Origin of the sequence: Methylocapsa sp. S129 (genome assembly GCF_009765995.1) — a bacterium.
Classification (GTDB): Bacteria; Pseudomonadota; Alphaproteobacteria; order Rhizobiales; family Beijerinckiaceae; genus Roseiarcus.
Genome location: NZ_LMUI01000048.1, coordinates 452805 through 508331, shown reverse-complemented (window position 1 = coordinate 508331; position 55527 = coordinate 452805). Strand labels below are relative to the sequence as shown.

60 protein-coding genes and 1 tRNA gene (2 of these 61 running past the window's edge) are annotated in these 55527 nt (G+C 62.5%); 24 read left to right on the top strand and 37 right to left on the bottom strand.

All coding sequences use genetic code 11. The features are described from left to right. Positions 1-248, bottom strand: the 5' portion of a protein-coding gene (locus GSQ90_RS27630; protein WP_158818152.1) for a LysR family transcriptional regulator. The gene continues 643 nt to the left of window position 1, outside the view; only the first 248 of its 891 coding nucleotides appear in the window; the start codon lies at positions 246-248; its stop codon lies beyond the left edge, outside the window. Positions 249-375: 127 nt separating this feature from the next. On the opposite strand from GSQ90_RS27630, the gene GSQ90_RS27625 reads away from it, so the two are divergent. After that, entirely contained in the window at positions 376-1122 is a 747-nt protein-coding gene (locus tag GSQ90_RS27625; RefSeq protein WP_158818218.1) for an SDR family NAD(P)-dependent oxidoreductase, read from the top strand. Positions 1123-1294: 172 nt separating this feature from the next. On the opposite strand, the gene GSQ90_RS27620 is transcribed toward GSQ90_RS27625, so the two are convergent. The 10 genes from GSQ90_RS27620 to rpsM form a co-directional block, all read right to left on the bottom strand. Next, positions 1295-2632 (bottom strand): DegQ family serine endoprotease, encoded by a 1338-nt coding sequence (locus GSQ90_RS27620; protein WP_158818217.1) that lies wholly within the window; start codon positions 2630-2632, stop codon positions 1295-1297. Between the two features lie 118 nt (positions 2633-2750). Beyond that, positions 2751-3530 carry a TerC family protein gene (locus GSQ90_RS27615; RefSeq protein ID WP_158818151.1) on the bottom strand — a complete coding sequence of 260 codons (780 nt, stop codon included), beginning with the start codon at positions 3528-3530 and terminating at the stop codon, positions 2751-2753. A 131-nt stretch (positions 3531-3661) separates the two neighbouring features. Continuing rightward, positions 3662-3985: a DUF1476 domain-containing protein gene (locus GSQ90_RS27610; RefSeq protein ID WP_158818150.1), complete on the bottom strand. Its 324-nt coding sequence runs from the start codon at positions 3983-3985 to the stop codon at positions 3662-3664. A gap of 55 nt (positions 3986-4040) precedes the next feature. Next, on the bottom strand, positions 4041-4343 hold the full coding sequence (locus GSQ90_RS27605) for a hypothetical protein (protein WP_158818216.1): 303 nt from the start codon (positions 4341-4343) through the stop codon (positions 4041-4043). A 26-nt stretch (positions 4344-4369) separates the two neighbouring features. Beyond that, entirely contained in the window at positions 4370-4831 is a 462-nt protein-coding gene (locus GSQ90_RS27600) for a tellurite resistance TerB family protein (RefSeq protein WP_158818149.1), read from the bottom strand. A 264-nt stretch (positions 4832-5095) separates the two neighbouring features. Further along, a complete protein-coding gene (locus GSQ90_RS27595; RefSeq protein WP_158818148.1) occupies positions 5096-5491 on the bottom strand; it encodes a DUF4260 domain-containing protein in 396 nt (131 codons plus the stop codon). Next, positions 5491-5910, bottom strand: coding sequence for a 50S ribosomal protein L17 (rplQ, locus tag GSQ90_RS27590; RefSeq protein ID WP_158818147.1), 420 nt, complete (start codon positions 5908-5910; stop codon positions 5491-5493). Before rplQ ends, GSQ90_RS27595 begins: the two co-directional genes overlap by 1 nt. A gap of 189 nt (positions 5911-6099) precedes the next feature. Beyond that, positions 6100-7116 carry a DNA-directed RNA polymerase subunit alpha gene (locus tag GSQ90_RS27585; RefSeq protein WP_158818146.1) on the bottom strand — a complete coding sequence of 339 codons (1017 nt, stop codon included), beginning with the start codon at positions 7114-7116 and terminating at the stop codon, positions 6100-6102. Between the two features lie 115 nt (positions 7117-7231). Continuing rightward, positions 7232-7621, bottom strand: coding sequence for a 30S ribosomal protein S11 (gene rpsK, locus GSQ90_RS27580; protein WP_158818145.1), 390 nt, complete (start codon positions 7619-7621; stop codon positions 7232-7234). Positions 7622-7682: 61 nt separating this feature from the next. Beyond that, the gene (gene rpsM, locus GSQ90_RS27575) at positions 7683-8051 is read right to left on the bottom strand and encodes a 30S ribosomal protein S13 (protein WP_158818144.1); all 369 of its coding nucleotides are present in this window, start codon (positions 8049-8051) and stop codon (positions 7683-7685) included. Positions 8052-8333: 282 nt separating this feature from the next. On the opposite strand from rpsM, the gene GSQ90_RS27570 reads away from it, so the two are divergent. The 4 genes from GSQ90_RS27570 (at position 8334) to GSQ90_RS27555 (ending at position 11085) form a co-directional block, all read left to right on the top strand. Further along, positions 8334-8546 carry an AbrB/MazE/SpoVT family DNA-binding domain-containing protein gene (locus tag GSQ90_RS27570; RefSeq protein ID WP_158818143.1) on the top strand — a complete coding sequence of 71 codons (213 nt, stop codon included), beginning with the start codon at positions 8334-8336 and terminating at the stop codon, positions 8544-8546. Further along, the gene (locus GSQ90_RS27565) at positions 8546-8929 is read left to right on the top strand and encodes a type II toxin-antitoxin system VapC family toxin (protein WP_158818142.1); all 384 of its coding nucleotides are present in this window, start codon (positions 8546-8548) and stop codon (positions 8927-8929) included. Before GSQ90_RS27570 ends, GSQ90_RS27565 begins: the two co-directional genes overlap by 1 nt. Before the next feature lie 60 nt (positions 8930-8989). Then, positions 8990-9763 (top strand): class I SAM-dependent methyltransferase, encoded by a 774-nt coding sequence (locus GSQ90_RS27560; protein ID WP_158818141.1) that lies wholly within the window; start codon positions 8990-8992, stop codon positions 9761-9763. 374 nt (positions 9764-10137) lie between these two features. Next, the gene (locus tag GSQ90_RS27555; RefSeq protein WP_158818140.1) at positions 10138-11085 is read left to right on the top strand and encodes a phosphotransferase family protein; all 948 of its coding nucleotides are present in this window, start codon (positions 10138-10140) and stop codon (positions 11083-11085) included. A 32-nt stretch (positions 11086-11117) separates the two neighbouring features. Here GSQ90_RS27555 and GSQ90_RS27550 read toward each other — a convergent pair whose 3' ends face one another. Together GSQ90_RS27550 and GSQ90_RS27545 are read right to left on the bottom strand one after the other, a co-directional pair. After that, the gene (locus GSQ90_RS27550; protein ID WP_158818139.1) at positions 11118-11486 is read right to left on the bottom strand and encodes a nuclear transport factor 2 family protein; all 369 of its coding nucleotides are present in this window, start codon (positions 11484-11486) and stop codon (positions 11118-11120) included. A 50-nt stretch (positions 11487-11536) separates the two neighbouring features. Beyond that, positions 11537-12253, bottom strand: coding sequence for a YafY family protein (locus GSQ90_RS27545; RefSeq protein WP_158818138.1), 717 nt, complete (start codon positions 12251-12253; stop codon positions 11537-11539). A gap of 284 nt (positions 12254-12537) precedes the next feature. Between GSQ90_RS27545 and GSQ90_RS27540 the strand changes: the two genes are divergently transcribed. Further along, positions 12538-12795 (top strand): type II toxin-antitoxin system prevent-host-death family antitoxin, encoded by a 258-nt coding sequence (locus GSQ90_RS27540; RefSeq protein WP_158818137.1) that lies wholly within the window; start codon positions 12538-12540, stop codon positions 12793-12795. A 92-nt stretch (positions 12796-12887) separates the two neighbouring features. Here the strand turns inward: GSQ90_RS27540 and GSQ90_RS27535 are convergent, their stop codons facing one another. Then, a complete protein-coding gene (locus tag GSQ90_RS27535; protein ID WP_158818136.1) occupies positions 12888-13655 on the bottom strand; it encodes an SDR family NAD(P)-dependent oxidoreductase in 768 nt (255 codons plus the stop codon). A gap of 96 nt (positions 13656-13751) precedes the next feature. Here GSQ90_RS27535 and GSQ90_RS27530 point away from each other — a divergent pair, with 96 nt between their 5' ends. The 5 genes from GSQ90_RS27530 to GSQ90_RS27510 all read left to right on the top strand — a co-directional run bounded on the left by GSQ90_RS27530 (position 13752) and on the right by GSQ90_RS27510 (position 19428). Continuing rightward, positions 13752-14642 carry a LysR family transcriptional regulator gene (locus GSQ90_RS27530; protein WP_158818135.1) on the top strand — a complete coding sequence of 297 codons (891 nt, stop codon included), beginning with the start codon at positions 13752-13754 and terminating at the stop codon, positions 14640-14642. Positions 14643-14799: 157 nt separating this feature from the next. After that, positions 14800-16086 carry a hypothetical protein gene (locus GSQ90_RS27525; protein ID WP_158818134.1) on the top strand — a complete coding sequence of 429 codons (1287 nt, stop codon included), beginning with the start codon at positions 14800-14802 and terminating at the stop codon, positions 16084-16086. A gap of 176 nt (positions 16087-16262) precedes the next feature. Further along, complete coding sequence (locus GSQ90_RS27520) at positions 16263-17429, top strand: reverse transcriptase family protein (protein WP_158818133.1); 1167 nt, start codon at positions 16263-16265, stop codon at positions 17427-17429. 179 nt (positions 17430-17608) lie between these two features. Beyond that, positions 17609-18016, top strand: a complete 408-nt coding sequence (locus GSQ90_RS27515) for a hypothetical protein (RefSeq protein WP_158818132.1) — start codon at positions 17609-17611, stop codon at positions 18014-18016. A gap of 656 nt (positions 18017-18672) precedes the next feature. Beyond that, on the top strand, positions 18673-19428 hold the full coding sequence (locus GSQ90_RS27510; protein WP_158818131.1) for a DUF3891 family protein: 756 nt from the start codon (positions 18673-18675) through the stop codon (positions 19426-19428). A 499-nt stretch (positions 19429-19927) separates the two neighbouring features. On the opposite strand, the gene GSQ90_RS27505 is transcribed toward GSQ90_RS27510, so the two are convergent. Continuing rightward, the gene (locus GSQ90_RS27505; RefSeq protein WP_158818130.1) at positions 19928-21316 is read right to left on the bottom strand and encodes a class II 3-deoxy-7-phosphoheptulonate synthase; all 1389 of its coding nucleotides are present in this window, start codon (positions 21314-21316) and stop codon (positions 19928-19930) included. 196 nt (positions 21317-21512) lie between these two features. Between GSQ90_RS27505 and GSQ90_RS27500 the strand changes: the two genes are divergently transcribed. After that, the gene (locus GSQ90_RS27500) at positions 21513-22712 is read left to right on the top strand and encodes an MFS transporter (RefSeq protein ID WP_158818129.1); all 1200 of its coding nucleotides are present in this window, start codon (positions 21513-21515) and stop codon (positions 22710-22712) included. A gap of 245 nt (positions 22713-22957) precedes the next feature. Here the strand turns inward: GSQ90_RS27500 and fabI are convergent, their stop codons facing one another. Continuing rightward, entirely contained in the window at positions 22958-23803 is an 846-nt protein-coding gene (gene fabI / locus GSQ90_RS27495) for an enoyl-ACP reductase FabI (protein ID WP_246731805.1), read from the bottom strand. A gap of 215 nt (positions 23804-24018) precedes the next feature. Between fabI and GSQ90_RS27490 the strand changes: the two genes are divergently transcribed. The 3 genes from GSQ90_RS27490 (at position 24019) to GSQ90_RS27480 (ending at position 26452) form a co-directional block, all read left to right on the top strand. Then, complete coding sequence (locus tag GSQ90_RS27490; RefSeq protein ID WP_158818128.1) at positions 24019-24585, top strand: RNA polymerase sigma factor; 567 nt, start codon at positions 24019-24021, stop codon at positions 24583-24585. Beyond that, on the top strand, positions 24582-25490 hold the full coding sequence (locus tag GSQ90_RS27485; protein WP_158818127.1) for a hypothetical protein: 909 nt from the start codon (positions 24582-24584) through the stop codon (positions 25488-25490). The genes GSQ90_RS27490 and GSQ90_RS27485 overlap by 4 nt, the downstream gene beginning before the upstream one ends. A 203-nt stretch (positions 25491-25693) precedes the next feature. Next, positions 25694-26452: a hypothetical protein gene (locus GSQ90_RS27480; protein ID WP_158818126.1), complete on the top strand. Its 759-nt coding sequence runs from the start codon at positions 25694-25696 to the stop codon at positions 26450-26452. 39 nt (positions 26453-26491) lie between these two features. On the opposite strand, the gene der is transcribed toward GSQ90_RS27480, so the two are convergent. Both der and GSQ90_RS27470 read right to left on the bottom strand, forming a co-directional pair. Beyond that, complete coding sequence (gene der, locus GSQ90_RS27475; protein ID WP_158818125.1) at positions 26492-27895, bottom strand: ribosome biogenesis GTPase Der; 1404 nt, start codon at positions 27893-27895, stop codon at positions 26492-26494. Between the two features lie 24 nt (positions 27896-27919). Continuing rightward, entirely contained in the window at positions 27920-28579 is a 660-nt protein-coding gene (locus GSQ90_RS27470) for a tetratricopeptide repeat protein (protein WP_158818124.1), read from the bottom strand. A 358-nt stretch (positions 28580-28937) separates the two neighbouring features. Between GSQ90_RS27470 and GSQ90_RS27465 the strand changes: the two genes are divergently transcribed. Together GSQ90_RS27465 and GSQ90_RS27460 are read left to right on the top strand one after the other, a co-directional pair. After that, positions 28938-29011 (top strand) — tRNA-Gly (locus GSQ90_RS27465). A 340-nt stretch (positions 29012-29351) separates the two neighbouring features. After that, positions 29352-29693, top strand: a complete 342-nt coding sequence (locus GSQ90_RS27460) for a hypothetical protein (RefSeq protein ID WP_158818123.1) — start codon at positions 29352-29354, stop codon at positions 29691-29693. A 160-nt stretch (positions 29694-29853) separates the two neighbouring features. Here the strand turns inward: GSQ90_RS27460 and GSQ90_RS27455 are convergent, their stop codons facing one another. From GSQ90_RS27455 to groES, 7 genes are all read right to left on the bottom strand, one after another. Continuing rightward, positions 29854-30945 carry a malate/lactate/ureidoglycolate dehydrogenase gene (locus tag GSQ90_RS27455; RefSeq protein ID WP_158818122.1) on the bottom strand — a complete coding sequence of 364 codons (1092 nt, stop codon included), beginning with the start codon at positions 30943-30945 and terminating at the stop codon, positions 29854-29856. Next, entirely contained in the window at positions 30942-31676 is a 735-nt protein-coding gene (locus tag GSQ90_RS27450) for an ABC transporter ATP-binding protein (RefSeq protein WP_158818121.1), read from the bottom strand. The genes GSQ90_RS27455 and GSQ90_RS27450 overlap by 4 nt, the downstream gene beginning before the upstream one ends. Continuing rightward, positions 31676-33439 (bottom strand): ATP-binding cassette domain-containing protein, encoded by a 1764-nt coding sequence (locus tag GSQ90_RS27445; RefSeq protein WP_158818120.1) that lies wholly within the window; start codon positions 33437-33439, stop codon positions 31676-31678. Before GSQ90_RS27445 ends, GSQ90_RS27450 begins: the two co-directional genes overlap by 1 nt. Further along, positions 33436-34311, bottom strand: a complete 876-nt coding sequence (locus GSQ90_RS27440; RefSeq protein WP_158818119.1) for a branched-chain amino acid ABC transporter permease — start codon at positions 34309-34311, stop codon at positions 33436-33438. Before GSQ90_RS27440 ends, GSQ90_RS27445 begins: the two co-directional genes overlap by 4 nt. 69 nt (positions 34312-34380) lie before the next feature. Then, positions 34381-35526, bottom strand: coding sequence for an ABC transporter substrate-binding protein (locus GSQ90_RS27435; protein WP_158818118.1), 1146 nt, complete (start codon positions 35524-35526; stop codon positions 34381-34383). 176 nt (positions 35527-35702) lie between these two features. Continuing rightward, positions 35703-37337 carry a chaperonin GroEL gene (gene groL / locus GSQ90_RS27430; protein WP_158818117.1) on the bottom strand — a complete coding sequence of 545 codons (1635 nt, stop codon included), beginning with the start codon at positions 37335-37337 and terminating at the stop codon, positions 35703-35705. 37 nt (positions 37338-37374) lie between these two features. Next, a complete protein-coding gene (gene groES, locus GSQ90_RS27425; RefSeq protein WP_158818116.1) occupies positions 37375-37689 on the bottom strand; it encodes a co-chaperone GroES in 315 nt (104 codons plus the stop codon). A 350-nt stretch (positions 37690-38039) separates the two neighbouring features. On the opposite strand from groES, the gene GSQ90_RS33005 reads away from it, so the two are divergent. After that, a complete protein-coding gene (locus tag GSQ90_RS33005; RefSeq protein WP_371418462.1) occupies positions 38040-38282 on the top strand; it encodes a GCG_CRPN prefix-to-repeats domain-containing protein in 243 nt (80 codons plus the stop codon). A gap of 113 nt (positions 38283-38395) precedes the next feature. Here GSQ90_RS33005 and GSQ90_RS27420 read toward each other — a convergent pair whose 3' ends face one another. The 11 genes from GSQ90_RS27420 to GSQ90_RS32040 all read right to left on the bottom strand — a co-directional run bounded on the left by GSQ90_RS27420 (position 38396) and on the right by GSQ90_RS32040 (position 48884). Continuing rightward, positions 38396-39157, bottom strand: coding sequence for an SDR family NAD(P)-dependent oxidoreductase (locus tag GSQ90_RS27420; RefSeq protein ID WP_158818115.1), 762 nt, complete (start codon positions 39155-39157; stop codon positions 38396-38398). Between the two features lie 63 nt (positions 39158-39220). Continuing rightward, complete coding sequence (locus GSQ90_RS27415; RefSeq protein ID WP_158818114.1) at positions 39221-40330, bottom strand: ABC transporter ATP-binding protein; 1110 nt, start codon at positions 40328-40330, stop codon at positions 39221-39223. Between the two features lie 10 nt (positions 40331-40340). Next, a complete protein-coding gene (locus GSQ90_RS27410; RefSeq protein ID WP_158818113.1) occupies positions 40341-41243 on the bottom strand; it encodes a carbohydrate ABC transporter permease in 903 nt (300 codons plus the stop codon). Next, complete coding sequence (locus GSQ90_RS27405; RefSeq protein WP_158818112.1) at positions 41236-42171, bottom strand: carbohydrate ABC transporter permease; 936 nt, start codon at positions 42169-42171, stop codon at positions 41236-41238. The genes GSQ90_RS27410 and GSQ90_RS27405 overlap by 8 nt, the downstream gene beginning before the upstream one ends. Before the next feature lie 76 nt (positions 42172-42247). Further along, entirely contained in the window at positions 42248-43522 is a 1275-nt protein-coding gene (locus GSQ90_RS27400) for an ABC transporter substrate-binding protein (protein ID WP_158818111.1), read from the bottom strand. 88 nt (positions 43523-43610) lie between these two features. Next, positions 43611-44435 carry an HpcH/HpaI aldolase/citrate lyase family protein gene (locus GSQ90_RS27395; protein WP_158818110.1) on the bottom strand — a complete coding sequence of 275 codons (825 nt, stop codon included), beginning with the start codon at positions 44433-44435 and terminating at the stop codon, positions 43611-43613. Further along, complete coding sequence (locus GSQ90_RS27390) at positions 44428-45621, bottom strand: enolase C-terminal domain-like protein (protein ID WP_158818109.1); 1194 nt, start codon at positions 45619-45621, stop codon at positions 44428-44430. Before GSQ90_RS27390 ends, GSQ90_RS27395 begins: the two co-directional genes overlap by 8 nt. Then, positions 45618-46379, bottom strand: a complete 762-nt coding sequence (locus tag GSQ90_RS27385; protein ID WP_158818108.1) for a GntR family transcriptional regulator — start codon at positions 46377-46379, stop codon at positions 45618-45620. Before GSQ90_RS27385 ends, GSQ90_RS27390 begins: the two co-directional genes overlap by 4 nt. A gap of 20 nt (positions 46380-46399) precedes the next feature. After that, positions 46400-47356, bottom strand: coding sequence for a 2-hydroxyacid dehydrogenase (locus GSQ90_RS27380; RefSeq protein WP_158818107.1), 957 nt, complete (start codon positions 47354-47356; stop codon positions 46400-46402). A gap of 171 nt (positions 47357-47527) precedes the next feature. After that, positions 47528-48448: an L-threonate dehydrogenase gene (ltnD, locus tag GSQ90_RS27375; protein ID WP_158818214.1), complete on the bottom strand. Its 921-nt coding sequence runs from the start codon at positions 48446-48448 to the stop codon at positions 47528-47530. Positions 48449-48452: 4 nt separating this feature from the next. Further along, positions 48453-48884 carry a hypothetical protein gene (locus GSQ90_RS32040; RefSeq protein WP_174247536.1) on the bottom strand — a complete coding sequence of 144 codons (432 nt, stop codon included), beginning with the start codon at positions 48882-48884 and terminating at the stop codon, positions 48453-48455. Here GSQ90_RS32040 and GSQ90_RS27365 point away from each other — a divergent pair. The 6 genes from GSQ90_RS27365 (at position 48775) to GSQ90_RS27340 (ending at position 55153) form a co-directional block, all read left to right on the top strand. Further along, entirely contained in the window at positions 48775-49809 is a 1035-nt protein-coding gene (locus tag GSQ90_RS27365; protein WP_371418461.1) for a LacI family DNA-binding transcriptional regulator, read from the top strand. The genes GSQ90_RS32040 and GSQ90_RS27365 overlap by 110 nt on opposite strands. Before the next feature lie 23 nt (positions 49810-49832). Continuing rightward, positions 49833-51101 carry a 3-oxo-tetronate kinase gene (otnK, locus tag GSQ90_RS27360; RefSeq protein WP_158818104.1) on the top strand — a complete coding sequence of 423 codons (1269 nt, stop codon included), beginning with the start codon at positions 49833-49835 and terminating at the stop codon, positions 51099-51101. Next, positions 51098-51748 carry a 3-oxo-tetronate 4-phosphate decarboxylase gene (gene otnC, locus GSQ90_RS27355; RefSeq protein WP_158818103.1) on the top strand — a complete coding sequence of 217 codons (651 nt, stop codon included), beginning with the start codon at positions 51098-51100 and terminating at the stop codon, positions 51746-51748. The genes otnK and otnC overlap by 4 nt, the downstream gene beginning before the upstream one ends. Positions 51749-52710: 962 nt before the next feature. Further along, positions 52711-53361 (top strand): hypothetical protein, encoded by a 651-nt coding sequence (locus GSQ90_RS27350; protein ID WP_158818102.1) that lies wholly within the window; start codon positions 52711-52713, stop codon positions 53359-53361. Between the two features lie 344 nt (positions 53362-53705). After that, positions 53706-54209: a hypothetical protein gene (locus GSQ90_RS27345; RefSeq protein WP_158818101.1), complete on the top strand. Its 504-nt coding sequence runs from the start codon at positions 53706-53708 to the stop codon at positions 54207-54209. 296 nt (positions 54210-54505) lie between these two features. Then, on the top strand, positions 54506-55153 hold the full coding sequence (locus GSQ90_RS27340) for an endonuclease domain-containing protein (protein ID WP_158818100.1): 648 nt from the start codon (positions 54506-54508) through the stop codon (positions 55151-55153). Here GSQ90_RS27340 and GSQ90_RS27335 read toward each other — a convergent pair. Beyond that, positions 55095-55527, bottom strand: partial view of an NADP-dependent oxidoreductase gene (locus tag GSQ90_RS27335; protein WP_210254990.1) — the 3' portion only. It continues 527 nt past the right edge of the window; only the last 433 of its 960 coding nucleotides appear in the window; its start codon lies beyond the right edge, outside the window; the stop codon is at positions 55095-55097. The genes GSQ90_RS27340 and GSQ90_RS27335 overlap by 59 nt on opposite strands.

Genomic DNA, 55527 nt, shown 5'->3' with positions numbered 1-55527 from the left:
TCATTCTCCGCCTCGTCGATCGCCGCCAAGGCTTCGCGGGCGCTCAGCGCCAGGGCCTGACCGGCGTCGGTCGTGGCGATACGGCGCGTCGTGCGCTGAAGCAGCGTGACGCCGAGCCGGGCTTCCAGCGACGCTACAGCTCTCGAGACCGAGGGCTGGGAAAGTCCAAATTCGCGCGCGGCCTTCGAAAAACTGCCTGTCTCCACGGTGCGCACGAAAAGCGAAAGCTGATTAAGACGATCATTCATACGATAACAGTATATATGTTATCAAAAGATAGGCAATACCGCAGTCATCTTGCATCAATTATCTCTGGGGTCGACAGCGCGTCCGAAGGAGGCGCTCCATCATCCAAAGGAGATTTTCATGAAAGACATGAAAGAATTGAGCGGAAAGGTCGCCGTCGTCACCGGCGCCTCCAAAGGAATCGGCGCACAGATCGCCAAGCAATTGGCGGGGGGCGGCGCCTCTGTCGTCGTCAATTACGCCTCCAGCAAAAGCGGCGCCGACGAGGTCGTCGCGGCGATCCTGCAAGACGGCGGCAAAGCGATTACGGTCCAGGCCGACGTCACCAAGAGCGTGGATGTGAAGCGTCTGTTTGAGGCGACGAAGGACGCCTTTGGCCGGCTGGACATTCTCGTCAACAATGCCGGCGTCTTCAACTTCACCGCTTTGGAGCAAGTGACGGAACAGGATTTCCGTCGGCAATTTGACGCCAACGTCCTCGGCACGATCCTCACCATCCGCGAGGCGCTTTCCTATTTCGGCGAGGGGGGCGGAAGCGTCATCAATCTAAGCTCGATCTCCAGCATCAATCCCGTTCCCAACTCGGTGGTCTATTCCGCCTCAAAGAGCGCGGTCGACGCCATTACGAAGGCGCTCGCAACCGAACTTGCCGGACGCAAAATCCGCGTCAATGCGATAGCGCCCGGCATGACCGCAACCGAGGGCCTGGCCGGTTTGGGCGTTGACGATGCCGCCGCAAAAACCATCGGCGCCGGCCTTCCGCTGGGGAGGATCGGCAAGCCTTACGACATCGCTGAGGTCGCGGCCTTCCTTGCCTCCGATCGTTCGGCCTGGGTGACCGGAGAACGGATCACGGTGTCCGGAGGTCAGCGCTGAACTATTCAAGGGGCCGCTGAATTCGGTCATCCGAACGGAGTTTGCGCGCCTCGAGAAGTGCGAAGCTGAAGCTAAGAGCAATAGGTATTCTAGTAATGACCTGTCGTGGTGGGCGCTATTTTTCGATTAACAAAAGACGGACGCGCAGCAGCGCCAACCGTCGACGGCGCCCCTACCCCCCGATCACCGTCTGGATCACCTGGCCGCCGCGCTGGATCGTCAGCTTCCAGTAATTGGGGCGCGCGGCGGAGGCCTTTTCGAGATCGCGCGTCGTGGCGATCTTCTGGCCGTTGACGGCGAGGACGATGTCGCCTTTCTGCACGCCGACATTGGCCGCCGTCGTGCCTTCGGGAACCTCGGCGACGACCACGCCCTCATGCGCATTGGCGATCGACAATTCCTCGACGACGGCCGGCGAGATGTTGATCACCACCGCGCCCTGAAACGGCGACAGGGTCTTGATCGTGATCGCATCGCGCGGCGGCGTTTCGGGCGCCGCGATGAGTTTCAGCGGCAGCACGATTGTCTTGCCGTCGCGCTGGACGCCGAGCGAGGCGACGCCGCCGACCGGCCTTTCGCCGAGGCGAAAGCCGACGCCGCCGCTGTCCTCGACCTCCTGGCCGTCGATCGCGGTGATGACGTCGCCGCGCTTGAGACCCGCCTCCGCCGCCGGGCCGCCTTCGTCCAGGCTTGCGACAAGCGCGCCGACCGGGCGATCGAGGCCGATCGAATCGGCGATGTCCTTCGACACGTTCTGCAGCGAAGCGCCGAGCCAGGGCCGCTTGACCGCCTTGCCGCCGCCCTTGGCCGCCGCGACGACGCCCTTGACCATATTGACGGGGATGGCGAAGCCGATCCCCATGCTGCCGCCCGAGCGCGAATAGATCGCCGAATTGATGCCGACCAGCCGCCCGTTCAGATCGACGAGCGCACCGCCCGAATTGCCTGGATTGATCGCGGCGTCGGTCTGGATGAAGAAGCCGTAATCGCTGATGCCGGCCTGCGTGCGCGCCAGCGCCGAAATGATCCCCTGCGTCACCGTCTGGCCGACGCCGAAGGGATTGCCGATGGCGATGACGAAATCGCCGACTTCGATCGCGTCGGAATCGCCAAGCTCAAGCACCGGGAATGTCTCGTCGCCCTTGATCCTGAGCACCGCCAGATCCGTGCGCGGATCGCGCAGCACGATTTCGGCCTCGAATTCGCGATGGTCGGATAGTGCGACCTTCACCTCCGTCATGCCCTCGATGACATGGTGATTGGTGACGACGAGGCCGCTCGAATCGACGATGACGCCCGAGCCGAGCGACTGGGCCGTGCGCGCGTTCTCGCCCTGGCCGCCAAAGAACCGGCGAAAGATCGGGTCGTCGAACATGGGATTGGACGCCCGCGTCTCGACCCGCGAGGCGTAGACATTGACGACCGCCGGCTGCGCCTTTTTCACCACCGGCGCGAAAGACAGATGCACTTCGCCGGGGCTTTGCGGAACGACCTTCTGCGCATCCGCCATGGTCGGGCCGACGAGAACAGCCAGAACGGCGACAATCAAGAAACGAAGCAAAGCTCACCTCCAGCAAAATGCTTGCGCCAGATATAGGGCGGCCCGTCGACCGGCGCAAAACCGCGCCTCACGGCTTGCCGGCGTCGCCGGGCCGCAACGCGTTCTCCGACGCTGCGCTCGCAGAACCGCCCGGGCGCTTCTTGCGCCGCCCGGCGGCGAGTTGATTCAAAGCCTCGATGACAATCGAGAAGCCGATCGCCGCGTAGACATAGCCTTTGGGCACTTCGAATCCGGCGCCGTCGGCGACCAAAGTCATGCCGATCAGCAGCAGGAAGCTCAGCGCCAGCATTTTCACTGTCGGATGGCGCTCGATAAAAACGGAGAGCGGCCCCGCGGCTGCGAGCATGATCGCCACGGCGACGACGATCGCCGCCGCCATCACCCAAAACTCATTGGCCATGCCGACCGCCGTGATCACGCTGTCAAGCGAAAACACCATATCGAGCAACATGATCTGCACGACAATCCTGCCGAAACTGCCGCGCTTGCCGCCCGCCTCCTCATGCGCATCGTCGCCTTCGAGCCGGTGATGGATCTCGGTTGTGCCCTTGTAGAGCAGGAAGAAGCCGCCGACGATCAGGATGATGTCCCGCCAGGAGAAAGCGTGGCCGAAGAGTTCGAACAATGGCGCGGTGAGCCCGATGATCCAGGCGATGGAGGCGAGCAGCGCAAGGCGGGCGACGAGCGCCAGCCCCAGCCCGACCCGCCGCCCGCGACTGCGAAGTTCCGGCGGCAGCCGCCCGGCGAGGATCGCCACAAACACCAGATTATCGATGCCGAGTACGATTTCGAGCGCGGTCAGCGTGAACAGGCTCGCCCATATCTGCGGATCGCTCAGCCAGTGCATGCTCAACCTTTCGATACGTCTGGCCTAGTGGGTACGTCTGTGAAATTGATGAGGCGTTGGAAGTTCCCTCCCCCCTTGTGGGGGAGGGAATATTGGCGTCCTTCAATTTCACTGACGCACACCACCAGCTTCTATCGTTCGGTAAGCTGCTTGTAAGCTTCCGTGGCGGCGCGCGCCAGTTCGGCGCGCAATTCGGTCTGGGAGACGCCGACGCCTTTGGCGGCGAAATCATCGTGCAATTTCTTGATGACGTCGTCGTCGCCCGGCGCCTGGAAATCCGCGGCGACAATGGTTTGGGCATAAGTTTCCGCGGCCTCGCCGGCGGGCAGGCCCAGCCGCTCGGCGGCCCATAGGCCGAGCAGCTTGTTGCGCCGGGCGGCGACGCGGAACGACAGTTCCTGGTCGCGCACGAACTGGGCTTCAAAGCCTTTTTGCCGTTCTTCGAAACTATTCATGAATGATGCTCCTTGATTGCGATGAGAACTTTTGGACTGAAGCCGAGCCGCGCGCTCAGCGCAGCAAATGGGGCCAGCGCCGCTCGATCCAATCGAGAACGCGGCCGCGGGCGCGCCTGAGCGGCGGCGCGTCTTCGGCCAGCAGCGCGAGACCCAGCGGCAGCATCCAAAGCCCGAGGACGGGGAGAATGCTGAGCAGGCCGCCGCAGATCAGCAGCAATCCAGCCGGAATTCGCGCCCAGCGCGAAGAAGGGCGGCGCAGCCAATGCGTCGCCATCCGCAGACGGCGCGGCAGCCGCGCGATCAATAGCGCGAGCCGCGGATCGTCCGGCTCCACGTACTGGATCGTCGACGCCATAGCGGGGGCGTTCGAGGCAGCGCCGCTCATCTTACGCGCCCGACATGATGGAGGCTGCGCGACGATGGCGCGCCGAGCGCGATATGGATGAGTTGCAGAAAGCGAATTTCGCGGTCGTGGAGATAGCCGTCGGCCGTGGCGACCTCCCGCCCGGCGGCGATCGCCAGGCGCGCCGGCCAGCGACCGGCGAATCGTCCGAGTCGGTCGACCGCCGCCTTGGCGGCGCTATATCTTTCAAATTGCCGGAGACGGCGTCGGAAGGCGGCGAGGATTTCACGACGCGTGAAGATGGACAGGAAGCCGTACCGATCCATGAAGTTCACCAGCGCGTCACGCTCGGCGGGCGCGACCCGGCCGTCGGCGCATGCGACCAGCGCGCCCGCTGTCGTGACCACGTCCAGCGCTTCGCTCGCGCGTTCGTCGCGCGGCGCGGCCACGCGCGCGGCGCGCGTCACATTCCTTCGGTCGTGAACGTTTCGATTTAGCATATCAGCTCCTCTTGGCGGCGCGCCGGCGCGGCTGAGGAACTCGATCGATTTGTGCGGGGAATTTCTGATCGTCTGGCCCCGCGCGATCGACCGGTCCTCGCGCGCGAGCGCAAGACAACACGGCGATCCGACATCGCAGGGTTAACCGACCGAGGTCGGCATCCCTGCCAGAGGGGCCCGGATCATTCGTTGTCTATGAGTTAGGGGCCGGAAGCAGGCATTCAAGAGGAGCGCCCCTGTTTTCGAAGGGGCGGCGGTCAGCGCCTAGCCGGATTTGCCGATGCGTCCGAGATGGGTGTCGTTGAAAGCTGTGGCGTATTTCAGGCCGTAGCCCAGCGCACGGTCGGCGCCGACATGGGCGAGCCAGATGAGGGCGAGGCGTTCGCCTAGATCCCAGCCGAGCCAGGCGGCGAGCGCGATGAGGGCCAGCGGCCCCAGCGTCGAGTGAACCGCATTATAGGCGATGGCGCCGGCGCGGGTGGAAACGGGATAGGCGATGAACGACAGATCGGGCGCAAGGAACAGAACGGCGAACCACAACCACGATCCCTCGAACCGCGCATAGAAAAAGGCGGCGCCGATCAGCAGCGCCGCCCCTTCCAGTTTCAAAATCAGTTTGGGGACGCCGGCGACGGCGCCCGAAGACGGCGCCGCGTCCATCAGTCCTCGGCCGACGCCCTCTTGTCCTGCGCGGGGCCTGAATCCTTGCCCTTCGCCTCGACATCGCGGTCGACGAATTCGATCACCGCCATCGGCGCATTGTCGCCCGGGCGGAAGCCGGCCTTCATGACTCTGAGATAGCCGCCGTTGCGGGTCTTGTAGCGCGGCCCCAGCACGTCGATCAGCTTCTTGACGAGATCGGCGTCGCGCAGGCGCGAGATCGCCTGGCGGCGCGCATGCAGATCGCCGCGCTTGCCGAGCGTGACAAGCTTCTCGACGACGGGACGCAGGTCTTTGGCCTTGGGTAGCGTCGTGAGGATCTGTTCGTGCTTGATCAAGGCCTGCGCCATATTGGCGAACATGGCCTTGCGGTGCTCGGCGGTCCGATTGAACCGCCGCAATTTATGTCCATGGTACATCGCGGCTCTCCTGTTTTTGCGGCCGCCGTGCCAAGGAACGGCCGTCGTTTTAATTCCCCTTCTCCCGCTTCGCGGGAGAAAGTAGAGTGAGGGCGTTGGCTATAGGGCGTGAACCCTGGCGAGGCCCTCATCCGACCTCGCTTCGCGAGGCCACCTTCTCCCGCGAAGCGGGAGAAGGGTCTGCCTTTCCTAGTAATGCTCTTCGAAACGCTTGGCCAGGTCTTCGATATTCTCGGGCGGCCAGCCCGACACTTCCATGCCGAGATGCAGGCCCATCTGGGCGAGCACTTCCTTGATCTCGTTGAGCGACTTGCGTCCGAAATTCGGAGTGCGCAGCATTTCGGCTTCCGACTTCTGGATGAGGTCGCCGATATAGGTGATGTTGTCGTTCTTCAGGCAATTGGCCGAGCGCACCGACAATTCGAGTTCGTCGACCTTCTTGAGCAGAGCCGGATTGAAGGCGAGCTCGGGGATCGACTGGGCCGCCTCTTCGCGGCGCGGCTCTTCGAAATTGACGAAGACGTTAAGCTGGTCCTGCATGATGCGCGCGGCATAGGCGAGCGCGTCCTCGGGGGCGAGCGCCCCGTTGGTCTCGATCGTCATCGTCAGCTTGTCCTTGTCGAGATCCTGGCCCTCGCGGGTGTTCTCGACGCGGTAGGAGACTTTGCGCACCGGCGAGAACAGGCTGTCGATCGGCATCAGGCCGATCGGCGAATCCTCGGCGCGGTTGCGATCGGCGGGGACATAACCCTTGCCGGTCGTCACGGTGAATTCGAAGCGGATTTCCGCGCCTTCGTCGAGCGTGCAGATGACGAGGTTCGGGTTAAGGATCTGGATGTCGCCGGTGGTCTGGATTTCGCCAGCCGTCACCGCGCCGGGGCCGTTGCGCTTGAGCACCAGGCGCTTGGGTCCCTCGCCCTGCATCTTGACCGCGATATCCTTGACGTTGAGCACGATGTCGACGACATCTTCGCGCACGCCGGGGATCGACGAGAATTCATGCAGCACGCCGTCGATATGGATCGAGGTGATCGCGGCGCCCTGCAGCGACGACAGCAAGATGCGGCGCAGCGAATTGCCGAGCGTCTGGCCAAAGCCGCGCTCCAGCGGCTCGGCGACGACAGTCGCAAAGCGGCGGGGATCGTCGCCATGCACGACTTCGAGTTTCTTGGGCTTGATGAGTTCTTGCCAGTTCTTCTGAATCACTTGGATCGCCTTCCATTCGTCGAGGCCGGGACGAATTCCCCAGCCCTCCGCGGATGCACAGTTTAAGAAAGCGCGCTGCGGCCTCGCGCTTCGCTGGGATTATAGAAGCAGCGGATCAGACGCGCCGACGCTTGCGCGGGCGGCAGCCGTTATGCGGGATCGGCGTCACGTCGCGGATCGAGGTGACGTTGAAGCCCGCCGCCTGGATCGCGCGCAAAGCCGATTCGCGCCCCGAGCCCGGCCCGGAAACCTCGACCTCGAGCATGCGCATGCCATGTTCGGAGGCTTTCTTGACCGCGTCCTCGGCGGCCATCTGGGCGGCGAAGGGCGTCGATTTGCGCGAGCCCTTGAAGCCCATCGTGCCGGCCGACGACCAGGAGATCGTATTGCCCTGCGCGTCGGTGATGGTGATCATCGTATTGTTGAACGTCGAATTCACATGGGCGACGCCCGAAACGATATTCTTGCGTTCTTTCCGGCGGACGCGGGTCGCTTCCTTAGCCATTGATCAGTCCTTAGCAGCGCCAGCGGCGCGAAATGGAGAAAACCTTAAAGCGATCCAGCCGTCACTTCTTCTTGCCGGCGATGGCTTTGGCCTTGCCCTTGCGGGTGCGGGCGTTGGTGTGCGTGCGCTGGCCATGCACGGGCAAGCCGCGACGATGGCGAAGGCCGCGATAGGCGCCCAGATCCATCAGGCGCTTGATATTGATCGCCACTTCGCGGCGCAGGTCGCCCTCGACCTGATAATCGCGATCGATCGTCTCTCTGATCTGCAGCACTTCCGAATCGGTCAATTGGGCGACGCGACGATCGGCGGGGATATGCACCTTCTCGCAAATCTCCTCGGCCTTTTTGGCGCCGATGCCATGGATATATTGAAGCGCGATGACGACGCGCTTGTTGGTCGGAATATTGACGCCTGCTATACGAGCCAAACTCTTTCTCCATATGGCCGCGCCGAAGCGCGGGGCTGAAAGGCCCGCGACGTCCGGTGGAGGCCGGCCCTTGCGCGGGTTCCCAAACGCAAACGAGCCCGGTCGCACAAAGCGGCGCCGGGACCCAGAAACCATTCGGGATGGCGGCTATGTAGTCGGTCGCGGACCGCGCGTCAACCAGAGGATTGAACCTCGTCAGCCCAAGCGCGGCTTCGCCGGGTTGGAATCGGCGGTCCCCGGTGCTATTCTTACGATATCTCGATCGATATATGAGGGTAAGAAATGGTTGCGACCGCCACGCTTTCCAGCAAATTCCAGATATCCATCCCGAAAGCCGTGCGCGAGGCGCAGGCATGGCAGGCCGGTCAGGTCTTCGTTTTCATCCCGAAGGGCGGCGGCGTTCTGTTGGCGCCCGTCCCGCATCGCGACGCGCTGACCGGCATCGCTGGGGGCGCCGACCCAAAGGGCTATCGCGACAGGGACGATCGCTATTGATGCGCGTGTTCGACACATCGGCGTGGATCGAGAAGTTCATCGGCAGCGCGCTTGGATTGCGGCTCGACGCGGAACTGCCGGACGCGGCGCAATGCATCGTCCCCACCATCGTCCAACTTGAACTCGCCAAATGGCTCGCGCGCGAGCGCTCCGAAGACGTGGCCGATCTGGCGATAGCGTATACGCTCACTTGCGTCGTCGTTCCGCTCGATACGGCGCTGGCGTTCAGCGCCGCCGAGCTTTGCAAGCGCCATAAGCTCTCGACCGCCGACGCCATCGTCTACGCCACGGCTTTGGCTGGCCAAGCGGCGCTGGTGACCTGCGACGCCCATTTCGAAGACCTGCCCGGCGTGCTCTATTTCGCTAGGGAGAATCGAGCGTGAGACTTGCAGGTCGGTCGCCAGATGCGCTTGCCGGCGGAATAATTTGGGAAGGCAAACGGCATGGAACAGCGCTTCACCTTCGACAAGATCGCCTCGCTCTACGACGCCGCGCGCCCCGATTATCCCGACGCCCTCTTCAGCGATGTCGCCGCGCTGGCGAATCTGGGGCCCGGCGACGCCATTCTTGAGGTCGGCTGCGGCACGGGGCGGGCGACGCAGGGCTTTGCGCGCTTAGGTCTGCCCATCCTCGCGCTGGACCCGGGGCCGGCGCTTCTCGATGTCGCGCGCCAACGGCTCGGCGCTTTCTCCAACGTGCGTTTCGCGGAGGCGACTTTCGAAGCGTGGCCGCTCGAGCCCGGCGCCTTCACGCTGGTCGCCGCCGCGCAAAGCTGGCACTGGGTCGCGCCCGACGTACGTTTCGCCAAAGCGGCGGCGGCGCTCAAACCCGGCGGCTTTCTCGCTGTGTTCGGCAATGTGTCGATGCCGCTCCCCGGCCCGCTCGGGGAAGCGATCGACCATCTCTATGCGCGCTACGCGCCGCGCCTGCTGCAGGATCCGCCGGGAGACTGGTATGGGCCGGGCGGGGTCCTCGCCAAGATATTCAGCGAAGCGGAGCGTTTCGGCCCCGCGACGCATAAAAGCTATCCGTGGACGCGAACGCACGATGCGTCGAGCTACGTCGACCTCCTGCGCACCCGTTCCGACTGCCAGATCCTCGAACCCGCCCAGCGCGACGCGCTGACCGCCGCCGTCGCGGCGGCGATCGAGGCGCATGGCGGCGCGTTCAAGGCGAGCTATGAGGCGCATCTGTATTTGGCGCAGCGCGCGGGGTAGGAGCGCGACCGCGGAACGACACTCTGGTGGCACGAATATAGGAACCCTGACCGTCATGTCCTTGCTTGTCAGGTTGCCGCGCAGTTGAGAATTGGCATCCCTTGGAGATGCCTGAGATGGTAACGGAGCGAAAGGGATCGCGCCTCAGCGGACGCGGATTATGACGAAGAGGTTAGAGCGCCGGAATCCCTCCCCCCTTGTGGGGGAGGGTTAGGGAGGGGGGTCGCGCCGACCTATCAGATTGGAGCGCAATCCTTTTATCGGCAAGGTCTGCGCGACCCCCCATCCCGACCTTCCCCCACAAGGGGGGAAGGGGAAAGCAGACGCCCTTTCAATTTGGTTGATACAGGCTTCGAGTTTCGGAGATTCATCCTGTGGAGAAGGAAACCGCGCCGAGCGCGGAACTGGCCGCTGCGATCGCTGAGCGCGTGATCGGCTGCGCGCCCGTCGCGGTTCGCCGATTCACGACTGGCGCACAGCATTATGTCTTCGACGTTGCGTTCGCGGACCGGCCGTCCGTTGTCGCCCGTATCGGCGGGCCGTCGGCCCATTCATTGATGGCCGGCGCGCTGCACCTCTCAGGTTTGCTCAAGCCGCGCGGCGCGCCGTTGCCGGCGATCCTGGCTGAAGACGTTCAAGCAGAGTTCCCGTGGCTGCTGCTGGAGCGCTTGCCTGGAACGGACCTTGGCGCCTGCATCGACGGCCTATCGGACAGGCAACTTGATCAGATCGCCGCCAGAGTGGCCCACGCTCAGGCCATCACGGCAAAGACGGGCTCGGCCGGGCGCTACGGCTATGCGGCCCGGCCGGAACAGGCGCCCTATGCCGCATGGTCGCACGTGCTCGCCGCCAATCTTGCCCGGTCGCGCGAGCGCATCGCCTTCGCCGGCCTGTTCGATATCGGGCCGGTCGCACGCGCTGAAACCGCGCTCGCCGCCCTTCGCGATGGAATCGACCAGATTGCGCCAACGCCCTTCCTGCACGACACCACGACCAAAAACGTCATCGTGACGGCCGAGGGCGTCTTTTCCGGCATCGTCGATGTCGACGATCTGTGCTTTGGCGACCCGCGCTATGCCGCCGCGCTGACGCTGGCGTCGCTGATGGGTTATGGCGGGCCCGTCGGCTATGTGTCCGCCTGGTCGCGGCATGCGGGATGGCCGGACGACCGCCTGTTCCGGTTCTATGTCGCGATCTTCCTGCTGGACCTGATGAGCGAACATGGCCACGCGTTCAACGGCAATGAGCGCGCTTCGACGCCCGAGGCGCGGGCGTCATTGCTCGGCGCGTTCGAAGAGACCATAAAGCTCGTCCGGTCATGACGCGAGCCGGCGCCAGCCGAACGCGCGACGCCTCAAGCGAGGGTCTTGTTCGCAATGATGATCAATTGCGTGATCCGATCGTTCCGGATGCTGAAATAATAGGTCAGGATCAACGGGTCGGGCAGGTTGGTCTTGTCGAAATCGCCGTCGACGCGGGCGTGCAGGACGATGTCGCCGCGCTGATCGTAGGCGCGTTCGACTTTCAGCGTGACATTGTCGCCGAATATTTCCTTGTCAGCCCAGGCGCGAATGGCGTCGCGCCCGAGGAACTCGCGCTTGGCGTCGTTCACCAAGGCGTCCGGCGCGAACGTCGCCATCAGCGCATCCGGATCGTGATTGTTATGCGCGGCGACGTGGCTGGAGCTGAGCCGCGGCAGGGTTTGGGTGATGTCGTTGAGCATGGCTGTTCCCTCTCGAAGGTTGATGGGAACAGATTAGGCCGACCCTCCTGTCAGTTTCTGTCAGGAGTGAATTCCCCAGCCTGATCGCGATTCATCTGGCTTCGCCATTTCCGCACAAGCTGGCCGCGGCGGCCCGGATAAAGCCCGCCGGTCTCCTCAGCCGAGCCGATGCGATCGGTGCGGAACATGCGATAGGCCTGCCGCATCTCGCACCAGGCGAGGAGAACGCGCGCCTCGTTCGTGAACCCCAAGGCGAGCGGCCAGACAATGCGCTCCGTCGACGCGCCGTTCGCCGCCTGATAGGCGATGCGCAGCTTGGCCTGGGCGCGAATGGCGGCGCGAAAAGCGGTCAGCGGCACGGCATTGTCGGGATAGCCCCGGCCTCTGGGCCCCGGCAGCGAGATCGGGCTAAGCATCGCCTCTTTCGCGGCGGTCGAAAGAATGGCGGCGATCTTCGCCGAGGCGCGCGCCGCCGCCTCGCGGAGCGCGCCATCGCCGCGCTGGTCGACATAGCGCAGTCCGAGCACGACAGCCTCAGTCTCGTCGTCGCTCAGCATCAGCGGCGGCAGGAACAGGCCCGGCCGCAAGACATAGCCGACGCCCGCCTCCCCATAGATCGGCGCTCCCTGCGCCGACAGTTCGGCGACGTCGCGATAGAGGGTGCGTTCGGAAACGCCAAGCTCGGCGGCGAGCGACGCCGCCGTGACCGGCTGCGTCTTGCCGCGCAGGATTTGCAGCAGCTCAAGAAGACGCGTCGTTCGCGCCATACGGCAGGGGCTCCGGTCGGGACGGCAATGGGTTTCGAAGACAGTTTATACGCTTTTCCTGACAGAAAATGGCAGGAGCGCGAAGATGCGGCCCCGACAACACCGCCGCGCCTCCCTTCTCCCGCCTTTGGCGAGAAGGTGGCCTTTGCGTAAGCAAAGGTCGGATGAGGGCGGTTCGGCTGGGCGCCACCCGCCAAGTGCGCTCCGACCGGTCAAGGCTTGCGCGCGAAGGCATTTCAATCCAGTCCTTCAACGAACCGCAACTTGACGAGATAGAACCGTCCATGAACCGCTGGCCCGTTCACGAAGCAAAAGCGCGTTTCACCGAGCTTCTCGAGACATGCCTGAAGCACGGCCCGCAAGTGGTGACGAGAGACGGCGCGGAGATCGCGGTGCTCGCGCCTGTCGACGAATGGCTCGACCTCCAGCAATCCGCGCGCCCTACCCTCAAGGAGTTGCTGCTGGCCGAGAAGCCCCGCGCGAACATCCCTGTCCTGAAGCGCGGCCAGCAAAGGCGGCGTCAAGCGCCGCGCTTTGACTGAACGGCCGCAAACCAGCAACCGTCACGACCTCTGGATTGCTTCGCTCCGCTCGCAATGACGGTGGCGCCTTGCAAGCTGAGGCGAGCCTCCGATCAGATCGCCATGCCGCCCGAGACCTCGATGCGCTGGGCGTTGATCCAGCGGTTGTCTTCGGACAGCAGCGAGGCGATCATCGGGCCGATGTCGTCGGGCAGGCCGGCGCGGCCGAGCGCGGTCATGTCGGCGACGCGCTTGTTCAGGTCGGGATTGTCGCGGACCATGCCGCCGCTGAAATCGGTCGCGATGGCGCCGGGGGCCACGGTATTGACGGCGATCCGGCGCGGCGCCAGTTCCTTTGCGAGATAGCGGGTGAGAACCTCGATCGCGCCTTTCATCGAGGCGTAGGAGGCGCTTCCCGGCATGGCGAAGCGCGTGAGGCCCGACGAGATCGTGACGATGCGGCCGCCGTCCTCGATCAGCGGCAGAAGTTTTTGCGTCAGGAAGAACACGCCCTTGAAGTGGACGTTGTAGAGGCCGTCCAGCTCTTCCTCGGTCGTCTTTTCGAAGGCGTTATGGTGCGACGTGCCGGCGTTGTTGACGAGATAGTCGAAACGCTCGCGCCCCCATGTGTCGCGCAGGGCGCTCTTCAGCGTCTGGGCGAAGCGGTCGAACGTCGCCACCGCGCCGGTGTCGAGCCGCAGCGCGACCGCCTTGCGTCCTTCGGCTTCGACGGCCGCGACGACCGCGCGCGCTTCGTCGGCGCGCGAATGGTACGTGATCACCGAATCGACGCCCTTGCGGGCGAGGCTTTCGGCGGTGTTGCGGCCGAGGCCGCGGCTGCCGCCGGTGATGAAGGCGATTTTCTGCGTCTGGTTGGCCATGTCCCGATCCTCTTGTTGGATTGACAGCGATATAGCCTCGCCAATAAATCGAACAATTGTCCGATTTTGATATCTAAGTTCCAGAAAGGCGAACAATTGGACAGGTTCGACAGCATGCGTCTGCTGGTCCGCGTCGTGGAGCGGCAAAGCTTCAGCGCGGCGGCGTCCGATCTTGGCGTTCCCCGATCAAGCGCGACCACGGCGATCCGGCAATTCGAGGAGCGGCTGGGCGTTCGTCTGTTGCAGAGGACGACCCGCCACGTCACGCCGACGCTGGAGGGCGACATCTATTACCGGCGCTGCAAGGCGATCCTTGCCGAGATCGAGGACGCCGACGCGGCGCTGGCGGGCAGCGAGATTCGTGGGCTGCTGCGCATCGACGTGCACGGCCCGATGGCGCGCAACTTCATCCTTCCCGAACTGCCGGCCTTCCTCGAGCGCCATCCCGCTTTGACGCTCCATATCGGCGAGGGCGACCGCTTCGTCGATATCGTGCGGGAAGGCTATGATTGCGTCATCCGCGGCGGCGAAATCGCCGACAGCGACATGATCGTGCGCAGGCTGGGTCTGACGCAGGAAGCGACATTCGCGAGCCCCGCCTATCTCAAGCGGCGCGGCGCGCCGCGCACGATGGAGGATCTCGAAAGCCACGAGATGATCGGCTTCGCCTCGTCGCGGACAGGACAGGTGCTGCCGCTCGAATTCACCGTGGCGGGCGAGGTGTGCGAAGTGACGCTGCCCTACCGCATCACCGTGACCAATTCTGAAACCTACGCCGCTTTGGCCCGCCTCGGTTTCGGCCTGATGCAGGCGCCCCGCTTTCGCTACGCCGACGACCTCGCGACGGGCGCGCTGGTCGAGGTGCTGCGCGATCATCCGCCCTCGCCGATGCCGATCTCAGTGCTCTACCCCAAGAGCCGCCAGCTTTCGCCGCGGGTGAGGGTTTTCATCGACTGGCTGGTCGAGGTGCTCGCGCCATGGCTTTGAAGGGTGGGGGGCGGCGAGGGTTGCCTGAAGGAAACGCCGCTGTCCGGAAGCTCGCGCGCGCCGATATCGCTGTCCCGAGGCGCGGCCAATAGCGTAGACGTGGGCCGCTGTCTCTCGACTATGCGGCAGCGCCGCGATGCAGTAGTAGGCTATGGCAATGGCAAATCTCTTACGCCTGTCCGAACATCCATTGAGCCAACAATGGCTTGCCCTTTTCCGTACAAGTGAAGATCGCGCGGCCGCTGCACAATTGTTGAATCTCCTTAAGCTGGTATCCGCGCGAGAATTTGAAACAGGTATCGAGCGAGCACTCGCCGATTTGCAGCGCCGGATCAATGCAACAATTGCGGTCTACCCGATTGCTCCGCCGCTGCCGGGTGAAATCATCGGTTACGATCCATTCGTGGGCGGCATAGCGCGGCATGCCGAGGCAGATTCTCGAAACGTCGGCAAACGGCGCAAATACGGAAGTGAGGATCGCGTCGGACATTTGCTTGCAAAGCTTCAGGCCCAGTTTGGTTCCGGCAAAAGCCATTCAAGCATCGAATGCAATCCGACACTGACACAACTAAAGACTCAGGGCATTCGGCATATAGTACTCGTGGACGACGTGTGTGGTAGTGGCAAGCGCATTACAGACTACTGGCGCGTCGTTCCCAACCGAATCAAGAGTTTGCTGTCGCTCAAGCGCTATGAACTTTGGATTGTTCTGTACGCGATAACCAGCTCGGGTCGCACGGCGTTAACAGTGGCGATGCCCAACTTCCCAATTGCTGACCATTTGATCACGGTGTTGCCCGACGTAGATATTCAAAAACTACTGCCCCCGAGTGTAATCGAGCTATGTGGGAACTACGCTAAATTAATTGGGCGAGAATCGTCAGCGCTCGGATATCGAGGAAGCGCATGTCCTGTTGTTTTCGAGCATGGTTGCCCTAATAACTTACCGGCGATTTTATGGGCGGACCGTGGGGATTGGAAAGGGCTATTTCCAAATCGCGCCGTCCCCACTGACATGCGTTCCTGCTTCGACGAAAACGGCACGATCCGGGCTATAGAAAGCCTTTGGCGGATCAACCAGCGGAAGCTGGCTTTGAGCCTACTTGATGCTCTCGACCGTATCATTCCGCTGAATCTCCGGAGGAGGATGATGCTGAGCCTGCTTGGGCTGTGCCTCAGAGGAGTGCCCGAGACTGAGCTTCCCAGACGACTATTGGTGAGCAATGCAGAGTGTCAGAAATTGCTTCGTTCCGCCGCGAGGACTGGACTGTATGACAATAACACGTCACAAATCACTCCTCTGGGTAGGGAGTTTGTAGTTCGCTTTCGTGCGCGCTTCGGAGATGCAAACCGATCAAAACCAGTTGGCAAAGATCCCGCAAAGTATTATCCTCAACAATGTGAAGGGGAATTTCGAAAACTTGGCAAAACCGATCGGAGTTAAAGGCCCGACGGTACCAACGGAATTGCAGTGATGCAACTCCGAAACGGGGCTCGGAGTCCGCAGTCCTGGAAGCAGCTTTCTTGAGTGCGAGATGGATGATCGACCAGCTTACGTTTTGCTGGTTTCTCACTACGTGGTCGATCAGCCACCCCGCAGAGCGGGGTTGAAGCAAGAAAATGGAATTCCCCCTTCACGCTTACCTTAACCATCTGCAAACTGAGGGCGCGTCTGGTGAGTTTATCGCGGCGGTTCGGCGAAATGCTAAACCGCTCGCAGACCGTGACTTGCCGGTCATTTTGACGCTAGGACACTTGGCTTATGCGACCGACGTGCGCTACGGTACATTGAATGGCATAGTCAGACGCCAGATTGATCCATATCGCGTGTTTGCTATTCGAAAACGTAATGGCGGCAAGCGATCTATTTGTGTTCCGGAACCTGGTTTGCTCTCCGTGCAGCGGTGGATTCACGAGCATATTTTGTGTTCGCATTATGCACTTAGCCGACTTTCGAACCAATCTACTGCTTACGCCCCGGGCTGCAGTCACCTCGCAAACGCTCGGCGACACATAAGCGCCGCTTGGTTGCTCAAACTCGATATCACTCGTTTCTTTGAATCTATATCTGAGCGGCAAGTATACCGTGTCTTCCGTGGCTTTGGTTATCGCGCACTGGTCGCGTTTTTTTTGACCAGACTCTGTACACGCGTACTGCCCTTCGCTGTCGATCGCCGATTGAAGCGCCAAATAAGGCGGTGGCGAACCGGCGAACCGCGCAGGTATCTAAATGCCGCGGTTGTCGGACATCTACCTCAAGGCGCACCAACGAGCCCCATGCTCGCGAATTTCGTATGCACAGTGCTCGATGCCGAGCTCCAAACGATCGCCGTGCGCGAAGGCCTTACATATACGCGCTACGCTGACGACATGACATTTTCGGGTGGGATCGGCGTTGCATGTAGCCCAGCAGAAATAATTCGTGAAATTTCCACGATTGTTGGAAAATTTGGGTTCGGAATCAATTCGCAAAAGACTAGTATTGCGAAGAACGGTAGCCGAAAAATTGTGACCGGCCTTTCGGTCGAAGGAGATATGCTTCGATTGCCGCGTTCTTACAAAGACGAACTTCGCCAAGAACTGTTTTTTCTAAAAAAATACGGTATCGCTGAGCACTGCTCGCGAACCAATCACAAAAATCATATGTCCTACTTGCTGCGATTGGCAGGCCGAATTCGATATGCCGTCTCCGCGGAGCCGATTATTGGAACACGTATGATGCTGCAATTCCAGCATTTGTTTCCAAATTTTACTGAGATTGAGCAGAGCCTCTTCGACAGACCCTAACCAGCTCCCGAAGACCGACTGCTAAACGTACCCGTGATACCCAACGCGACAAATCAAGGTGTCGTCCCCCACTTCCGCCTCTCCAAACCGTCCGCTCTCCGAAGCGTTTTGGGCGGTATCGCGAGAATGTGCTTCGCCAGTGTGCTAATTGCTTTTCGTCGGAATCTGGGTGACCGGGCATGAAGCCGAACCTGTTCGAAAGCGCCAACCTCTTGCTCAGTAGGGCTCGCGAACATCGCGACGAATTGCAGCGACGCGGTCAAGCCTTCTTCGACGAGAATCCCTATACCACGGCTATAGAGTTCAACGCGCAATTTGGCTGCTATATCAAAAAGGCGAGGCTCCCCGCTCCTCTTCCGCCCTCTCTGTTTCCTGTGGCCGCCGACGCCTTTAACAACCTTCGACACGCCTTGGACCAGGCCGTCTGCGCCACCGCTTTGGCTAAGAATTACGGTGACGGAATTACGGTGACGCGCCCGTGTTTGCCGAGTTACGCGGAATTGATCGGCGAAGTTGTCTTGCGGGCGAGGACAGACGCGTCGACCTCACGCAGGAGGAAACTGCCTACGACCCGCTGCATCGGGTAGCCGATGGCCATCGAGTCGTCATTGCGAGCGGAGCCCGGACGAATGCTTCGCATTCGCCTTGAGAAGCAATCCAGAGGTCGTGACAATTGCTGGCTTGATCACAGGCCGAGCGCTGCTCGTCGGAGCGCGGGCGTCTCGCTCTCTATGACCTTGGAACTCAGGGGTTGAGTTGTCCGCGCCGCAAGAGGCCACCGACATCGTCGCTGTCCAGGCGCCCGACCAATCAGCAGATGTCACGACCTCTGGATTGCTTCGCTCCGCTCGCAATGACGGTTCTGAGATCCCGCCATAAGTCATTGCGCTCTGGGCTTCGCCGGAGCGACGATCCGCACCCATACTATCTAGCTCAGGCACATATCAGACCCACCGCTGGGCTCAGCGCCACGCATCCATTGATGGCTTGGAGGCGATTATGCGCGAGAGGAATTCGAACTCAAGGATCGCCTTTCAGGCGACCGCCCATAGCAGTCAGCTTGCTGACTGCGTAAACTTGTCAGCAATGGCGGCGGCCCTTCGGGCCGTCCTTGACTTGGAATTTCTCTCGCGCGCCGCTCCGCCAAGCAATCCATGGATAATTCTGCAACGTTTGGCCGTCTCCACCGTCACGAATCCGCCCCCTCCTTCCCGCCTCCCCCAAACCGCCCTATCATCCGCCCATGCTTTTCCGCACCCAGCCCTCCGGCGTCCTCGCCATCAGCCAGCTCGCCCACGCCTGGCTTTCCGGGCAGATTTTGCGCGCCTGGGAGGCGCCGCTCAGCGAGCCGTTGCTGCTCGCCGCCGAGCAGCACGATATCGGCTGGATGGACTGGGAGACGGCGCCGACATTCGATGCGCGGACGGGGCGGCCGCATCTGTTTCGCGATGTCGGCGCTTCGCTGCATGCGCCGATGTGGAGTTTTGGCGTCCGGCGCGCGCATGAGGCGTGGGGCGCGCATGTCGCGCTGCTGGTCTCCAGGCATGGCGGGGTGATCTACCGGCGCTACACGGACCGGCATAAGGTCGCCCCGGCGGACGCGGCGGCCGCCGACCTTTATCTGGCGACGCAGGCGCCGGTCGAAGCGGCCTGGGCGCGCCGGCTCGGCCTTGACGAGGGCGCGCTGCGCGTTGAGAGCGCGCTGGTGGCGCTCGTGGACGCCTTGTCGCTGGCGCTATGCGGGGAATTGAAGACGCCTTTGGAATTCGAGGCGCCGGGCCGCGACGGCGGAAGCGTGAAAGTTCGCCTCACGGAAAAGCCCGGCCAGCCGTTCGATTTCATCCTGACGCCATGGCCTTTCCGGGTCGACGCGATCGCCATAGAGGGCGAGGCGCGTCCGCTGCCTCCCGAGGGGCGTTTCGCCGACGAGGCCGCGATGCGGACGTGGTTCGCGGCGCCGGAACGGGCGATGTTTCGGGCGCGGTTGATGCGCGCTTGAGCGCGGGGCTTGGCGCGATATAAATCTGGCGGTTTTCTGTTTTTCAGGCTATACTCGCGCCATAATTTTCTGAAATTGCCGCGCGTCGGATTTCGTCCATCGGCCTGTCGAAACGGAGCAAAAATAGGGTCGGAAGGACAATGCCGCCTAAGCCTTTGATATCATGAGAAATGCGGAAGCTGAGGGGAAGCCGTAGGGGCAAATATCAAGGACTTAGCTGGGGTTTTGTCGGGCCGTTTGGCTTCCTTTGCGCTTGAAAGCGCGATTTGGAAGGGCGGGGAAGCGCCGCAATGGCGGCCGTCGTTTGGGACGCCGCCGTCATTGCGAGCGGAGCGAAGCAATCCAGGTGTCGTGACCTAGGCTCGCTTGTCCGCGGCACACGATCAGGAAGAATCGCGATTTCGCCACCCGAGCTCGAATCGGCTGAGGTCACGGCGCCTGGGTTGCTTCGCTCCGCTCGCAATGACGGCGCCCCGCTCGAGGGGCGCCGGGACGCTGCCTATTCCGCCGCGTCGACGTGCCTGGCCGGCGCCGACAGGCGCTCGGCTTTGAGGAGTTCGGCCACCAGGAAGGCCACTTCGATCGCCTGTTCGGCATTGAGGCGGGGGTCGCAATAGGTGTGGTAGCGGTCGTGCAGGTCGGCCTCGGAAATGGCCCGGGCGCCGCCCGTGCATTCCGTGACGTTCTTGCCGGTCATTTCCAGATGCACGCCGCCCGCATGCGTGCCCTCCCCCTTATGGACGGCGAAGAAGCTCTTGATCTCGCCGACCACCCGCTCGAAGGGGCGCGTCTTGTAGCCATTGGCCGCCTTGATCGTATTGCCGTGCATGGGATCGCAGGACCACAGAACCTTGCGGCCTTCGCGCTCCACCGCGCGGATCAGCGGCGGCAGGCTCGCCTCGATCTTGTCGGCGCCGAAGCGGCAGATCAGGGTCAGGCGGCCCGGCTCCTGCGTCGGGTCGAGCAGGTCGATCAGGCGGATCAGCTCGTCGGCCTTCAGCGAGGGGCCGCATTTGAGGCCGAGCGGATTGCGCACGCCGCGGGCATATTCGATATGGGCGCCGTCCGGCTGGCGGGTGCGGTCGCCGATCCAGATCATATGGCCCGACGTCGCGTAATAATCGCCGGTGGTGGAATCGACGCGCGTCATCGCCTGCTCGAAGCCGAGCAGCAAAGCCTCATGCGAGGTGTAGAAATCGGTGGCGCGCAGTTCGGGATGCGCCTCCGGGTCGAGGCCGATCGCGCGCATGAAGCCGAGCGTCTCGGTGATGCGGTCGGCGACCTCCTGGTAGCGGCCCGACTGCGGGCTGTCCTTGACGAAGCCGAGCATCCAGCGATGGGCGTTCTCAAGATTGGCGTAGCCGCCCGTCGCGAAGGCGCGGAGCAGGTTCAGCGTCGCCGCCGATTGCCGGTAGGCCTCGATCTGGCGGCGCGGATCGGGGATGCGCGCCTCCGGCGTGAAGGCGATGTCGTTGACGATGTCGCCGCGATAGCTTGGCAAGGCGATTCCGTCGATCGTCTCGAAGTCCGACGAACGCGGCTTGGCGAATTGCCCGGCGACGCGACCGACCTTGATGACGGGCGAGGCCGCCGCGAACGTCATCACGACCGCCATCTGCAGGAAGACGCGGAAGAAATCGCGGATATTGTCGGCCGAATGCTCGCCGAAGGATTCGGCGCAATCGCCGCCCTGCAGCAGGAAGGCCTCGCCAGCCATCGCCTTGCCCAACGCCCGTTTGAGCTTGCGCGCCTCGCCTGCAAAAACGAGAGGCGGATAGCCCGCGAGCGTGCGCTCGACCTCGGCGAGGGCGCCGGCGTCGGGAAAGGCGGGCGATTGCTCGACCGGCTTCAACCTCCAGCTATCGGGACTCCAGCGGCTCTCGGCCATATCAAACGCCTCTATACATTCCGGTTTGGGGCGCCCGCCAAGGCGGGGGCGCCGATGAAGGAGGGGCTTATACACAAGGGCCGCGGCGATGGCGATATGCGCGTTGCGCTGAGCATCCATGCCGAGCAGGGAAAATCATCGCGCGCGGGGCCGCCTCGTGTATGAATCGGGCCCTGCCCTACGCCGCTGAGTCGTTGTGAAGCCCTTTTCCGCCATTCTCGCCCTGCTTTTGTCGGTTTTCTTCCTGGTCGCCGGCAATGCGCTCGCCGGCCTGATTGTGCCGCTGCGCGCCAAGATCGAGGGCTTTTCCGAACTTTCGATCGGGCTGCTCGGCTCGGCCTATTTCGTCGGCATGCTGGCGGGCGCCCTCGTCGCACCCGCCATCGTGCGGCGGGCCGGGCATATCCGGGCTTTCTCGGCTTTTGTCGCGATCACGGTCGTCGTCGTGATCCTGTTTCCGATCTGGACCGCGCCGGCCGCCTGGCTTGTCATGCGCGGCGCGCTCGGCTTCGCCTTCGCCGGCCTTTATGGCGTCACCGAATCCTGGATCAATTCCAAAGCCAATAACGCCAATCGCGGCGCTCTTTACGGCATCTACCAGATCGTCACTTTCGGCGGCTCGGCCTGCGGTCAGTTGTTGCTGACCCTGCGGTCGCCGACCTCTTACGAATTATTCTCGATCGCCGGCGTGTTGCTGGCCCTGGCGATCGTGCCGCTGGCGATGACCACCGTCGAGCCGCCGCTGGAGCCCAAAAGCGTGCGCATTCGGCTGGGCTGGCTCATCAGGACGTCGCCGGTCGCAGCGCTGGCGGCGATCGCGGTGGGCGCCGCCAATGGCGCGGTCTGGGCGCTGGGGCCGGTCTATGCGCTCGGCCTCGGCCTCAGCCCGGAAACCGTGCCCTGGTTCACCACCGCGGTGGTGCTGGGCTCGGCGGTCGGCGTCTATCCCGCCGGCCGGCTGTCCGACCGTTTCGATCGCCGCACCATCCTGGTGCTCGCCGCGGGGCTCGGTGCGTTGTTCGAAGCCGCGTTGTGGCGCCACCAGGGCGGCGGCGCTTCGCTCGTGGCGCTCGGCTTCGCCGTCGGCGTCACCAGCTTCTCGCTCTATACGATCGCGATCAGCCACGCCAACGATCGCGCCAGCGCCGAGCAATTGCTGCTCGTCTCCTCCGGCATGCTGTTTCTTTATTGCATCGGGGCCATTCTCGCGCCGACGATCGCCGCCTTCATGATGCGGCTGTTCGGCCCCTCGGCGCTATTCGCGCAGAACGGGCTTATCCATCTAGCGCTCGCGGCGTTCGCGCTCTGGCGCATCCTGATCCGGCAGGCCCCGCCCGCCCCCGCGCTGCGCCTGCCCAAGAGCCGGCCGCAAAGGCCGGAACCTGGAATTCCGTGAGAAGCGGGAGCCTGATGACTTTTGATCGAAACGGTCGAGGGTGATCCATCGTTTCGCATGGCGGAGCGTGTTTCACCCTTGAGACTCTGTCAATGACGCGCCAAAGGCGCGCCGCCTTCGGCGGTGGCCCGAAGGGCCATCATTGACAGAGTCTCAAGGGTGAAAAAAATGCCTCCATGCGAACAATGGCTCCATAACGAAGCTGTCGCCGCTGGCCGTTCGATTCAATCAATTCTCATCTCGCCTTAGTCCTTGGCGACGACGCTGATATCGGGCGCGTTGGGATTCTTCATCCCGACCACATGATAGCCGGCGTCGACATGAAGGATCTCGCCCGTCACGCCGCGCGACATCGGCGACAGCAGATAGACGGCGCTCTCGCCGACCTCTTCGGTCGTCACCGTGCGGCGCAGCGGCGCGTTATATTCGTTCCAGCGCAGGATGTAGCGGAAGTCGCCGATGCCGGAAGCCGCCAGCGTCTTGATCGGCCCCGCCGAAATCGCATTGACGCGAATGCCCTTCTCGCCAAGGTCGGCCGCGAGATAGCGCACGCTGGCCTCCAGCGCGGCCTTGGCGACGCCCATCACATTGTAATGGGGCATCCATTTCTCGGCGCCGTAATAGGTCAGGGTCAGCATCGACCCGCCATTCTTCATCAGCTTCTCGGCGCGCTGCGCGATCGCCGTGAAGGAATAACAGGAGATGAGCAGGGACTTGCAGAAATTATCCTCCGTCGTGTCGACATAGCGCCCGGTCAATTGGTCCTTGTCGGAGAAGGCGATGCAATGGACGACGAAGTCGAGCCCGCCCCACAGCTTTTCGGTCTCGGCGAAGACGGCGTCGATCGAAGCGTTGTCGGTCACATCGCAATGACCGACCACATGCGCGCCCAGTTCCTGGGCGAGCGGGCGGACGCGCTTCTCCAGCGCCTCGCCCTGAAAGGTCATCGCAATTTCCGCGCCCGCCGCGCGCGCCGCCTTGGCGATGCCATAGGCGATCGAACGGCTATTGGCGACGCCCAACACAAGCCCGCGCGCCCCGCGCAGCACGCCGCCGTCAAAAGAACCACCGCTCATTCCGTCCTGCGCCATCGAATGCCTCGTCGATCCCAATAGATCCAAGCCGACACCCGCCTGTAAATTGGGCGCCGAAAACGCCACCATTAACGACGGACGACGCCGATGGGAAGGCTCGCGACCCGCGTCATCCCTCACAAAATATGTGGGAACTCTCACATTGGGCCCTTGCACGGAAGAACCCTCAGACTAGAATGATTAACATTAACGCAACGCCTGGACGCTTGGTTTTGACCCCGAAATATGAGGCGGCTGACAATACGGGAGGCTTGCTGCGGCGTTTCGGCCTGGCCGTGGCGCGCGATAACCGGTTTGTTTGCGACGAACGATCGGCGCGCGTTCTCGTGGAGAATCTCAGCAGGCGGGCGTTGCTCGCCGCCCGCAACGGCGAAGGCCCGCGGCAAGGCGATCCGCGCCTGCGGCTGTTCAGCCTGTTCATCTGCTTTTACCGTCGCCACGTGCGGCTGGCGGCCGCCGAGGACGGAGCGAGCGACATTGCTTCGCATAATTACCCAAGCGGCGCGGATTCCAGCGACAGCGCCTCACCCTTGGAGCGCGCGGTCAGAAATTTGCCCTTGGAATTGCGCGAATCGCTGCTGCTGGTCGTTCTTGGACGATTTTCGCATATCGAGGCGGCGCAGGCGCTGGATATATCGCTCGCCGCTCTCATCGACAGACTGGCGCGCGGGCGCGCCATGCTCGCCGCCGAGCTCAGCCAGGCGCGCGCGCCTTCGCCCCATCATCTCCATCGCCCCGTTTTGCAGCGCAGCGCCCCTTATCTGAGGCTCATCAAGTGATCAGCGCGCCTCGCCGCGCTTCAATCGGCAATATGCTCGCCTATGTCGACAATTGCCTGCCGCAGCAGGATCGCGCCGCGCTTGAAGACAGGATGATCGAATATCCCGAACTCAAGAGCCAGGTCGACCTATGGCTTTTGCAGAACGAGGCGATTCGGGCCGCCTTCCCCGACCCTTCCCTCAAGGCCGCCTCGACCGGCGGCGGCGATTTTGCGCGCGGAAGCTTCGCGCCGGATCACATGCGGTGGAGCCTGAGAACGATCCGGGAAGGCAAGGAACTGGACCGCCGGCCGCATGCCGCGCCCGGCCCGACAGGCGAAAGCCTCCCAGTCCCCCTCGCCGCGCCCTTGGCCCCCGCGCGACAAGCAAAGCCAAAACGGAATGCGCGGGCGATCGCGCAATGGGCCCTGCGCCCGCTTGCCGGAGCCCTGGCGCTCTGGGCCGGCAGCGCCGCCGTCTTCTCCAGCGACCAGTCCGGGGCGTTCGCCGGAGCGGCGACGGCGGCCTACCGCGCTTTTGCCGACAATGCGACGCATCCGGTCGAAATCGCGACGAGCGACCGCGACGCCCTGAATAAATGGTTCGCGCCGCAGATCGTGCGCGCCGCGCCGGTTCCCGATCTCGCAGCGTCCGGGCTGACCCTTCTGGGCGGCCGCATCGCGCCCGGCGCGTTTTTGCCCGCTGGATTCGCGCTTTACGAGAATCGGCGACATGAACGTTTTGCCCTGGAGGTCGAAGCGCTCGACTCGCCGCCCCAGACAGATGTCGAAATTCGCGAGAGCGGCGCCGTCCTTTGCGCGTCCTGGACCGAGGCGGGCCACAGCTTTGCGCTTATCGGCCGCGCCTCTCGCACGCAAATGATGGCGCTGGCCCGCCTCATTCGCGAGGGCCAGCCAAAAGGCTAGCCAGCCGCGCATGGTCTCGACTTTGTTTGGATAGAACGCCAGAAGCGCCTTGATATCCGCCGCCGCGGATGGCGGCGAGCGTGGCAAAGTCCTTCTTGACAGGGCGGCCCAGCCGCGCTCCGTTCGGGCGGGGCGATCGAAGAAGCGAGGCGCCACGCTCAGATCGGCGCGGGTCGAGCGCCCGGCAATCGAAGGAGGGGCGCATGGCCACGAGTGGAGATCTTCCGATCATCGAAACCGCCATCCAGGGATGGCGCGACGCGGCGTCGGCGCGCGAAAGGATGCCTAACCTTTTCTGGATCACGCTCGCCATTTTGATCGCGCTGGGCATCTTGCATGCGTTGATCGGCGGCTATTTTTCTTTGGTCGTCAGCATCATCCTTTCGCTCGCCCAGGCCTTGGCGCTCACCCCGCTCGCCATCGCCGTCCATCGCTATGTCCTGCTTGGCGAAGCCCGCGACGCCTATGATTTCGCGCCCGGCGATCCGCGTTTCCAGAAGTTTTTCCTATTCACGGTCGCATTGGAGATTCTCGGCGCCATCCCGCAGGTGATCGCGCTTCTCTTCCTTGCCATCGCTCCGTTCCTATATTCGCTCGTCGCCCTGGTTCTGTCGATCGTGACAACGATCATCGCGGTCAGGACGGTCATGCTGTTTCCCTCGATTGCAGTCGACGCATCGGGCGCCGATTGGCGCAACGCGATGGCCGACGCAAAGGGGCACTCCTGGCGCATTTTTTTCGTGCTTGTCTGCGTCGTCCTGCCAGCGTCGGTGCTGGCGGTGATCGTCGTTGCGCTTTTCAGTTGGAGCTTTCTGCTGTCTTCGGTCGTGTTGGCGCTTATCGTTCCGGCCATCACGGTTTTCGCGGTCGCCGCAGCGGCCGCGGCCGTTTCGCGCCTGTTTGCCGCCTATGCCAATCAACTAGGCCGGCCGGCGAGTCTTTCGACGCGCAGCGCTGTCTGAAGTTGAGGAGGACGGGCGGCCCCCGCTTGGCGAGCGCCGCTAAGATTTGCGCTTTGCGCGCCCCGCGAACGGATTTTTGGTGCTCCGCATCGATAGACGAATCGGGACGCCATATAACTCAAAGGTCTCGCGCAGGCCATTGACGATGAAGCGCTTGTAGCTTTCCGGCACGTCGTCGAGCTGGTTGCCGAACATCACGAAAAACGGCGGCCTGGCCTTCGGCTGCGTCATATACCGGATCTTGACCCGGCGGCCGGAAACGGCGGGCGGCGGCGTCGAATCGATCACCGGGGTCAGCCAGCGGTTGAGCCGGCCCGTCGAAATGCGCTTGTTCCACACCTCATGCGTCGCGATCACCGCTTCCAACAATTTATCGACATGAGCGCCCGTCAGCCCGGACAGGGGGATCACGCGCGTACCGCGAAGCTGCGGCAGCAGACGGTCGGCTTCGGCCCGCAGCTCCTGCGCCTTGAGGCTTTTGTTGTCGATCAGGTCCCATTTGTTGAGGCCGATGACCAGCGCCCTGCCCTCCCGCTCGACAAGGTCGGCGAGAGTCAAATCCTGCTTCTCGAACGGGATCGTGGCGTCAAGCAGCAGCACCACGACTTCAGCGAAGCGCACGGCGCGCAAGGCGTCGGCGACTGCGAGCTTTTCGAGCTTTTCCACAATGCGGGCGCGGCGGCGCAGACCCGCCGTATCGAATAATTTAAGACGGCGCTCGCGCCAGACCGTTTCGATGCTGATGCTGTCGCGCGTCAGTCCGGGCTCTGGACCGGTCAGCAGCCGATCCTCGCCAAGGATGCGATTGAGCAGGGTCGATTTGCCGGCGTTCGGACGCCCCAGCACCGCGATGCGCACCGGCCTGGCGAGGTCGACTTCGCTGCCGTCCTCCTCCTCGCCCAGCACGAGCGGCGCCTGCTCTTCCTCGTCCTCGTCGACGAGGGCGAAGATCGGCAAGGCCGCGACCAGCGCTTCATAGAGATCGCTCAGGCCCTCGCCATGCTCGGCCGAAAACAGAATCGGATCGCCCAGCCCCAGGCCAAACGCCTCGTAGGCGCCGTCCCGGCCGGCATGTCCCTCGGCCTTGTTGGCGAGCAGGATGATCGGCTTGTCCGCCCGGCGCACGAGCTGCGCAAAATGCCGGTCGGTGGGCGTCAGGCCCGTTCGCGCGTCGATCATGAACAGGATCGCGTCGCAATCGATCAGCGCGGTTTCGGTCTGCGCGCGCATCCTTCCCGCCAGCGAATCGACATCGCCTTCTTCGAGCCCGGCGGTATCGACAATGGTGAAGGCGAGATCGCCCAGCCGTGCGTCGCCCTCGCGCCGATCGCGCGTCACGCCGGGCGTGTCGTCGACCAGCGCGAGCTTGCGGCCAACCAGCCGGTTGAACAAAGTCGATTTGCCAACATTAGGCCGGCCGATGATCGCGACCTTAGCGCTCACTTACGGACCATCGCTTTCGGTTTTTCATTTGGGGGCCGGCTTAGCCGAGCTAACCAGGCCCAGAAGCAATTCGGCGTTCTGGCGCACGTTCCGGGGCGCGTCTGGGTCGGCGACGACCATGTCGAGCCATTTTCCCGCCCCCTCGTAGTCCTGCGCCTGGAGCGCGACCATGGCGAGCATCTCGCGCGCTGTATGCCGGTAGGCGCCTGTCGGCGCGGCTAGCGGTTCAAGCGCGGCCTTCGCCTGGTCGGTCTGGCCCGCGTCGAGCCGTAGCAAGGCGGCGCGAAGGCGTGCGGTCTCCTGGAACAGCGACCCTATCGCGGCATCCTGCGCGAGCGCATCATAAGCCGTGATCGCCCCAGCCGGATCTGTCTTGGCCTGAAGCGCGGCCTCGGAAAGGCGCGCGATAAGGCGATAGCCCTGGGGGCCTTCCGCGGCGATTTTCGCCAAGGCGCTGGCGGCCTCCGTCGTCTTCCCCGTGCGGTCGAGTTCCAGAGCCTGCTCGAATTGAGCGCCGGCAGCCTGCGCTGCCTGCAGTCGGCGATAGTCGTAAAAACGCCAGCCGGCTGTCGCCAGCACGATGAGCGCCGCGACAGCAATGATGTAGTTCTGGTTCTTTTTCCAGAATTCCGCCGCCTTGTCGCGACGGACGTCTTCATCGACTTCGCGGAAAATATCGCTCATTGCTCACTCATTGGACCCTCAAACCGGGCCGCGCTGGTCCGTAAACGACTGGCGTTAGCATGGCGAGCCGTTGAAAGCGAGCGCATTGGCCAATCGCCCCGGGAGCCCCGGCCCCGGATTAACGTCCTTTCGAAATCGGCGCCGGGCCGCCCAAATGCGATGGCGTTGGTTCGGAATCGCGGCAGGCCCAGAGCGTCTCGATAATGTTAGAGGAGACAATTGACTGCTCGCGGGAAAAGCAAGCGTGACTTTTTTTGAGATTGGGCTACGGATGCACACGCCAACCAATCGACAAATCGGCAATTGGAGAATAGAAAGAGCGCGTCGAGCGCCTAAATTCACCTAACCCATTGGAATCGCGGGTGTAGCTCAATGGTAGAGCAGCAGCCTTCCAAGCTGAATACGAGGGTTCGATTCCCTTCACCCGCTCCAACGCTTAAGCTCAAACTGACGCTCGATTGGGAGCGGATTTGACCGCCAAGCTTACGTCGTCCTGACCACAAGTCCGTCAGCAGATCGAGCAGAAGCGTAGCCTGGCTGCACGGACAGCGCTGTGTGAGGGTCTGTTCGCGGACCCGCATCCCTCGAATATCGACAGTCCGCCAACGATCGGCGCCGCCGAAAACGTTCGCGCTCGCAAGGAGGCGACGAAGTTCGACGACCTAGGTCCGGTGAGGCAACACCTTTGCGTGATTCACGCCTTTGTTCCTTGCGTGCAAAAATTCGAAGCACTACGCACCCGCCAACGTTATCACTTTCACGGAGCACTTCCATGACGATTGGTCGGCGGTTCCTCCTGATCGCTATTCCGCTTGCTCTTCTCGCCTCCAGCGCGACTCACGCACAAGACCACGGGTCGTGGGAAGGAACTTGGGTAGGATTGCTCGATAAGACGGCTCCAATCGCAATTACGATCGCGGACGACAAGGTGGTCAGCTACACGATTAAGGGTGCGCCTCACGACATTCAATACAACAAGATCACCGCGACCACGGCTTCATTTGGCGATCGAGATCACTACTTCATGAAACTGACTAGGACGAGCGATACGACGGCGTCGGCCAGAGTTCATGGCCGTTTGGGATACCTTTACGCCTCGCTCACAAAACAATAGCCCTAACGCCGGCCGCGCACTTGGTATCGGTCGCATGGCGACGGATTGCCGCGCACAGTACGCCGATAAACGCGTCCATGCGAACGGGTGGGACGACGCGTGGAATTGTCCAATCCCTGTCGGGTCCTTTCTGCGCAGGCTCCCCCGCTGCCGTCGTGTCTCAGATTTTCGCAAGCGTCCGGTTCACACGCGCTTCCTCCAAACCTACGCTGCGCGCCGCGGCGGCGATCGACTCCCATGTTTCGGCCGACAACGGAACGCCCTCCGCCAGCCGTTTGGCGCGCGCGGCGCGTTCGGGCTCGCCGGGCGTCAGAATCGTCTGGCCGGGGATGGCCTTGGTTTGCTTGAACCAATCGAGATAGCGCGCAGCGTCGCCCCCAAAAAGATGGGACGGATCCATCCGCGCGGGATCGATATAGAGCGAGAACATGCCGTTGGCGAAACGCCGGCCAGGCCGGGTCGCGCCATTTCCTGTGAGCGATCCGCCCAGCAATTCGCAGATCAGCGCGAGACCCGAACCCTTGTGCTCGCCGAAGGCGCGGATCGCACCGCTGCCCAGCCTCGCGTCCCGCGGCCCCGCTGGCGTAAGCGGGCCGTAAAGCATCGCAGGGTCGCTCGAGAGAGCGCCGTCGGGCGCAACGAGCGCACCCTCCGGGAGCGATTTGCCGCCACGGCTCGCCACCGCAACCTTGCCTTCCGCGACGAGCGAGGTCGCGAAGTCGAGCACGACGGGCTCGGCGCCCTCCTGCGGGATCGCGACGCAAAAGGGCGCCGTCGAAAGGCGCCGTTCGATGCCGCCGAACGGCGCGACGAGGATCGAACCGGCGGCATTCACAAAATGGATCGAGACCAGCCCCTCTGTGGCCGCCATCTCGGCCCATTCGCCAACGCGACCAATGTGGCCGGCGTTGCGTAAAGCCACGGCAGACAGGCCTGCGGCCTTTGCTTTCTCGATCCCGATTGCAACGGCGAGCGGCGCCACGGTCTGGCCAAAGCCATAGCGCCCATCAAGGACGGCGATCACCGGCGCGTCGACAAGCCGCTCTATCGTTTGGTTCGGCACAATATCGCCCGAGCGCACCCAGTCGACATAGCGCGGCACGCGGATCACGCCGTGACTGTCGTGCCCCATCAGATTGGCGCCCACGAGCGAAACGGCGACGCGACGCGCCTCTTCCGAACTGCTGCCCAAACCCTCGAACACCTCGGCGCACAGCGCCGTCAGGCTATCGACCGGAATCACGATGTTCATGTGGAGGCCTTCGCTTGGCTTCCCCCGAGATAGGCGTCGCGGATCCGCGTGTCGCTCCACAGAGTGTCTGGAGCGCCTCCAAGCGCGAGCCGTCCCGTCTCAAGCACATAGCCCCAGTCCGCGACCTTCAGGGCCATACGGGCATTCTGTTCAACGAGCAGCACCGTTGTTCCTCGTTTGCGAATCTCCTCGACGATACGAAACACCGCCTGCACGATCACCGGCGCGAGACCGAGGGAAGGTTCGTCGAGGAGCAGCAGGCGAGGTCTGGCCATCAGGCCGCGCGCGACCGCGACCATCTGCTGCTGACCTCCCGACAATGTCCAGCCAAGCGCATCGGCGAAGGGACGGATGTCGGGAAAGAGCGCGAACATGCCGTCCGCCTCCCGGCGGATTGCGGCGCTCGACGCCTTGCCGTTCGAGGCGCCAAGCATGATGTTCTCGCGCACCGTCAAGCCGGGAAAGACGCGGCGCCCTTCGGGCACCTGCGCGATGCCGAGCCGCACGATCGCCGCGGGGCCGAGACCGACAATGGATTTGCCGTCGAAGACGATGGATCCCGATTGGGGCGCGATCAGGCCAGAGATCGCGCGCAAGGTCGTCGACTTGCCGGCGCCATTCGAGCCGAGCAGCGTGACGACGCGGCCTTCGTCGACCGAGAAGGAAACGCCACGCAACGCCTCGATCTCGCCATAGCGGACGCAGAGATCGGCGACTTCGATCAGCGCCATCACTCGGCTCCCAGATAGGCGGCGATCACATCGGGCTGCCGCAGAACGTCAAGCGTATCGCCGTCGGCGATGCGCCGACCGAAATTGAGCACCGTCAGATGCTGGGCGACGCCCGCCACCAATGTCATATCATGGTCGATGATGAGGATGGTGAGACCTTGGGCCGCGATCCTTTCGAGGAGATCATGGAGGGACTTTTTTTCGCTCGAATTGAGGCCCGCCGCCGGTTCATCCAGCAGAAGCACGGTCGGATTGGAGGCAAGCGCGCGAGCAATCTCGATCAGCCGCTGATGACCGTAGCTGAAACGCGTCACAAGATCGTCGGAGCGGGCGCCGAGACCAACGAAATCCAGCGCGGCGCGCGCGCGCTCCTGCAGCGTCGGATGGCCGCGCCCGACTTGCGTGTTGCCGCCGCGCTCAGCGCCGATCACGACATTCTCGAGCGCTGTCATGGAACGAAACAGGCGAATGTTCTGAAATGTGCGTCCCAGTCCAGCGATCGTGCGCTTATGCGCCGACAGCGCCGTCACATCGACGCCGTCGACGAAGATGCGTCCGGCCGTCGGTCGATAGAGTCCAGAGACGACGTTGAGCGTCGTCGTCTTGCCGCTGCCATTGGGCCCAATCAACGCATGGACGGCGCCGCGGCGCACCGTGAAGTCGACGCCGTCGACCGCCTTCAGGCCGCCGAAATATTTTGCCAGCCCCCGCACCTCCAGCGCGGCCGGCGCGCCGGAATCGGCGGGCTTTAAGACCAACGGCGCAATGGGCGATGATGGGGCGATCGCAGGGCGTCGAAATAAGCGCGCGATGAACCCCCAGATACCGTCGGCCATGAAAACGACGATCAGGATGACGGCAAGCCCGTAGATCGCCAGATAGAGCCCTGGCACACTTTTCAGGAACCGCAGCCATTCGGGAATGAGAATGAGCAGCCCCGTGCCGATCGTCGAGCCGACTGGCGAGGCGACGCCCCCCAGAAGCGCCATCGTCAGGAAGACAATGGAATCGGAGAATGCGAATTGATCGGGGCTGACATAGGCGAAGCCGCCCGCGAAGAGGCCGCCGCCGAGGCCGCCGAGCAGCGCGCAGATCGCGAAGGCGGCGACCTTCGTGCGATAGACATCGACGCCGGCGGCGCTCGCTGCGATTTCGTTGTCGCGCACTGCGCGCATCGCGCGGCCAAGCCGTGTGCCCGCCAGCCGCCACACCAGATATCCCGTAATCGCGAGAGCCGCGACAGCAAGTGCGAGATAGGCCTGGCTGGATGCGAACAGATCGGGCCGCTTGATCCCGCTCACCCCATCTGGCCCATTCGTGATCTGGATCGCGTTGATGAGAACGACGGTGAGTATCTGTTGGAAGGAGATGGTCACCATCGCGAGATAATGGCCGCCCAGACGCAGCGTCGAGAGGCCGAGCAGGCCGCCTGCCGCGAATGCAACGCCCATGCCTCCCGCAAGGCAAATAAAGAACGGGATATCGTAGTCCACCGTGCCCAGACCGACCGCGTAGGCCCCGAGCGCGAAGAAAGCCGCCTGCGCGAGATTGATCTGTCCACACAGGCCAAGCACGACCGACAGGCCACAGACGGCGATCGCGTAGGTCACGGCCTGCATGAGAATATTGGCGACATAGCCGTCAGTCCTGACCGTCGCCGCGCAAATGACGGCCACAACGGCCGCCATCGCGTAGAGACCCTGACCGACGGTTGAGCGGGAGAGGCCCGACAGGGTCGGCGGCGCGGCAGGCTCTACGCTCATGCCTTCTCCGCGACGCGCTCGCCGAACAGACCCTGAGGCCTAAAGGCGAGGAAGAGAATGAGAACAAGAAAGGCGAACGCATCCTTGAAAGGCACCGATATGTAGGCGGCGCCAAAGGTCTCGATCACGCCAAGCGCCAGCCCGCCAACAATCGCGCCCGCGACATCGCCGAAGCCGCCGATGATCGTCGCAGCAAAAGCTTTGAGCGCGATCGTCGAACCCATCTGGATGGAGACGAACAGGACCGGCGCGACAAGAATGCCCGCGATGCCGCCAAGCACCGCGCTATAGACGAAGGTGATCATAATCATCGTCGCAACGGGAATCCCAAGCAGCGCCGCCATCTCCTTGTCCTGGCTCGTCGCCTGCAGCTTCTTGCCGAGCAGCGTGTGCTCGAAGAACCAATACTGGAACGCGACGAGCACGATCGTTACGGCGATGATGAGCAGATATTGACTGTCGAGATAGACGGGACCGAGCTGAATGCCCGGCGTATCGAACCAGCCGGGCAATACCTGCGGCTGCGGCCCGTAGAGCGCGAGCACCGTATTGGAAAGGAAGATCGATGCGCCGATCGTCGAGATGATGACCGGCAAGAAGGTCCGGTTTCGCAAGGGGTAGTAAACGCCGAGATTGAAGACCGCGCCGAGCAAGGCCATTCCTCCGATGGCGAGGAGGAAGGAAAGCCAATACGGCCATCCGAGATCAACCGCGAAGACGACCATGAGGTAAGCCGCAACCATCGAGAATTCGCCCTGGGCGAAATTGACGACGCTTGTCGCACGGAAGATTAGAACGAAACCGAGGGCGACGAGCGCGTAAACCGCGCCAATGCCCAGACCCGTGAAAAGCAATTGAAGGATGGTGCCCATTTCGCGTCACCGGTCGGCGAGAGGCGTCGGATGCGGGGCAGGAGCGCAAGGCGCATCCGGCCTCGCCGCTCAATCGGTGAATTCGATATGCTTGTCGAAGACGATCAATCCTTTCTCGTTCCGCACGATGTTATAGCCGTGCAGGCCATCGCCGAACTGATCGAAATTATATTCGCCTTCCGCGCCCTTGTAGCCCTCCGTGGAGAGGATCGCCGCGCGGACCTTATCCGGGTCCGTATCGCCTGCCTTGGCGATGGCGGCGCACAGAACGCCGATCGCGTCATAAGTCCAGGAACTGTAATTGTCCGGCGCAACATTGGAGACAGCGCCATAGAGCTTGGCGAATTCCTTGGATTCGGGGCTGGCGTCCACCGCATAGTCGGCAACGCCGTATGTGCCGTAGAGCGCGGGACCGGCAAGCTTCACCGCGCCTGCGACAATGATCGAGGGCGAACCGACCCATGGGATCGTCACGCCCAGTTGCCGCAACTGACGCGCGAAGATCGCAAGGTCATTGTCGAAGGTGAAATAGGAGCCGATGACATCCGCGCCCGATGATTTGATCGCGAGTACGACGGGCGTAAAATCCTGGCTCTGGTTCGGATAGCCCTGATCGAGCGCGATCTTGGCGCCCGCCTTGCCCAGCGCTTCGGTCAGCGCTTTTGCGCCGCCGGTCCCGAAAGCGTCCGTCGAATGAACGATCGCCCAGTTCTTTTTGCCAAGCGTCTCGGCGCCATAAGCCGCGATCACGCGACCGGAGTAGCTATCGTTAGGCCGGAAGCGGAACAGCCACGGGTTCCCAAGCTTCGTCAGCGCGGGATCGGTCCCACCGAAACAAACCGGTTTCGCGGTCTTCAATATATCGGGCGCCATCGCGTGATTCTGCGTCGACCGAATGGAGCCGAGGAAGGCGACAATGTCGGATTGCGCCGCGAGTTTAGAGAAGGCAAGCACCGCGCCAGGATTGGTTGTCTGGTCATCCTCAGTCACCAGTTCAACCTGCCGCGACAGGATTCCGCCGGCCTTGTTGACGCGATCGAGCGCGATCTTGGCGCCGGTCAGCGCATATTTGCCGGAATCGGCGGCAGGTCCGGTGACGGGAAGCACCATGCCGATCTTGATCGACGCGCTTTGTCCCAGCGCATGGCGCAAAAGCGCAGGCATCGCCACGCCCAGGGCGAGGCCAGTGGTGACAGAGCGTCTGGTAAAATCCATTCGTACCTCCCGCAACAGGCCGCTCTTCGGCGGCGCTTGGCAGGATTAGACGATGAAAGCCTGGAGCTGTCCAGACAAGAAACCGTCACCGCTCGAAGTGCGCGGGCGGCTCGACGGCTAGGTGACGAAAGGGCCGAATCGTGTTTCCACGATCCGGCCCCAACCTTATCAGAAGATCAATAGTCCATCCCGCCCATGCCGCCGCCGCCCGGCGCCGCGCCAGCGCTCTTCTTCGGCGTGTCGGCGACCATGGCTTCGGTGGTGATCATCAGGCCGGCGATTGAGGCGGCGTCCTGCAGCGCGACGCGCACGACCTTCGCCGGATCGACAATACCAGCGCTGAGCATGTCGACATATTGCTCGGTCTGCGCATCGAAGCCGAAGGTTGGCGACTTGTTGGCCAGAACCTTGCTGACGACGATCGAGCCCTCGACGCCCGAATTCTCGGAGATCTGACGGATCGGGGCTTCGAGCGCCCGGAGCACGATATTGATGCCGGACTGGACGTCGGCGTTCTCATCGCTGAGCTTGCCGATGGCGGCCTTGGCGCGCAACAGCGCGACGCCACCGCCCGGAACGATGCCTTCCTCGACCGCGGCCCTCGTCGCATGCATCGCGTCGTCAACGCGATCCTTCTTCTCCTTGACCTCGACCTCGGTCGAACCGCCGACGCGGATCACGGCGACGCCGCCCGTGAGCTTGGCGAGGCGCTCCTGCAGTTTCTCACGGTCGTAGTCCGAACTGGTCTCCTCAACCTGCGCCTTGATCTGGGCGATGCGCGCCTCGATATCCTTCTTGGCGCCGGCGCCGGCGACGACCGTGGTGTTCTCCTTCTCGATGCGCACCTTCTTGGCGCGGCCGAGCATTTCCAGCGTGACATTCTCAAGCTTGATGCCGAGATCTTCGGCGATCAGCGTGCCTGCGGTCAGCACCGCGATGTCCTCGAGCATGGCCTTGCGGCGATCGCCGAAGCCCGGCGCCTTGACCGCCGCGACCTTCAGCCCGCCACGCAGCTTGTTGACGACGAGCGTGGCGAGAGCCTCGCCATCGATATCCTCGGCCACGATCAGAAGCGGCTTGCCCGATTGCACCACCGCCTCGAGAATCGGCAGCATCGCCTGCAGCGACGACAGCTTCTTCTCATGGATGAGGATGTAGGGCTCATCGAGTTCAGCCACCATCTTCTCGGCATTGGTGATGAAATAAGGCGAGAGATAGCCGCGATCGAACTGCATGCCTTCGACGACGTCGAGCTCGGTCTCGGCGGTCTTGGCTTCCTCGACCGTGATGACGCCTTCGTTGCCGACCTTCTTCATCGCTTCGGCGATCATCTTACCGATGGAGGCGTCGCCATTGGAGGCGATCGTGCCGATCTGGGCGATTTCCTCGGAAGATTGCACTTTCTTAGCGCGACGCGCGATGTCCTTGACGACCGCTGTCACGGCGATATCGATGCCCCGCTTCAAATCCATCGGGTTCATGCCGGCGGCGACGAGTTTAAGGCCCTCTTTCATGATTGAAGCGGCGAGCACGGTAGCGGTGGTGGTGCCATCGCCGGCGAGGTCATTGGTCTTGGAAGCAACCTCGCGCACCATCTGCGCGCCCATGTTCTCGAATTTGTCTTCGAGCTCGATCTCCTTGGCGACGGTGACGCCGTCCTTGGTGATGCGCGGCGCGCCATAGGATTTATCGAGGATGACGTTGCGGCCCTTAGGCCCGAGCGTCACTTTGACGGCATTGTTGAGAATATCGACGCCGCGCAACATTTTATCGCGCGCATCGCTGGAAAATCTGACATCTTTGGCGGACATGGCGTTCAACTCCCTTGGATTGTGAGGACTTTGTTTCTTAAGCCGCCTTCTTGGCGGCGGCCCTGCCCTCGATCACGCCCATGACGTCGGACTCTTTCATGATCAGAAGGTCTTGACCGTCGATCTTGACTTCGCTCCCTGACCATTTGCCGAACAGCACAAGGTCGCCCGCCTTGAGATCGAGAGGAACGAGCTTGCCGCTCTCGTCGCGGGCGCCAGGACCGACGGCGACGACTTCGCCCTCCTGGGGCTTCTCCTTCACGGTGTCCGGGATAATGATGCCGCCCTTGGTCTTGTCTTCGCCTTCAAGGCGGCGGATGACGACGCGGTCGTGCAGCGGGCGAAATTTCATGGGGCTCGTTTCCGGTCGCGCGCGAGCCGCTTGAGACGAATGCCTCAAGGCCAGCCGGCATTCGACCCTCTGTATACATGGCCATCGTTGGCACTCGTTACAAGGGAGTGCCAATTGCTATTTCAACCTCGTCCGCGATCAACCTGGGACCAGTTTGTTCAATATCCGTTCGTCGCCTCACCGCGTTTGCACGCCCCACAGCGATCCACGCTCAACCTCTTCGGCAGCCCCACTTCCAATCACGGCCCGCTGATTGATTTTTGCGCAACGAATGATAGCGTTGCGCCGCGCTAATTTCCGAACTTGCTGTGAGCTCGTTGGCGATTGGCTTGAAGCTGGGAGAAGTGTGCATGAAGATGAGGACAATCGTTTTGGGCGCTGCATTGGCTTTTGGTCTTGCGACCGCCGCCGGCGCTGCGATCACACCTGCGCCGATTGGCAATGCCGGCAGCGCGGTCGTCAAGATTGCGGAAGGATGCGGGCCGGGATTTTGGCGTGGCCCAGGTGGTCGTTGTCATCCGATGGCTATGGGGCGCGCTTGCCCGCGTGGCTACCATCTTGGCCCGGAAGGCAGGAGGTGCTGGCCGGATTGACCGCGATCGCGACAAGCGGCGCATTGGTCTGAACGAGTGTCGCGGCCGGCCCGAAAAGGTCCGGCCGTTTTTTTGCATGCACGACCGCACGCCTTCGGCTTCAGAAGAGCGAGCTAACGCAAGCCGCCGTCCACGATAATGCACTGCTTGGTGATCATCGCGCTATCTGCGGAAGCGAGAAACAAAGCGGTTCTGGCGATTTCGTCAGCCAGCAGCACGCGATGCAGGCATTGACGCGCGACGATCGCTTTGAGATCGCTTTCGCTGATCCAGAGCCGACGCTGACGTTCCGTGATGACCGCGCCGGGCGCAATCGCGTTGACGCGGATGTTGTCGGTTCCGAACTCTCTCGCCAGACTGTTGGTCATGCCGACGATCGCCGCTTTAGCGGTCGCATAGGGGGACATCCGCGCCGCCGCCGCCATCCAGGCGATCGAAGAGAAATTGATGATCGAGCCAGCCCCGAGTTCGCGCATCTGCGGATGAACGGCCTGAGCGGCGAAGAATTGATGTTTGAGATTGAGACCCATTGTGCGGTCCCAAGCCGCCTCCGTCACTTCATCAACTTCCTGGCGCGTATCGTTGCCTGCATTGTTGACGAGAACGCCGATCGGCCCCAGACGCTTACGGACTTCCTCGATCGCCGCTCCCAATGCGGCGATGTCCAGAAGATCGCACGGGATGAATAGAGGCTGCTTGACGCTCTTGCCCAGACGTTCGATCAAGGCTTTGGATTCAGCTTCCAATATATCGACGAATGCAACCGAAGCGCCTTGCCCGACAAAGGCCTCGACCAATGCAGCGCCGATCCCCGAGCCTCCCCCGGTGATGAAAACGACGCGATCTTGCAAACTGGGATAGCGGGCGAAAGACAACAGGATTTCTCCTCGATCGGCGCAAATTCAGAGAAAGAGAGCGGCCAGCGCGCAGAAAGCGCGCTAGTTGATCAATCGCTCGGTCTGCGCATCGAACAGGCAGGCCTTCGACATGTCGAGCGCAAGCGTCACGGTCTGGCCAACCTCGGGCGCTTCATGAGGCTCGAATCGCGCCGTGATCTCACGCCCCGCCAAACGCAGGCCGACCATTGTCTCGGCGCCGGTCGGTTCGACGATCTCCACCGGCGCCGACGCCAATGCATAAGCGCGCTTGTCCGCGACGCGCTCGGGATGATGAAGCGAAATATGCTCAGGTCGGACGCCCAGAATGATATTGCGCGACGCGCCCCGTCCCGCCAACGGGCTCGCCAAGCCAAGCGTGAGCGGCGCGTCATCGCCATTCGCCAGCTTAAGCGTCGAGCCCTGCTCGTCGCCGATTTCGGCGCTGAGGAAATTCATGGACGGCGAGCCCATGAAGCCAGCGACAAACATATTGGCTGGCCGGTCGTAGACCATGCGAGGCACGTCAAACTGCTGTAGCTCACCCTTATGCATAACCGCGATGCGAGAGGCCAGGGTCATCGCCTCGACCTGGTCATGGGTGACATAGATCGTCGTCTTGCCGACACGCTGATGCAACCGCTTGATCTCCGAGCGCATCTCGACCCGTAATTTTGCGTCAAGGTTCGAAAGAGGCTCGTCGAAAAGAAAAAGCTTCGGGTCGCGCACCAACGCGCGGCCCATCGCGACACGCTGACGCTGGCCGCCAGACAATTGCCCGGGTTTTCGTTGCAGCAACGGCTCGATCTGCAGCAACGCTGCGACGCGCTTCACCGCTTCGTCCTGCACGGCGCGCGGCACGTGGCGGCTCTCCATGCCGAAAGTGATGTTCTGACGCACCGTCATGGTCGGATAGAGCGCATAGGACTGAAAGACCATCGCGATGTCGCGATCCTTCGGCGCCACGGAATTGACCAGTCGACCGTCGATTCGAATCTCGCCCGAGGAAATTGTCTCGAGACCCGCGATCATCGCCAACAGCGTCGACTTGCCACAGCCGGAGGGTCCGACAAGCGCGACGAATTCGCCAGTCCGCGCCTCGAGGTCGACGCCCTTCAGGACCTCGACGGGACCAAAGCTCTTGCGTAATTTCGAAATGGTCAGCGACGACATGCCTGCTCCGTCACTTGATCGCCCCCTGTGTCAGGCCTCGCACGAAATATCTGCCGCCGAAGAGATAGATCAGCAGCGGCGGAATGGCGCCGATCAGAACGCCGGCGCTCATGACGTCATAAACCCTGACATTGGTGCCGCCAGTGGCCATACCAACCAAGGAAGCGGTGATCGGTTGGCCTCGCCCCGCAGTGAAGACGACGCCGAAAAGATACTCGTTCCAGATGCCGGTAAACTGCCAGATGACCGTCACGATGAGGATGGGCGGCGAGAGCGGCAGAATGATTTTATAAAAAATGCGCCAGAAACCGGCGCCGTCGATGCGCGCCGCCTTGATCAGATCGTCGGGAATATTGACGTAATAGTTGCGGCAGAACAGCGTCGTGAACGACAGGCCCTGCACGCAATGGATCAGTACGAGTCCGGTGATCGAATTGGCGAGCCCGAGCTGACCAAGAACGAAGGCCCAGGGCATCAGCGAAACCTGACCGGGCATGAAGACGCCGAACATCATGCAGGTGAAGATAACTTCCGAACCGTAGAACCGCCATTTCGAGAGGATGTAGCCGTTCATTAAGCCGAGCAGCGTCGAGATGATCGTGGCCGGAATCGTCATTTCCAGCGAGTTGAAGAAATTATGGCGAATTCCTTCGCAGGTTCCACCGACGCAATAGCTGTTCCAGACTTGCGACCAGGCGCCGAAGGTCAAGCTGTGTGGAAACCCGATCAGGCCGTTCTGAATGATTTCCGGCAGCGGGCGAAAGGAATTGGCGACGACGACGAATAGCGGCAGGATATAAATGAAGGCGAACAGGGACAGAAAGGCATAGATGCCGACGCGACCTATGAAATATTTTCGCGCGGCGCGCGCGGCGGCGGCGTCGAACGGCGCGCTCAAAGTGGCATCAACCATGAGCGGACTCCCGACGCCTGCGCCAGACAAGCCATAGCGAATAGGGAACGAGCACGAATGCGAGCGCGCCGAGCATCAGAATCGCAGCCGTCGCGCCTTCCGCAATCTGGCCGCGCTGAAACATCAGGTCATAGACGTAAGTCGCGGGAAAAGTCGTCGCAATGCCTGGGCCGCCATTATTAGTCAGAGCGGCGACGAGATCGAAGGTCCTGATCGCAAATTGCAGGAGCACCACCGCAACCGCGATGAAGATCGGGGCGATCGTCGGAATGATCACTTTGCGGTAAGTGCGGAAAGGTCCCGCCCCGTCGATCTGCGCGGCTTTCAAAAGATCCGGGTCGACCGAGCGCAGGCCAGCCAGAAACAGCGCCATTGCAAAGCCGGAGGACTGCCAAATGCCGGTCGCGATCACGGCGTAAATCGCAAGATTGCGATCGGTCGTCAGGCGAAACGTGAAATCCGTCCAGCCGAGACTGCGCACAAAAAACTCGATGCCGGCGTTCGGGCTATAAAGCCAGGCCCATACCGTGCCCGTGACGGCGAACGAGACGGCCAGTGGGTAAAGAAAGATCGTGCGCCAGATCGCCTCGCCGCGCACGCGCTGATCGATCGCGATGGCGAGGCCAAGCCCGATCAGGATCGCCAAGGAGACATAGAGTACGCTGTAGAGCAACAGATTGCTGTAGGCGATCGTCCAGCGCTTGTTCGCCCATATCGATACATAATGCTCGAAGCCGACGAAATGATAGGTCGGCAGCAGCGAGCTGTCCGACAGCGAGATGTAGAACGTCCATATCGTGAAGACGAAAACATAGATGAAGCTTGCGAGCAGCGACGGCGCCAGAACGATGAACGGCATTGCATGCTGCAGCCGCTCACGCAGCGAAGGGCCCGAGCCATGCTCCGCCAATATCGTCGCTTCGGTCATGCCGCGTTACCCGCGCCTCGCCAAATGAAAAGAAAGCGTCCGCGGCGAAAGCCGCGGACGACGGGGGGCGTTGCGCTCAGGACTTCTGCGCCTCGACAGCGTCAGCCATCGCATTGGCGGCGTCCTTGGGCGACATATTCGGGGTATTCACGAAGGTCGTGATCACCTCCATCATGGCGCCGCGGTATTTCTGCAGCACGGTCATGTTATGCGCCATCGAGCGCACCAGCGTGCCGCCGGCGATCGAGGCCTGCAGGTCTTTCTTTGAAAGCTGCTGGCACGGGTTGAACCCCTTCGAGAGGTCGACGTCGAGACGCGCCGGGATCGAGCCCTTGGCCTGATTGAACACGGTCTGGAACTCCGGCGACAGGATCAGATGCGCGAGCAGCTTCTGGCCGGCTATGAAGTCAGGATCCTTCTGCTTGAAGAACACGACCGAGTCCGAATTGAGGATGAAGCCCGGCTTGCCCCAATCGGTCGGCGCCTGTTGGCAGACGTAGTCCGCGCCCTGTTTCATGCCGGCGGCGGTGAGAATGCCGATCTCCCAATCGCCCATGATCATAAACGCCGCGTCGCCTTTCGAGAGCATCGCCGTCGTCGTGTCATAGTCGCGCCCGGCAATCGCCGGATCCATATATTTGGAGACCATCAAGCGATATTGCTCGAAAGCCTTGACCATATCCGGGCTGCGCATCGCCGCCGTATCGCCTTCGACGAAGGCCTTGCGGAAGAGGTCGATATTCTGGCCGTAGACGACGACTTCGAAGGTTGTCGCATCAGTCCAGTCCTGGCTGAAATGGGCGAGGCAGATTACCTTGGCGGCGACCGCCTTGTCGCAATCGGCGTTGAATTCGGCCCAGGTCTTCGGCAATTCCGTGATGCCGGCCTTGGTCATGCCCTTGGTCGCGCCCCAAAGCCAGTTGATTCGATGGATGTTCATCGGCGCAGCAACCCATTTGCCGGTCGGCTTCATCACCGGCAGCAGTTCAGGGACGACGACCTTCTCCCAGCCCTCTTCCTTCGCCTGCGCGTCGAGGTCGGCGGTCATGCCCGTCGCGTTCCATTCTGCGATTTCCGGGCCCTTCAACTGCACGGCGGGCGGCGCATTGCCCGCAATCACGTCGGCGCGCAGCTTGGCCAGCGTATTGGCCGTATGGCCGGCGATCGAGGTCTGCTCCCACTTGCCGCCGGCGGCCGTGAACATTTCGCCAAGCTTGGCGATGGCGGCGGCGTCTGAGCCGCTGTCCCATTGATGCAGCATATTCGTCTTGGGTTCGGCGAGCGCGCCGCCCGCCATCAGGCCAAGACTCATAAGGCCGGCAATCGCTGTCAGATATCCACGGTTACGCATTGGCTCCTCCCTGTATTGCACCCTTGCTCGTTTTCGAGCATTTGGGCATTTACCTACCATACAACATACCACGTCACAATGCGGCGCTTCATTCGCCGATCGCCTGGCGATTGGCGTCAAGCGACTGGCGCGCGCCGGCCGCCAGAAGTTCAAGATCGGATGTTATCAGCAGAATGCGCACGCCGCGCGCGATGAGATCGCGTTGCTCGGCCGGCTTGGAGTTTATGCCGAGGCACACCGGAACGCCGGCGGCCTGCGCATGCTTGATGATCGTATCGATCGCGACTTTGTTGGTCGGGTGCTGGTGCTGGCGAAACAGGCCCGTCGTGCCGGAGAGATCGTTGGGGCCGATCGCCACCGCGTCGATGCCGGGCACGGCTAGATAATCGTCGATAACCGCGACGGTCGCAATGTCCTCGATCTGCGGCATCACGAATATCGCTTCATTGGCGATCGCGACATAATCGTCGAGGTTGCGATAATAATTTGAGGCGCGGCGCGGGCCGAAGCCGCGCGCACCTTGCGGCGGATAGCGACACGAACGCACCAGCTCCCGGCATTCTGCGACATTGCGCACCATCGGCGCCATAATCCCCTCGACGCCCATATCAAGCGCCTGCTTGATGCGCACATGATCGTTCCAGGGAACACGCACAATCGGCACCGTATCGGTTCCATTGAACGCCATCAGAGTCGTCTGTAGCGTCACGAGGTCCCAGGCGCCATGCTCCGTATCGATCAGCAGAAAATCAAAGCCTGCGCGGGCGAGAAGCTCCCCGGCGGCGGGATCGTTGAGACTGAGCCAGGCGCCGCATATCGCCTTGCCCGCCTTGAGCTTGCGCTTGAGCGCGAGCACCCGCCCAAGCGAGCCCCAACCGCCCTTCGTCGCCTGCAACCCTTCCGCTTCAGACACTGACTTCCTCCTCGCGTTCGATCTTATCGGCGTCGAGATCCATGTTGGCGCCCGGCGCATGCGGCAGATGGATCGATCCTTTGATCGGCCACAGCGGATGCTTCAGGAAATGCATGTGCAACGCATTCCATTTGACGAGATATTCCTGATAAGGCGTATGGATCGGCGATTGCGCGACGGAGAAATGGATGCTGATCGGCGTCGAGTGGCCGTGCGGAATGGTGATAAGGTCATGGACCGTCGCATAGGCGGCGATCTTCAGGGTCTCGCTGAGGCCGCCGCACCAATAGATGTCGGGCTGCAGAATATCGAGTGCGTCTTTCTCGATGAAACGTTTGAAGCCCCAGCGCGTATATTCATGCTCGGCGCCCGAAAGCGGAATCCGGGTCTTGGCCTTCAGCTTCACGTGGCTGTCGATGCGATCGGGCATGAAACATTCTTCGATCCAGCGAAGACGGAATTCTTCGATGCGTGAGCAGAAATCGACGGCATAATCAAGATTGAGGCTCTGCCAGCAATCGATCATGAGGTCATAGTCGTCGCCCACAGCCTCGCGCAACGCGCGCACCAAAGCGACATTCTTCTTCAAGCCTTCATGGCCGGCCATCGGCCCATGACGAATGAACCATTTCTGCGCGGTATAGCCCTTCTCCTTATAGGCGATTGCGCGATCGCGCACTTTGCCCAAATCCTCGACGGCATAGCCAAGCATCGACGCATAGGCGGGAACCTCATGGCGCGTCGGGCCGCCGAGAATGCGCCAGATTGGTTGGTTGAACGCTTTGCCCTTGAGGTCCCACAGCGCGCAATCAACCGCAGAGATCGCAACCATCGAATAGCCCTGCCGCCCATGAACTTGCAGGCGATGCATCTGGTCCCACAGCAGTTCGATCGCTAAGGGATCTTTGCCCATGATGATCGGCGCGAGTTGCGCCAGAATCAGATGCGAAGCGGCCTCCCAGATGGGCCCGGCCGTGCCGACGACGCCATCGTCGGTATGAATTTCAAGGAAGTCGGCATTGATTTTTAAGTGATGGTCGTCGACTTGGGTTCCGCCTTCCCAAAGTTTCTGATCGCGATATTCAGGATAGATATCGATGGGGCGGACGAGACGCTCTTCCCAGAACGGCCCATCGGTTGTGAGCGTTCCGTAAAGGCGGCGAATCCTCACCTTGGTGATTTTCATTGAGCGGCCCCTCTCCCTACGGCTTCTGCCTTGTCGTTGCGTCCGGCTTCGGCGCTGGCATCGTGGCCCATCCGTGTCGCCTCAATTTCTCTGCGGAACATTTCGTAGGCATTATAGACATGCTTGCCAAGCCGGCGGATGGCGTCGGCGTCGCGCCCATCCTTCAACGCATTGACGATCTCGCGATGACCGCGTTGCGATCCAGCGATCTGCCTGCGGCTGCGGGTCAGGCGATAGCGGATCGTGCGCACGCGCCCAGAAATGCGCTCATAGGCCTCTATAAGTTCTTCATTCGCGCTCGCTCTAACCAGCGCGTCGTGAAACGATTTATCGAACGCTTGATAGGGACCGGGCTCTACGACGCCCGCCGCGTCGGCGGCATTGGTCTCCCCTTCGAGGCGCTCGATCAATTCAACGCGATTGCGCGACAGCGCAATACGCAAGGCGCCCGTTTCGAGGACTTCGCGCAATTCGCAAATGTCGCGCAATTCGGGGGCGCCATATTGAAAGACGAACGTGCCGCGCTGCGGGCGCACTTCGACAAGCCGCTCGGTCTCAAGGCGAAGAAAAGCCTCGCGCACTGGCGTACGGCTGACGCCAAGCTGCTCGGCCAGCGCGCTCTCCGAAAGCTGTTCGCCAAGGACGAGTCTACCCGACACGATGAGCTCGCGAATTTCCGTAATCACCATTTCCGTCAAGGAACGCGGGCGCGTGAGCCGCTCCAGCGGCGGGTCGCCAACCGATCCGGCATTCGCCATTACGGATCCGCCCTCCACGTTCAGGTCACCGGCGTCACAGCGCCGCGGCCAGAAAACCAGCTCACGAGATTGTCGATCACGCAAGCGCCCATCGCGCCCATTGTTTCTTCTGTCGAGCTCGCGATATGCGGGGTCAAGACGACGTTATCGAGCGCGCTCAGCGCGGCTGGAACTTTCGGTTCATCGAAGAAGACGTCAAGACCGGCGGCGCCCAGACGCCCATCGCGCAAAGCCGCGATCAGCGCGCCTTCGTCAACGAGCCACCCACGCGCCACATTGACAAAAATACCACGCGGACCGAGCGCTTCGAATATTTCGCGCCCGGCCATCGGCGGCGAACCCTTCGGGCCGCCGGCCGCGCAAAGGAACAGAATATCGGAGTTTTCGGCAAGCGTGCGCGCGTCGGCAAACTGCTCGTAAGGAACATCGCGACGGACCGGGTCGACGTAGCCGATGCGCGTCTTGAAGCCTTCGAGCCTCCTGGCAACCTCAATGCCGATGCGCCCAAGTCCCAAAACGCCCGCGCGCATCCCGGTGAGTTTACGCCCGAGCCGCAAGCGCTCCGCTCCCCATCGTCCGTCGCGCACGAAGCGATCGGCCAGCGCAATCTGGCGGCAACAGCCGAGCGCGAGCGCGATAGCCAGATCGGCGACGTCATCGAACAGAACCGGGGTCGTCGTCAGCGCAATGCCGCGCTCGCGGATAGCGGGAAGATCGCTGGTCTCAAGGCCGACGCCGTTGAGGGCGCAGATTTCAAGCTTCGGCATCAATTCGATATGGCGCCGGGTCAGCCCCGCCATGCCATGCCCGACCGCGCCGCGAATCCGGTCGCCGACTTTGGCGAGCGCGGCGAAGGGATCGGGCTCGGCATAGACCTTATGCACGACGAAGCGGCGCTCGAGATCCTGCTGGACGAAAGGCTGTTGGGCGCCGATGAAGGCGAGTTCTACGCCGGGAAATGAGGGGAGCTCGGACATCGCGTTTCTCAGCAAGACATTCGGTTATCCTCGCGTGGCTCTGAACGCCACGCGGCGCGGCAGCCGCCGACGACGATCGGAACGCGCATCCTGGCGACGGCCTAACCAATTGTGTGTAACATACCAGTTGTGGGCGCGGCAAGTCGGAAGACGACGAGGATTCTCGCTAGATCACGCCTTAGGCGCTGGCAGGTCGAGGCCCACGATCTGGGCGTAGAGGCGAGCGACCGAGGCGTCGTCTTCCCCTCCCATGCCGGCGGCGGCGGTCATCAGGAACATCTGCAGAGCCGAAGAAGCGATCGGCGTCGCAAACTTTTCCGAACGCGAGATGTCGGCGATAATGCCGAGATCCTTGACGAAGATATCGACCGCGCTGCGCGGCTGATAATCGCCCTCCAGAATATGCGGCACGCGATTCTCGAACATCCAGGAATTACCGGCCGAAGCGGCGATCACTTCGTAGACCTTGGCGATGTCGAGACCGAGGCGTTTGGCGAAGACGATCGCCTCGCACGCCGCCGCGATGTGGACTCCCGCCAGCAATTGATTGACGATCTTGAACGAAGCGCCAACGCCAGGCTCGTCGCCGAGGATGTAGAGCTTCGCCGCCATCGCGTCGAGCGCCGGCCGCGCTTTCGCGATGGCTTCCGGCGCTCCGGAGGCCAGAATAGTGAGCGCCCCTTCCGCCGCGCGGACGGCGCCGCCGCTGAGCGGCGCATCGACGTAAAGCCGCCCGGCGGCCTCCACCGCAGCTCCAAGCTCCCGCGCCCGCTCAGGCGCCATTGTCGCGCAGGAGACGATAACAGCGCCAGGCTTCGTCGCCTCCAGTACGCCGCCCTCCCCCAACAGCGCCTGCCGGGTCTGGTCGGCATTGACGACGACGATCACGATCACGTCAGCATCCGCCGCGGCCGCGGACAACGAGGCGGCGCCGGCGCCATGCGCCGTTGCGAAACGGGAGACGATGTCGGCCCGCGTGTCGAAGCCGGTGACGGCGAAGCCCGCCCGGGCCAGCGACTGGGCGACGCCATATCCCATCGACCCCAGCCCGATAACGGATGCCTTCCCGGCAAGAGATTCGTTAGGCGTCATCATGTCACCTTTTTCGCCCGAGCGGCGCCAGCGGCATTCCCAAAATGATGAGGCCGAAGACGATCCGCCGCACCGCATCCTGTATCTGCAGGACCGACCGGATCGTGGAGCGCAGCGCGACGAACACGTCGCCGCCGATCAAACCGGCCATCATCGTCGGCGGGAGATAAGGATCGCACACGCCCTCACTGATTGGCGCTACCGATGCCAAGCAGCGCGTCCGAGCTTGAGAATGTTCTGACAGCGCTAACATTTTCACTATATCAATGGGAGGACAGTTATAGTCAAGCCGGCGATGCGAAAATTTGTCGCTGTAGCGCGGCACGATAGGGGATGCACGTTTGAGAGCGCGGCGGGGATTCCGGCAATCGACGTTGACGCTTGCCGACGTGGCCAAAGAAGCCGGCGTCAGCGAAATCACGGTCTCGCGAGTCATTCGCGCCAGGGGCTCCGTCGCCGAGGAAACGCGCCGACGCGTGCAAACCGCCATTAGCAAGATCGGCTATGTGCCCAACCGCATCGCGGGCTCCCTCGCTTCCGCCGGCTCTGACCTTATAGGGGTTATCATCCCTTCGCTCGGCAATATCGTGTTTCCCGATGTGCTGCGCGGATTGCACGACGCCATCTCCGAGCGGGGCTTCCGCGCCGTCGTCAGCGTGACGGACTATCGTCTGGAATCCGAGCGCGAACTCGTTCGCTCCCTGCTTTCCTGGCGACCGGCCGCGCTCATCGTCACGGGCTGCGAGCACGAGCCGGACACGCGCCAGATGCTGGTCAACGCCGGCCTCACAATCGTCGAAGTGATGGATGCGGACGGCGAGGCGATCGATATCGCCATTGGCATGTCGCATGCGCGCGCGGGGCGCGAGACAGCAGCCTTCCTGTTGGCGCGCGGCTATCGACGCTTTGGCTATATCGGCCACGATCTGGCGCGCGATCTGCGCGCGTGCAAGCGCCGGGAGACTTTCACCTCGACCGTTCGCGAAGCGGGAGCCAGCTTTGCCGGCGAGGTCGTCACGCCGGGGCGCTCCTCCGTCCCTTCAGGACGCAGCGCGCTGGCCGAGCTTCTCACCGCCCACGGCGATATCGACGCCGTCTATTTCTCCAACGACGACATGGCGATCGGCGGCGTCTTCCATTGCATGGCTGAGGGGATCGCCATACCCGATAAGCTCGCCATCGTGGGTTTCAACGGCCTCGCCATGGGCCAGGCTTTGCCCCAACCGCTCACGACGATCCTCACGCCGCGCTTCGATATCGGCTTTCGCGCCGGGCTGGCGGTGATCGCGCGCTTCGACGGCCTCGAAGTGCCGCGCCTCACCGACGTGGGCTTCACGCTTTTGCCAGGCGCCACCGCCTGACTTCACTGCAAGGGTATCATTGAATGCTGCTGGGATGCATTGCCGACGACCTGACGGGCGCAACCGACCTCTCCCTGATGCTGTCCCGCGAGGGCCTGCGCACGGTGCAGACGACTAGCCTGCCGCCGGGCGATCTCGATCTGGCCGAAGCCGACGCCGTCGTCGTCGCGCTGAAGTCGCGCACGATTCCGGCAGCCGAGGCCGTCGCCCAGTCGCTGGCGGCGGCCGACTGGCTGCTCGCCGCCGGCGCGAGGCGATTCTTTTTCAAATACTGTTCGACGTTTGATTCCACCGATGAGGGCAACATTGGTCCGGTCGCCGCGGCGCTGATGCAGCGGCTGGGAGCGCGCTTCACCATCGCCTGCCCGGCCTTTCCGGCGACCGGCCGCGCGATCTATCAGGGCCATCTCTTCGTCAATGGCGTGCCGCTGAACGAGAGCGGCATGCGCGATCATCCGCTGACGCCGATGCGCGATTCCGATCTGCGGCGCGTCCTCCAGCGCCAGACCGCCGTCAAAGTCGGCCATGTCGCCTATGCCGACGTCGACGCCGGTCCCGCCGCCATCGCCCACGCGTTCGAGCGCGAACAGAAGGCCGGCCGCGCCATCGCGATCGTCGACGCCCTGACCGACGCCCATCTGCGCGCCATCGGCGGCGCGGCGGCCAGTCTAACGTTGGTGACCGGCGGCTCAGGCGTCGCGATCGGCCTGCCCGCCGCCTATTGCGACGCTGGCTTGATCGGCGCCCTCACGCCTCCTCCCCCCGCTATCGCGGCGCCGCAAGGCCGCGCCGTCATCCTGGCGGGCTCCTGCTCGGCGGCGACGAGAGGGCAGGTCGAGGTTGCAATCAAGGCGGGAAATCCGGCCTTCCGCATCGACCCGATCGCCATCGCCGAGGGCCGCCTCACGCCGGCGCAGGCGATCGATTGGCTCGATGGCCAACCTGGCGAGGCCGCGCCGCTCGTCTATTCGAGCGACGATCCCGATAGCGTGCGCCTCGTCCAGGACAGGCTTGGCCGCGACCATGCGGGCCGCATCGTCGAAGAGCTTCTCGCCTCCGTCGCCGCCGCGCTGCCGGCCCACGGCTTCACCCGCATCCTTGTCGCGGGCGGCGAGACTTCGGGCGCCGTGGTGAACGCGCTCGGCGTCAAGGCTTTGTCGATCGGACCCGAAATCGACCCGGGCGTGCCCTGGACTCGCAGCCTGTCCGGGCCGGACGTCGCTCTCGCCCTCAAATCGGGCAATTTCGGCGCGCCGGACTTCTTTCTCAAGGCATGGAGATATTTGCGATGAACCCGGCGTCGACCGAATCCGCCTTGCGTGAACGCATTTGCGCCTGCGGAGCCTCGCTCTTCCAACGCGGCCTGACTTTCGGGTCGACCGGCAATATTTCCGTCAGCCTGCCCGACGGCGGCTGGCTGATGACGCCGACCAACGCCTCGCTCGGCGATCTCGATCCGGCGCGCCTGTCCAAGATCGACGCTCAAGGTCAGCATGTCGGCGGCGACAAGCCCACCAAGGAAGCTTTTCTCCATCGCGTGATGTACCGGCAAAGGCCGAGCTGCGAGGCCGTGGTGCATCTCCATTCCACCCATTCGGTGGCGGTGTCCTGCCTGCACGGCATTGACGAACATAATTGTCTGCCGCCGATCACCGCCTATTACGTGATGCGCGTCGGGCGCTTGCCGCTCGTTCCCTATTATCCCCCTGGCGACGAAAGCCTCGCGGCGGCGGTGGAAAAACTCGCCGGCGAACATCATGCCGTGCTGCTCGCCAATCACGGCCCGGTCGTCGCCGGCAGCAGTCTCGAAAACGCGATATACGCCACCGAGGAGCTGGAGGAGACCGCCAAGCTCTTCCTGCTCTTGCGCGGCTCGCCGATCAGGCCCCTCACGCCGGAGCAGGTCGACGAACTGCGGCGGCGCCTCGCGCTTTCCTGATTCCATCGGCCCGATGCTCGGCGACGTCCCGTCCGTGGCGCACAAGGGCGGCAAAGACCTTGGCGGGAATAGCCCGGGAATAGCCGGAACCCTCGAATGACCGACCGCGGTCCATCAAAACACCCTCTAAGTCCTTGATTCTCACGCGCGCGGAAGCGCATTTCCATCCGCGAAATGAGCGATATCAAAGGCTTGACCCTGTTTTGGCTTCCCCATCGAAATTTTCGGACGCAAAACCGCGCCCGCGCGTGCTGACCAGGCTTTCGGGCGGAAGGGACTTGAGCCTTTAAGACGGGCCTCTCCATCGCTCATCTTTTTGGAAAACAAGACGAGAAGACTATCATATATTCTTCTTTTCAGAAAGAATATACTGCCTGCCCCGCTTAGGCCGGGCGCGAGGGCTTCCGCCCCTCGCACAAGGCAGCGCTGTCCGGGGAAACTCAAGCGTGCACGGAGAACGCAGGATTTCATGATGATGCAAGCTGTGGACATCATGGTCGGGATAAGCCCACGGCTGTCCGGTTTGACGCGGGGCGCTTGGGAGAGCGCCACGCCGCCGAGGCGCCGTCAAGCGGCTGCGCCGCTCCTTCACTTCGTTACGGCCCCTGCGGGGTGACTGCGTCTCGTCGGCGCGGCAATTCCTATCCATGTCGCTTTGGTGTGCGCAGCCGTCAAGGGGCGCGTAGCGCCCGCGAAGCGGCTTGCCCTTGACGGCGAGCACGACGATGGCATTCGCGCCACCTCAACCGTTAGCGCGAATCCATGTCCGCCCCGGTGCCGGTCCTTGCGATCGCCCGCATTTCCAATCGTTTGCCGACGACGCGAATGCCTGAGCGCTCCACAAGCCGGCCGTCGCGCCGCGGTTTCCGGCCCGCGGCCTGAAACGGCTCGCTTGCACCCGACCACGCCAGGTTGTATGGTAACATGTGAAGTTACAGCAATATCCCGGGAGGATGCAGGACATGCGCACGAGACGTCACTTTCTCGTCGGGGCGCTGGCGCCGCTGGTTGTCGCGACTATGGCGCGCGCCAATGTGCGTTGCATCGCCGACCCGAAGCACGGCGGCGAATTGTGCAAGACCTTCATCGACGTTCATGACGCCTATCAGGAGACCTATCACGCGCGGCATGACCCAGCCGCCATCTGGATCGCCTGCGTCGCCGTTGTCTTCGCCACCTATGGGCACGTGGTCCAGCAGCCGCGCATCGCCCAGGAAGCCTATGGGGACGTCGATAAGGTGGCGTTGGATTCGAGTTCCTCCGCCATTAGGCCGCTGGCGCGCGCCTGGAAGGACGATGACGGCGTCGCGTTCGGCGTTTCCGCTGAACCCATATTCGATTCCGACGCGCCGGGAGGCAAATTCGACCAAAACGCGCTGATCGACGCGGTGTCGAATGGCGACCCGCTCATCCTGGTCGGCGGCGGGCATCCGGTGGTGTTGACGGCGGTCGCCTACGCCAAAGCCAGCGGGCCGACGCCGCTGGTCGCCGGCTTTGTCTTCGATCCGTTCCCGATGATTGGGCCAAGAGCGCTGGATATCGACGAATTGGTGCCCAAAAGCGCCGGAGGCGATCTGCGTTACGCCATCCGGTTGAAGCTGGAGAAGGTATAGAGCGAGATGAGAATTGATTGAATCGAACTGATATCGGGGACAGTTTCGTTATTGAGCCATTGTTCGCATGGAGGCATTTTTTTCACCTCAGAAGGTTGGTCAAGTGTCGCCCTGCGGGCGACCGCCGGAGGCGGCGCGCTTTCGCGCGCACTTGACCAACCTTCTGAGGTGAAACACGCTCCGCCATGCGAAACAATGGATCATCCTCGACTATTTCGATCAAAAGTTTTCAGATTCTGAGTCGGCATCCCCTCTGGATCATTCGCAGATCGGCGAGGCGGACCCACGAACTCCGCCATAGTCGCGCGCGCATTTCATGCGATCGATTGGGCAAGGATCGGCAAATGAACACGAAGTGGCGCATCCTTCTCGCCGCGGCGCTCTTTTCGCTGGGCGCAATCCATCGTGGCCAGGCGCACGAACCGTGTCCCGCTTCCCCGGGAGTCGACCAGCCGGGCTATCTCGTAGAAATACTGCTTTGCACGGCGGATTCGCCGAGGTGCAAGCCGGATGGAACGCATGTTTACAAAGCTGGACGCGGCGCCAATCCAGAATTGGAGGCCCTGTCAATTCAAGACATCCCGGACGGTGACGTCATCACGGGAGGCGAGTTATTTACGTCAGTCTACGATATGGCGACGCGCGGCTTTGGCGCCGTCAATGTCGCCGTCCACGGCGGTCCGGGCGACTATTGCCACCAGCACTATTGGTACGACATGCGCGCCGCTTGGACCGGGGACGACGCATCCGACAAGATGACGGTTGAGGTCTGCATCCATTACAATAAATGGACAGGGTCCTTGCCGATAAAACCTTGTGCTCCGCCGATCGGCAACGAGCCGCAATAGCGCCAGCCAAGACAAGCGCATGGCCGCGGCGCGACCAACGCTTCAACCAAATGTTGGAGGCAGAGGCCGTCCCAGCGGCGCCCGAGCGTCGTGGCGCCGAGCCCCATTCTGCGACCAGAATGAACCAGTTGGAGACCCACGGCTGTCCGGTTGAGGAAATTGGCGTAGCTCGGAAGGACAAGAGATGGCGCGAATGGGACGAATGGCGCTCAACGGACGCAGATTCGCGCGATAGGATTTAGAGCGCTGGAATCCCCTCCCCCCTTGTGGGGGAGGGTTAGGGAGGGGGGTCGCGCATGCCTCACCGGTTAAAACTGATTGCGCGCAGACTCAGGACAAATGCGACCAGCGCCGAACATCGCTTATGGAATGGCGTCAGACGCCAACAGATCGGCGGTTTCAGATTTCGGCGTCAGGTTATCCTCAAGGGCTTCGTCGTGGACTTCGCATGCCACGAGGCGCGGCTCGTCATAGAAGTCGACGGCGCCACGCATTCGAGCGACGCGGAACGCGCGCGCGATATGCTACGCGCCGCGGCGGTGGGTTCGCAAGGCTACAGCGTTCTTCGGTTTACCAATGACGAGATTTTTCACAATATCGACGGCGTGCTGGAAACCATTCGATTGAAGCTGATTGAACTGAGGCCGCGCCTGCAGGACGATACTTCCGAGGGCGGCGCGAGCCCCCTCCCTAACCCTCCCCCACAAGGGGGAGGGAATAAGCGCCGCCGTGTCAGAAAACTCAACCGGACAGCCGTGCGGGAGATCTGGCCGCCCGCCGCGGTTCTGCACGGTCTGCAAGGCTTTTGCAAAGCAAGACCGATCACTCAGCTTGTAAGTGGGCCGGCGGCCTTCAGGCATGGGAGCGCGAAAGCCCCCATTCCCGTCAGGCGGCGCGGTCGAGCAAAAGCACGAGCTTGCCGTGAGCCCGCTTGTTCTGGCTGAGGTCGAGCGCCTCGCGCCAATCCTCCAGAACGAAGGTCCGGGCGATCGGTATCGTAAACCGGCCTTCAGCGGCAAGCTGCGCGTAACGACCGAGCACGTCATAGCGAGGAACCAGGCCCTTCTCCCGCCCTGTGGTGCGGACGCCGAGACCATCCTGGTCAAAATCGGCAAAGCTCATCACACGGCGAGGATCGCCGTCCACGATTTTAATGAGATCGGGCAGCGCGCCCGTGACCTGCGCCGTGTGCAGAGCAAAATCGGGCGCTCCACCCGCGATCGCGCGAACCCGCTCGACCATTCCATCGCCGTAGGGCGTCACCTTGGCCCCGAGATCGCGCAAGCGGCCGGCGAACGTTTCGCCTGCGCTGGCGATC

Bases quoted from the DNA above. Each gene is read 5' to 3' on its own strand.
- GSQ90_RS27480 (WP_158818126.1), top strand. From the start codon at position 25,694: ATGGCCACGAGTGGAGATCTTCCGATCATCGAAACCGCCATCCAGGGA.
- GSQ90_RS27515 (WP_158818132.1), top strand. From the start codon at position 17,609: ATGAAGCCGAACCTGTTCGAAAGCGCCAACCTCTTGCTCAGTAGGGCT.
- GSQ90_RS27565 (WP_158818142.1), top strand. From the start codon at position 8,546: ATGCGCGTGTTCGACACATCGGCGTGGATCGAGAAGTTCATCGGCAGC.
- GSQ90_RS27560 (WP_158818141.1), top strand. From the start codon at position 8,990: ATGGAACAGCGCTTCACCTTCGACAAGATCGCCTCGCTCTACGACGCC.
- GSQ90_RS27610 (WP_158818150.1), bottom strand. From the start codon at position 3,985: ATGAATAGTTTCGAAGAACGGCAAAAAGGCTTTGAAGCCCAGTTCGTG.
- GSQ90_RS27445 (WP_158818120.1), bottom strand. From the start codon at position 33,439: ATGAGCGTAGAGCCTGCCGCGCCGCCGACCCTGTCGGGCCTCTCCCGC.
- GSQ90_RS27540 (WP_158818137.1), top strand. From the start codon at position 12,538: ATGAACCGCTGGCCCGTTCACGAAGCAAAAGCGCGTTTCACCGAGCTT.
- groL (WP_158818117.1), bottom strand. From the start codon at position 37,337: ATGTCCGCCAAAGATGTCAGATTTTCCAGCGATGCGCGCGATAAAATG.
- GSQ90_RS27570 (WP_158818143.1), top strand. From the start codon at position 8,334: ATGGTTGCGACCGCCACGCTTTCCAGCAAATTCCAGATATCCATCCCG.
- otnC (WP_158818103.1), top strand. From the start codon at position 51,098: ATGAACCCGGCGTCGACCGAATCCGCCTTGCGTGAACGCATTTGCGCC.
- GSQ90_RS27455 (WP_158818122.1), bottom strand. From the start codon at position 30,945: ATGAACATCGTGATTCCGGTCGATAGCCTGACGGCGCTGTGCGCCGAG.
- otnK (WP_158818104.1), top strand. From the start codon at position 49,833: ATGCTGCTGGGATGCATTGCCGACGACCTGACGGGCGCAACCGACCTC.
- GSQ90_RS27510 (WP_158818131.1), top strand. From the start codon at position 18,673: ATGCTTTTCCGCACCCAGCCCTCCGGCGTCCTCGCCATCAGCCAGCTC.
- GSQ90_RS32040 (WP_174247536.1), bottom strand. From the start codon at position 48,884: ATGACTCGCGAGACCGTGATTTCGCTGACGCCGGCTTCTTTGGCCACG.
- GSQ90_RS27440 (WP_158818119.1), bottom strand. From the start codon at position 34,311: ATGGGCACCATCCTTCAATTGCTTTTCACGGGTCTGGGCATTGGCGCG.
- GSQ90_RS27350 (WP_158818102.1), top strand. From the start codon at position 52,711: ATGCGCACGAGACGTCACTTTCTCGTCGGGGCGCTGGCGCCGCTGGTT.
- GSQ90_RS27525 (WP_158818134.1), top strand. From the start codon at position 14,800: ATGGCAAATCTCTTACGCCTGTCCGAACATCCATTGAGCCAACAATGG.
- GSQ90_RS27415 (WP_158818114.1), bottom strand. From the start codon at position 40,330: ATGTCGTCGCTGACCATTTCGAAATTACGCAAGAGCTTTGGTCCCGTC.
- GSQ90_RS27600 (WP_158818149.1), bottom strand. From the start codon at position 4,831: ATGCTAAATCGAAACGTTCACGACCGAAGGAATGTGACGCGCGCCGCG.
- GSQ90_RS33005 (WP_371418462.1), top strand. From the start codon at position 38,040: ATGAAGATGAGGACAATCGTTTTGGGCGCTGCATTGGCTTTTGGTCTT.
- rplQ (WP_158818147.1), bottom strand. From the start codon at position 5,910: ATGTACCATGGACATAAATTGCGGCGGTTCAATCGGACCGCCGAGCAC.
- GSQ90_RS27595 (WP_158818148.1), bottom strand. From the start codon at position 5,491: ATGGACGCGGCGCCGTCTTCGGGCGCCGTCGCCGGCGTCCCCAAACTG.
- GSQ90_RS27620 (WP_158818217.1), bottom strand. From the start codon at position 2,632: ATGGCGGATGCGCAGAAGGTCGTTCCGCAAAGCCCCGGCGAAGTGCAT.
- ltnD (WP_158818214.1), bottom strand. From the start codon at position 48,448: ATGACGCCTAACGAATCTCTTGCCGGGAAGGCATCCGTTATCGGGCTG.
- GSQ90_RS27615 (WP_158818151.1), bottom strand. From the start codon at position 3,530: ATGCACTGGCTGAGCGATCCGCAGATATGGGCGAGCCTGTTCACGCTG.
- GSQ90_RS27380 (WP_158818107.1), bottom strand. From the start codon at position 47,356: ATGTCCGAGCTCCCCTCATTTCCCGGCGTAGAACTCGCCTTCATCGGC.
- GSQ90_RS27435 (WP_158818118.1), bottom strand. From the start codon at position 35,526: ATGGATTTTACCAGACGCTCTGTCACCACTGGCCTCGCCCTGGGCGTG.
- GSQ90_RS27505 (WP_158818130.1), bottom strand. From the start codon at position 21,316: ATGGCCGAGAGCCGCTGGAGTCCCGATAGCTGGAGGTTGAAGCCGGTC.
- GSQ90_RS27460 (WP_158818123.1), top strand. From the start codon at position 29,352: ATGACGATTGGTCGGCGGTTCCTCCTGATCGCTATTCCGCTTGCTCTT.
- GSQ90_RS27340 (WP_158818100.1), top strand. From the start codon at position 54,506: ATGCCTCACCGGTTAAAACTGATTGCGCGCAGACTCAGGACAAATGCG.
- GSQ90_RS27385 (WP_158818108.1), bottom strand. From the start codon at position 46,379: ATGGCGAATGCCGGATCGGTTGGCGACCCGCCGCTGGAGCGGCTCACG.
- groES (WP_158818116.1), bottom strand. From the start codon at position 37,689: ATGAAATTTCGCCCGCTGCACGACCGCGTCGTCATCCGCCGCCTTGAA.
- GSQ90_RS27625 (WP_158818218.1), top strand. From the start codon at position 376: ATGAAAGAATTGAGCGGAAAGGTCGCCGTCGTCACCGGCGCCTCCAAA.
- GSQ90_RS27535 (WP_158818136.1), bottom strand. From the start codon at position 13,655: ATGGCCAACCAGACGCAGAAAATCGCCTTCATCACCGGCGGCAGCCGC.
- GSQ90_RS27345 (WP_158818101.1), top strand. From the start codon at position 53,706: ATGAACACGAAGTGGCGCATCCTTCTCGCCGCGGCGCTCTTTTCGCTG.
- GSQ90_RS27405 (WP_158818112.1), bottom strand. From the start codon at position 42,171: ATGACCGAAGCGACGATATTGGCGGAGCATGGCTCGGGCCCTTCGCTG.
- GSQ90_RS27390 (WP_158818109.1), bottom strand. From the start codon at position 45,621: ATGAAAATCACCAAGGTGAGGATTCGCCGCCTTTACGGAACGCTCACA.
- GSQ90_RS27520 (WP_158818133.1), top strand. From the start codon at position 16,263: ATGGAATTCCCCCTTCACGCTTACCTTAACCATCTGCAAACTGAGGGC.
- rpsK (WP_158818145.1), bottom strand. From the start codon at position 7,621: ATGGCTAAGGAAGCGACCCGCGTCCGCCGGAAAGAACGCAAGAATATC.
- GSQ90_RS27450 (WP_158818121.1), bottom strand. From the start codon at position 31,676: ATGGCGCTGATCGAAGTCGCCGATCTCTGCGTCCGCTATGGCGAGATC.
- GSQ90_RS27605 (WP_158818216.1), bottom strand. From the start codon at position 4,343: ATGGCGTCGACGATCCAGTACGTGGAGCCGGACGATCCGCGGCTCGCG.
- GSQ90_RS27400 (WP_158818111.1), bottom strand. From the start codon at position 43,522: ATGCGTAACCGTGGATATCTGACAGCGATTGCCGGCCTTATGAGTCTT.
- GSQ90_RS27550 (WP_158818139.1), bottom strand. From the start codon at position 11,486: ATGCTCAACGACATCACCCAAACCCTGCCGCGGCTCAGCTCCAGCCAC.
- GSQ90_RS27470 (WP_158818124.1), bottom strand. From the start codon at position 28,579: ATGAGCGATATTTTCCGCGAAGTCGATGAAGACGTCCGTCGCGACAAG.
- GSQ90_RS27545 (WP_158818138.1), bottom strand. From the start codon at position 12,253: ATGGCGCGAACGACGCGTCTTCTTGAGCTGCTGCAAATCCTGCGCGGC.
- GSQ90_RS27410 (WP_158818113.1), bottom strand. From the start codon at position 41,243: ATGGTTGATGCCACTTTGAGCGCGCCGTTCGACGCCGCCGCCGCGCGC.
- fabI (WP_246731805.1), bottom strand. From the start codon at position 23,803: ATGGCGCAGGACGGAATGAGCGGTGGTTCTTTTGACGGCGGCGTGCTG.